This is a genomic window from Cellulomonas sp. APG4 (genome assembly GCF_009996735.1).
GTDB lineage: Bacteria > Actinomycetota > Actinomycetes > Actinomycetales > Cellulomonadaceae > Actinotalea.
Genome location: NZ_JAACYI010000008.1, coordinates 1 through 57,671, shown reverse-complemented (window position 1 = coordinate 57,671; position 57,671 = coordinate 1). Strand labels below are relative to the sequence as shown.

At 73.6% G+C, this 57,671-nt stretch carries 51 protein-coding genes and 1 pseudogene (1 of these 52 running past the window's edge); 46 read left to right on the top strand and 6 right to left on the bottom strand.

What is annotated here, in order from left to right:
• The 3 genes from hisS to GXB85_RS07985 form a co-directional block, all read left to right on the top strand.
• Positions 1-810 carry the 3' portion of a histidine--tRNA ligase gene (gene hisS, locus GXB85_RS07995; RefSeq protein WP_161917120.1) on the top strand. Its footprint begins 588 nt before the window's first position, so only the last 810 of its 1,398 coding nucleotides appear in the window; the start codon falls outside the window, past its left edge; the stop codon is at positions 808-810.
• A gap of 38 nt (positions 811-848) precedes the next feature.
• Positions 849-1,901 carry an Rv2578c family radical SAM protein gene (locus GXB85_RS07990; RefSeq protein ID WP_161917119.1) on the top strand — a complete coding sequence of 351 codons (1,053 nt, stop codon included), beginning with the start codon at positions 849-851 and terminating at the stop codon, positions 1,899-1,901.
• A gap of 64 nt (positions 1,902-1,965) precedes the next feature.
• Positions 1,966-3,708, top strand: a complete 1,743-nt coding sequence (locus GXB85_RS07985; RefSeq protein WP_161917118.1) for an FAD-dependent oxidoreductase — start codon at positions 1,966-1,968, stop codon at positions 3,706-3,708.
• A 10-nt stretch (positions 3,709-3,718) separates the two neighbouring features.
• Here the strand turns inward: GXB85_RS07985 and GXB85_RS07980 are convergent, their stop codons facing one another.
• Positions 3,719-4,177, bottom strand: coding sequence for a PPOX class F420-dependent oxidoreductase (locus GXB85_RS07980; protein ID WP_161917117.1), 459 nt, complete (start codon positions 4,175-4,177; stop codon positions 3,719-3,721).
• Positions 4,178-4,292: 115 nt separating this feature from the next.
• Here GXB85_RS07980 and aspS point away from each other — a divergent pair, with 115 nt between their 5' ends.
• Entirely contained in the window at positions 4,293-6,062 is a 1,770-nt protein-coding gene (aspS, locus tag GXB85_RS07975; protein ID WP_161917116.1) for an aspartate--tRNA ligase, read from the top strand.
• Positions 6,052-6,828 carry a GNAT family N-acetyltransferase gene (locus GXB85_RS07970; protein WP_161917115.1) on the top strand — a complete coding sequence of 259 codons (777 nt, stop codon included), beginning with the start codon at positions 6,052-6,054 and terminating at the stop codon, positions 6,826-6,828. The genes aspS and GXB85_RS07970 overlap by 11 nt, the downstream gene beginning before the upstream one ends.
• Before the next feature lie 25 nt (positions 6,829-6,853).
• Here GXB85_RS07970 and GXB85_RS07965 read toward each other — a convergent pair whose 3' ends face one another.
• Positions 6,854-9,088 (bottom strand): MMPL family transporter, encoded by a 2,235-nt coding sequence (locus GXB85_RS07965; RefSeq protein WP_370524094.1) that lies wholly within the window; start codon positions 9,086-9,088, stop codon positions 6,854-6,856.
• 81 nt (positions 9,089-9,169) lie between these two features.
• Here GXB85_RS07965 and GXB85_RS07960 point away from each other — a divergent pair, with 81 nt between their 5' ends.
• Positions 9,170-10,534: a replication-associated recombination protein A gene (locus tag GXB85_RS07960; RefSeq protein WP_161917113.1), complete on the top strand. Its 1,365-nt coding sequence runs from the start codon at positions 9,170-9,172 to the stop codon at positions 10,532-10,534.
• 7 nt (positions 10,535-10,541) lie between these two features.
• Here GXB85_RS07960 and GXB85_RS07955 read toward each other — a convergent pair whose 3' ends face one another.
• Positions 10,542-11,195 (bottom strand): hypothetical protein, encoded by a 654-nt coding sequence (locus GXB85_RS07955; protein WP_202627716.1) that lies wholly within the window; start codon positions 11,193-11,195, stop codon positions 10,542-10,544.
• Positions 11,196-11,448: 253 nt separating this feature from the next.
• Between GXB85_RS07955 and rpsD the strand changes: the two genes are divergently transcribed.
• From rpsD to aroB, 21 genes are all read left to right on the top strand, one after another.
• Positions 11,449-12,075 carry a 30S ribosomal protein S4 gene (gene rpsD / locus GXB85_RS07950; protein WP_161917112.1) on the top strand — a complete coding sequence of 209 codons (627 nt, stop codon included), beginning with the start codon at positions 11,449-11,451 and terminating at the stop codon, positions 12,073-12,075.
• A gap of 173 nt (positions 12,076-12,248) precedes the next feature.
• A complete protein-coding gene (locus GXB85_RS07945; RefSeq protein ID WP_161917111.1) occupies positions 12,249-12,608 on the top strand; it encodes a DUF948 domain-containing protein in 360 nt (119 codons plus the stop codon).
• Entirely contained in the window at positions 12,608-12,958 is a 351-nt protein-coding gene (locus tag GXB85_RS07940) for a hypothetical protein (protein WP_161917110.1), read from the top strand. Before GXB85_RS07945 ends, GXB85_RS07940 begins: the two co-directional genes overlap by 1 nt.
• Before the next feature lie 55 nt (positions 12,959-13,013).
• Positions 13,014-15,683, top strand: a complete 2,670-nt coding sequence (gene alaS, locus GXB85_RS07935; protein WP_161917109.1) for an alanine--tRNA ligase — start codon at positions 13,014-13,016, stop codon at positions 15,681-15,683.
• Complete coding sequence (gene ruvX, locus GXB85_RS07930) at positions 15,680-16,198, top strand: Holliday junction resolvase RuvX (RefSeq protein WP_161917108.1); 519 nt, start codon at positions 15,680-15,682, stop codon at positions 16,196-16,198. Before alaS ends, ruvX begins: the two co-directional genes overlap by 4 nt.
• Positions 16,199-16,256: 58 nt before the next feature.
• Positions 16,257-17,411 carry an endolytic transglycosylase MltG gene (gene mltG / locus GXB85_RS07925; protein ID WP_161917107.1) on the top strand — a complete coding sequence of 385 codons (1,155 nt, stop codon included), beginning with the start codon at positions 16,257-16,259 and terminating at the stop codon, positions 17,409-17,411.
• Positions 17,408-18,292 (top strand): shikimate dehydrogenase, encoded by an 885-nt coding sequence (locus tag GXB85_RS07920; protein ID WP_161917106.1) that lies wholly within the window; start codon positions 17,408-17,410, stop codon positions 18,290-18,292. Before mltG ends, GXB85_RS07920 begins: the two co-directional genes overlap by 4 nt.
• Before the next feature lie 145 nt (positions 18,293-18,437).
• Positions 18,438-20,114: an ATPase, T2SS/T4P/T4SS family gene (locus tag GXB85_RS07915; protein ID WP_161917105.1), complete on the top strand. Its 1,677-nt coding sequence runs from the start codon at positions 18,438-18,440 to the stop codon at positions 20,112-20,114.
• Between the two features lie 453 nt (positions 20,115-20,567).
• The gene (locus GXB85_RS07910; protein ID WP_370524093.1) at positions 20,568-21,944 is read left to right on the top strand and encodes a type IV pilus twitching motility protein PilT; all 1,377 of its coding nucleotides are present in this window, start codon (positions 20,568-20,570) and stop codon (positions 21,942-21,944) included.
• On the top strand, positions 21,944-23,173 hold the full coding sequence (locus GXB85_RS07905) for a type II secretion system F family protein (RefSeq protein WP_161917104.1): 1,230 nt from the start codon (positions 21,944-21,946) through the stop codon (positions 23,171-23,173). Before GXB85_RS07910 ends, GXB85_RS07905 begins: the two co-directional genes overlap by 1 nt.
• A gap of 164 nt (positions 23,174-23,337) precedes the next feature.
• Entirely contained in the window at positions 23,338-23,757 is a 420-nt protein-coding gene (locus GXB85_RS18650) for a prepilin-type N-terminal cleavage/methylation domain-containing protein (protein ID WP_161917103.1), read from the top strand.
• A gap of 88 nt (positions 23,758-23,845) precedes the next feature.
• The gene (locus tag GXB85_RS07895; protein WP_161917102.1) at positions 23,846-25,174 is read left to right on the top strand and encodes a type II secretion system protein; all 1,329 of its coding nucleotides are present in this window, start codon (positions 23,846-23,848) and stop codon (positions 25,172-25,174) included.
• Positions 25,174-25,860, top strand: a complete 687-nt coding sequence (locus GXB85_RS07890; RefSeq protein WP_237728087.1) for a PilW family protein — start codon at positions 25,174-25,176, stop codon at positions 25,858-25,860. Before GXB85_RS07895 ends, GXB85_RS07890 begins: the two co-directional genes overlap by 1 nt.
• Before the next feature lie 14 nt (positions 25,861-25,874).
• A complete protein-coding gene (locus GXB85_RS07885; RefSeq protein ID WP_161917100.1) occupies positions 25,875-27,701 on the top strand; it encodes a hypothetical protein in 1,827 nt (608 codons plus the stop codon).
• 33 nt (positions 27,702-27,734) lie between these two features.
• Positions 27,735-28,532: an A24 family peptidase gene (locus tag GXB85_RS07880; protein WP_370524092.1), complete on the top strand. Its 798-nt coding sequence runs from the start codon at positions 27,735-27,737 to the stop codon at positions 28,530-28,532.
• Between the two features lie 87 nt (positions 28,533-28,619).
• The gene (gene pilM / locus GXB85_RS07875) at positions 28,620-29,687 is read left to right on the top strand and encodes a type IV pilus assembly protein PilM (RefSeq protein ID WP_161917099.1); all 1,068 of its coding nucleotides are present in this window, start codon (positions 28,620-28,622) and stop codon (positions 29,685-29,687) included.
• The gene (locus GXB85_RS07870; protein ID WP_161917098.1) at positions 29,684-30,421 is read left to right on the top strand and encodes a fimbrial assembly protein; all 738 of its coding nucleotides are present in this window, start codon (positions 29,684-29,686) and stop codon (positions 30,419-30,421) included. The genes pilM and GXB85_RS07870 overlap by 4 nt, the downstream gene beginning before the upstream one ends.
• A 1-nt stretch (position 30,422) precedes the next feature.
• Complete coding sequence (locus GXB85_RS07865; RefSeq protein WP_161917097.1) at positions 30,423-31,181, top strand: hypothetical protein; 759 nt, start codon at positions 30,423-30,425, stop codon at positions 31,179-31,181.
• Positions 31,182-31,272: 91 nt separating this feature from the next.
• The gene (gene aroC, locus GXB85_RS07860; protein WP_161917096.1) at positions 31,273-32,493 is read left to right on the top strand and encodes a chorismate synthase; all 1,221 of its coding nucleotides are present in this window, start codon (positions 31,273-31,275) and stop codon (positions 32,491-32,493) included.
• Positions 32,490-33,074, top strand: a complete 585-nt coding sequence (locus tag GXB85_RS07855) for a shikimate kinase (RefSeq protein ID WP_161917095.1) — start codon at positions 32,490-32,492, stop codon at positions 33,072-33,074. Before aroC ends, GXB85_RS07855 begins: the two co-directional genes overlap by 4 nt.
• Positions 33,071-34,192, top strand: coding sequence for a 3-dehydroquinate synthase (gene aroB, locus GXB85_RS07850; protein ID WP_161917094.1), 1,122 nt, complete (start codon positions 33,071-33,073; stop codon positions 34,190-34,192). Before GXB85_RS07855 ends, aroB begins: the two co-directional genes overlap by 4 nt.
• A gap of 60 nt (positions 34,193-34,252) precedes the next feature.
• Here the strand turns inward: aroB and GXB85_RS07845 are convergent, their stop codons facing one another.
• A complete protein-coding gene (locus tag GXB85_RS07845; RefSeq protein ID WP_161917093.1) occupies positions 34,253-34,666 on the bottom strand; it encodes a hypothetical protein in 414 nt (137 codons plus the stop codon).
• A gap of 146 nt (positions 34,667-34,812) precedes the next feature.
• On the opposite strand from GXB85_RS07845, the gene GXB85_RS07840 reads away from it, so the two are divergent.
• The 5 genes from GXB85_RS07840 to nusB all read left to right on the top strand — a co-directional run bounded on the left by GXB85_RS07840 (position 34,813) and on the right by nusB (position 37,491).
• Positions 34,813-35,280 carry a type II 3-dehydroquinate dehydratase gene (locus GXB85_RS07840; RefSeq protein WP_161917092.1) on the top strand — a complete coding sequence of 156 codons (468 nt, stop codon included), beginning with the start codon at positions 34,813-34,815 and terminating at the stop codon, positions 35,278-35,280.
• Positions 35,281-35,311: 31 nt separating this feature from the next.
• Entirely contained in the window at positions 35,312-35,926 is a 615-nt protein-coding gene (locus GXB85_RS07835) for a hypothetical protein (RefSeq protein ID WP_161917091.1), read from the top strand.
• Positions 35,923-36,336, top strand: a complete 414-nt coding sequence (locus GXB85_RS07830; RefSeq protein WP_161917090.1) for a hypothetical protein — start codon at positions 35,923-35,925, stop codon at positions 36,334-36,336. Before GXB85_RS07835 ends, GXB85_RS07830 begins: the two co-directional genes overlap by 4 nt.
• 171 nt (positions 36,337-36,507) lie before the next feature.
• On the top strand, positions 36,508-37,071 hold the full coding sequence (gene efp / locus GXB85_RS07825; RefSeq protein WP_161917089.1) for an elongation factor P: 564 nt from the start codon (positions 36,508-36,510) through the stop codon (positions 37,069-37,071).
• 3 nt (positions 37,072-37,074) lie between these two features.
• The gene (gene nusB, locus GXB85_RS07820; protein ID WP_161917088.1) at positions 37,075-37,491 is read left to right on the top strand and encodes a transcription antitermination factor NusB; all 417 of its coding nucleotides are present in this window, start codon (positions 37,075-37,077) and stop codon (positions 37,489-37,491) included.
• 43 nt (positions 37,492-37,534) lie between these two features.
• Here the strand turns inward: nusB and GXB85_RS18815 are convergent, their stop codons facing one another.
• Positions 37,535-39,991, bottom strand: coding sequence for an EAL domain-containing protein (locus tag GXB85_RS18815; RefSeq protein ID WP_161917087.1), 2,457 nt, complete (start codon positions 39,989-39,991; stop codon positions 37,535-37,537).
• Positions 39,992-40,072: 81 nt separating this feature from the next.
• A complete protein-coding gene (locus GXB85_RS07810) occupies positions 40,073-43,453 on the bottom strand; it encodes a bifunctional proline dehydrogenase/L-glutamate gamma-semialdehyde dehydrogenase (protein ID WP_161917086.1) in 3,381 nt (1,126 codons plus the stop codon).
• Here GXB85_RS07810 and GXB85_RS18810 point away from each other — a divergent pair.
• The 14 genes and pseudogenes from GXB85_RS18810 to GXB85_RS07745 form a co-directional block, all read left to right on the top strand.
• Positions 43,441-43,512, top strand: a complete 72-nt coding sequence (locus GXB85_RS18810) for a hypothetical protein (protein ID WP_370524102.1) — start codon at positions 43,441-43,443, stop codon at positions 43,510-43,512. The genes GXB85_RS07810 and GXB85_RS18810 overlap by 13 nt on opposite strands.
• A gap of 56 nt (positions 43,513-43,568) precedes the next feature.
• Positions 43,569-44,210, top strand: coding sequence for a bifunctional pyr operon transcriptional regulator/uracil phosphoribosyltransferase PyrR (gene pyrR, locus GXB85_RS07805; protein ID WP_161917085.1), 642 nt, complete (start codon positions 43,569-43,571; stop codon positions 44,208-44,210).
• Positions 44,207-45,193, top strand: coding sequence for an aspartate carbamoyltransferase catalytic subunit (locus tag GXB85_RS07800; protein WP_161917084.1), 987 nt, complete (start codon positions 44,207-44,209; stop codon positions 45,191-45,193). Before pyrR ends, GXB85_RS07800 begins: the two co-directional genes overlap by 4 nt.
• The gene (locus tag GXB85_RS07795; RefSeq protein ID WP_161917083.1) at positions 45,190-46,512 is read left to right on the top strand and encodes a dihydroorotase; all 1,323 of its coding nucleotides are present in this window, start codon (positions 45,190-45,192) and stop codon (positions 46,510-46,512) included. Before GXB85_RS07800 ends, GXB85_RS07795 begins: the two co-directional genes overlap by 4 nt.
• On the top strand, positions 46,509-47,234 hold the full coding sequence (locus GXB85_RS17815; RefSeq protein WP_202627715.1) for a hypothetical protein: 726 nt from the start codon (positions 46,509-46,511) through the stop codon (positions 47,232-47,234). Before GXB85_RS07795 ends, GXB85_RS17815 begins: the two co-directional genes overlap by 4 nt.
• Positions 47,120-48,316: a glutamine-hydrolyzing carbamoyl-phosphate synthase small subunit gene (carA, locus tag GXB85_RS07785; protein WP_161917082.1), complete on the top strand. Its 1,197-nt coding sequence runs from the start codon at positions 47,120-47,122 to the stop codon at positions 48,314-48,316. Before GXB85_RS17815 ends, carA begins: the two co-directional genes overlap by 115 nt.
• Positions 48,300-51,662: a carbamoyl-phosphate synthase large subunit gene (carB, locus tag GXB85_RS07780; protein WP_161917081.1), complete on the top strand. Its 3,363-nt coding sequence runs from the start codon at positions 48,300-48,302 to the stop codon at positions 51,660-51,662. The genes carA and carB overlap by 17 nt, the downstream gene beginning before the upstream one ends.
• Positions 51,659-52,564 (top strand): orotidine-5'-phosphate decarboxylase, encoded by a 906-nt coding sequence (gene pyrF / locus GXB85_RS07775; RefSeq protein WP_161917080.1) that lies wholly within the window; start codon positions 51,659-51,661, stop codon positions 52,562-52,564. The genes carB and pyrF overlap by 4 nt, the downstream gene beginning before the upstream one ends.
• Positions 52,565-52,673: 109 nt before the next feature.
• Positions 52,674-52,985: an integration host factor, actinobacterial type gene (gene mihF, locus GXB85_RS07770; protein ID WP_161917079.1), complete on the top strand. Its 312-nt coding sequence runs from the start codon at positions 52,674-52,676 to the stop codon at positions 52,983-52,985.
• A 7-nt stretch (positions 52,986-52,992) separates the two neighbouring features.
• Complete coding sequence (gmk, locus tag GXB85_RS07765) at positions 52,993-53,586, top strand: guanylate kinase (protein ID WP_202627714.1); 594 nt, start codon at positions 52,993-52,995, stop codon at positions 53,584-53,586.
• Positions 53,587-53,689: 103 nt separating this feature from the next.
• Positions 53,690-53,953 carry a DNA-directed RNA polymerase subunit omega gene (rpoZ, locus tag GXB85_RS07760; RefSeq protein WP_161917078.1) on the top strand — a complete coding sequence of 88 codons (264 nt, stop codon included), beginning with the start codon at positions 53,690-53,692 and terminating at the stop codon, positions 53,951-53,953.
• A 10-nt stretch (positions 53,954-53,963) separates the two neighbouring features.
• On the top strand, positions 53,964-55,172 hold the full coding sequence (gene coaBC / locus GXB85_RS07755) for a bifunctional phosphopantothenoylcysteine decarboxylase/phosphopantothenate--cysteine ligase CoaBC (RefSeq protein WP_161917077.1): 1,209 nt from the start codon (positions 53,964-53,966) through the stop codon (positions 55,170-55,172).
• A gap of 70 nt (positions 55,173-55,242) precedes the next feature.
• Entirely contained in the window at positions 55,243-56,439 is a 1,197-nt protein-coding gene (gene metK / locus GXB85_RS07750; protein ID WP_161917076.1) for a methionine adenosyltransferase, read from the top strand.
• 114 nt (positions 56,440-56,553) lie between these two features.
• Positions 56,554-57,671: pseudogene (locus GXB85_RS07745) on the top strand (primosomal protein N'); the annotation flags it as partial.

The window sequence follows — 57,671 nt, the reverse complement described above, 5'->3', positions numbered from 1 at the left end:
ATCGACAAGCTCGACAAGATCGGGCCCGACGCCGTCGCCGAGCTGCTGGTCCGGGACGCGGGGGCGTCGCAGGCGCAGGCCCGCGCGATGCTCGAGCTCGCCGCCGTGCACGGCCAGGAGGGAGTGGTCGCGCGCGTCCGCGACCTCGCGCGTACGCACGGCGTGGTCGACGAGCAGCTCGAGCAGGGTCTCGTCGAGCTCGACGCTCTCGTCACGGCCGCGGTTCGGCGCGCACCCGGCGTCGTCGTGGCCGACCTGCGCATCGCGCGCGGCCTCGACTACTACACGGGCTCGGTCTACGAGACCACGCTCGTCGGGCACGAGAAGCTCGGGTCGATCTGCTCGGGTGGTCGCTACGACGCCCTCGCGACGGACGGCACGACGACGTACCCGGGCGTGGGTCTCTCGGTGGGCGTCACGCGCCTCGTCTCGCGTCTCGTCCAGCAGGGCCTCGTGCGGGCGACGCGCTCGGTTCCCACGGCGGTGCTCGTGGCCGTGACCACCGAGGACGAGCGCGCAGCGTCGGAGGCGGTTGCCGACGCGCTCCGGGCTCGGGGCATCCCCGTCGAGGTCGCACCCGCGGCGGCACGGTTCGGCAAGCAGATCCGCCACGCGGACCGTCGGGGCATCCCGTTCGTGTGGTTCCCCGCGAGCGCCGCCGACGACGGCGGTGCGCAGGGGCACCAGGTCAAGGACATCCGCTCGGGTGACCAGGTCGATGCCGACCCGACGTCGTGGCAGCCGCCCGCCGAGGACCTGTGGCCGCGGGTCGAGGCCGGCGAGGTGGGTGAGACCGTCAGCAGGCGCTGAGGCTTGCCGTCACGTCGAACACGTGTTCGACTAGGGGCGTGCGGTGGGACGGGCAGCGGGTCGACGGCGGTGACGGCGGTGACGGCGACGGCGCCCAGGGAGTGGCGTCGCCGTTGCCCGGCCTGGCGCTGTCCGGGCTCGTGCGCTCGGTCCGTACGCCCGAGTTCGCGGGGGTGACGTTCCACGAGGTCGCGGCCAAGAGCGCGCTCAACCGCGTGCCGGGCGCCTCTCGGGTCCCGTTCCGCTGGACCGTCAACCCGATGCGGGGCTGCACGCACGCGTGCACCTACTGCTTCGCGAGGTCGACGCACGAGTACCTCGAGCTCGACGCGGGTCGGGACTTCGAGACCCAGATCGTCGTGAAGACCAACGTCGTGGAGGTGCTGCGGCGCGAGCTCGCGCGCCCCGGCTGGCGGCGCGAGCACGTCGCGCTCGGCACCAACACGGATCCGTACCAGCGGGCGGAGGGGCGCTACCGGCTGATGCCGGGCATCCTCGAGACGCTCGTCGCGCAGCGCACCCCGGTGTCGGTGCTCACCAAGGGCACGCTGCTGCGCCGCGACCTGCCGCTGCTGGCCGAGGCCGCGCGCGAGGTCGACGTAGGCGTCGCCATCTCCCTCGCGATCGGCGACGCCGAGCTCCAGCAGTCGGTCGAGACCGGCACGCCCACCCCGCAGGCGCGCCTCGCTCTCATCCGGGCGGTGCGCGACGCGGGGCTCGACTGCGGCGTGCTCGTCGCGCCGGTGCTGCCGTGGCTCACGGACGGCACCGAGCACCTCGACGACCTCCTGGGCAGGCTCGCCGACGCGGGCGCCACCCGGGTCACGCTGATGCCCCTGCACCTGCGCGGCCCGGTCAAGCCGTGGTTCCTGCGCTGGCTCGCCGCCGAGCACCCGCGCCTCGTCGCGCCGTACCGCCGGCTCTACGGCGGCTCGGCGTACGTGCCGCGCGAGTACTCGCGGTGGCTCGCCGACCGATCGCGTGACCTGCTCGCGCGGCACGGCCTGTCGGACGGCGCGTCGTGGCGTGCCCCGGAGGCGGGCGGCCGTGCTCCGGAGCGCGTCCCGGACGCGCAGCCCGTCCTCTTCTGAGGCGGGCGCGAGGCGGCGAGGACGCCCCGGCCTCCCCGGGGCAGTGGTCTGCGACCATGGCGCCATGACCACCCAGGGCGGCCGGCACGACGTCGTCGTCGTGGGGTCGGGCTTCGGGGGCAGCGTCGCGGCCCTGCGGCTCGTCGAGAAGGGCTACCGCGTGACGGTGCTCGAGGCGGGCCGGCGGTTCGCCGACGACGAGCTCGCGCGCACCTCGTGGGACCTGCGCAGGTTCCTGTGGGCGCCGCGCCTCGGCTGCTACGGCATCCAGCGGATCCACCGCGTCTCGGACTCGCTCGTGCTCGCGGGTGCGGGCGTGGGCGGCGGCTCTCTCGTCTACGCGAACACGCTGTACCGCCCGCTGCCGGAGTTCTACACCGATCCACAGTGGGCGGGGATCACCGACTGGGCCGCCGAGCTGGCGCCGTGGTACGAGCAGGCGGCGCGGATGCTCGGCGTGACCGACCAGCCGTTCGTGACCGCGCCCGACGATCTGTTCAGACGCGTCGCCGCACGCATGGGGGTCGAGCACACCCACCGCCCCACCCAGGTGGGTGTGCTGTTCGGCGACCCGGGGGCCCGGGTGCCCGACCCGTTCTTCGGTGGCGCCGGGCCCGACCGCACCGCGTGCACCCAGTGCGGTGGGTGCATGACGGGGTGCCGCGTGGGGGCCAAGAACACCCTCGTGAAGAACTACCTGCACCTCGCCGAGCGTGCGGGCGTCCGCGTGGTCCCGATGACCACCGTGACCCGGCTGCGCCCGCAGGACGGCGGCTGGGCCGTCGAGACCCGTGGCACCGCCGATCGCCGACGGCGGACGTGGCGGGCCGAGCACGTCGTCCTCGCCGCGGGCACCTACGGCACGCAGGCGCTGCTGCACCGTGCCCGACGGCGCGGCGACCTCCCCGCCCTCTCGCCGCGGCTGGGCTCGCTCACGCGGACCAACTCCGAGGCGCTCGTCGGCGCGAGCGCCCCGCGCGTCGACCACGCGAGGCGCCTCGACCGCGGCGTGGCCATCACGTCGTCGTTCTTCCCGGACCCGAGCACGCACGTCGAGCCCGTGCGGTACGCCGCGGGCAGCAACGCGATGTCGCTGCTGCAGACCGCCCTGACCACGGGCGGTCCGCGGTCCACGCGCTGGCTCCGCATCATCGGTGTCCTCGCGCGTGAGCTCGTGACGCACCCCGTGCGCACCGTCCGGGCGCGCGCGCCCTACCGGTGGAGCGAGCGCACCGCGATCGCCCTGGTCATGCAGTCGGTCGACAACTCGCTCGTGACCCGCTGGCGACGCGGCCCGCTCGGCGGGCACCTCGTGAGCCGCCAGGGTCCGGGGGAGCCCAACCCCACGTGGATCCCGGCCGCGCACCGCACGGCGAGCCTGCTCGCCGAGGAGCTCGGCGGCGTCGCCGGGAGCTCGTGGGGAGATGCGGCCAACATGCCGCTCACCGCGCACTTCCTGGGTGGCTGCCCGATCGGGCGCACCGGTGCCGAGGGCGTGCTCGACCCGTACCAGAGGGTGCACGGCTACCCGAGCCTGCACGTGCTCGACGGCGCCGCGGTGACCGCGAACCTCGGGGTCAACCCGTCACTCACGATCACCGCGCAGGCCGAGCGCGCCGTCGCGCTGTGGCCGTGCGCGGGTGAGCCCGACCCGCGTCCCGCGGACCAGACGCGCTACGTCCGCCTCGCGCCCGTGCCACCGCGCGCCCCGGTCGTGCCGGCCCGCGCGCCGGCCGCGCTCTGGACGGCGGCCGACGACGGCGTGCCCGATCCGGCCGACACGCCGTCGGGCCCGGCCGCGCCCTGAGCCGGTCGCCTCAGGCGAGGCGTGCGGGGAACCCGCCCGTCGCGACCGGGCCCCACCGCTCGATCGTCACGCGCAGCAGCGACTTCCCCTGGGTGACCATCGCGGCGCGGTACTCGTCCCAGTCCGGGTGCTCGCCCGCGATCGCGCGGTAGTAGTCCACGAGCGGCTCGACGGACTCCGGCAGGTCGAGCACCTCGGCCGTGCCGTCCACCTGCACCCACGGGTCCCAGTCGTCGGACACCACGCACAGGCTCACGCGCGGGTCGCGGCGCGCGTTGACGGCCTTGGCGCGGTCCGGGTAGGTCGACACGACCACGCGACCCTCGGCGTCGACGCCGCACGTGACGGGGGACATCTGCGGGGCGCCGTCGCGGCGGTGGGTGAGCAGCACCGCGTGGTGGCGCGGGCGCAGGAACTCGAGCAGCTCGTCGCGCGACACACGGTCGGCGGTGGCGATCTTGCGGGCCATGGGGCTCCTTCCGGTGGTGCACCCATCCTCTCGCGCCGCCACCACTAGACTCGGCAGCCGACCCGGCAGACCCGCTCACGGATCTCCCGCTGCACCCTCCGGAAGGAACCTCCTCGTGCTCCGCACCCACACCGCCGGCTCGCTGCGAGCCGAGCACATCGGCCAGACCGTGACCCTCACCGGGTGGGTCGACCGGCGGCGCGACCACGGCGGTGTGGCCTTCATCGACCTGCGTGACGCCTCGGGCGTGGCACAGGTGGTCATCCGGGACGAACAGGTCGCTCACGGGCTGCGCAACGAGTACGTGCTCCAGGTCACGGGCGAGGTGGGGCGTCGCCCCGAGGGCAACGAGAACGCGAACCTCGCGACCGGCGAGGTCGAGGTGACGGCCGAGCAGGTCGTCGTGCTCAACGAGGCCGCCCCGCTGCCGTTCCAGGTCTCCTCCGCGCTCGACGAGCCCGTGGGCGAGGAGGCGCGCCTTCGCCACCGCTACCTCGACCTGCGCCGGCCGGCGCCCGCGCACGCGATGCGGCTGCGCGCCAAGGTCAACGCCGCCGCGCGACGGGTGCTCGACGCGCACGAGTTCGTCGAGGTCGAGACGCCGACGCTCACGCGTTCGACCCCGGAGGGTGCGCGTGACTTCGTCGTGCCGGCCCGGCTCGCGCCCGGCTCCTGGTACGCGCTCCCGCAGTCGCCCCAGCTCTTCAAGCAGCTGCTCATGGTCGCGGGCCTCGAGCGGTACTACCAGATCGCGCGCTGCTACCGCGACGAGGACTTCCGCGCGGACCGTCAGCCCGAGTTCACCCAGCTCGACGTCGAGATGAGCTTCGTCGAGCAGGACGACGTCATCGCGGTCGCCGAGGAGATCCTCGTCGCGCTCTGGGAGCTCATCGGGTACACCGTCCCCACGCCGATCCCGCGGATGACCTACGCCGACGCGATGGCGCGCTACGGCACGGACAAGCCCGACCTGCGCTTCGGCCTCGAGCTCACCGAGCTCACCGAGTACTTCGCGCAGACGCCGTTCCGCGTCTTCCAGGCGCCCTACGTGGGCGCCGTGGTGCAGCCCGGTGGCGGTTCGACCCCGCGTCGCGGCTTCGACGCGTGGCAGGAGTGGGCCAAGCAGCGCGGCGCGAAGGGCCTCGCCTACGTGACGGTGGGGGAGGACGGCGAGCTCGGTGGGCCCGTCGCCAAGAACCTGTCGGACACCGAGCGCGCGGGCCTCGTCGAGGCCGTGGGTGCCGCGCCCGGCGACGCCGTCTTCTTCGCCGCGGGCAAGCCCGCCGAGGCACGCGCGCTGCTCGGGGCCGCGCGCCTGGAGATCGGCCGCCGCGCCGAGCTGATCGACGAGGACGCGTGGTCCTTCGTCTGGGTCGTGGACGCACCGCTGTTCAAGCCCACGGGTGAGGACGACGACGTCGCCGTCGGCTCGGGCTCGTGGACCGCGGTGCACCACGCGTTCACCTCGCCCACGCCCGAGTGGGTCGACCGCTTCGAGCAGGACCCGGGCGCGGCGCTCGCCTACGCGTACGACATCGTGTGCAACGGCAACGAGATCGGTGGTGGCTCGATCCGTATCCACCGCCAGGACGTCCAGCGCCGCGTGTTCGAGGTCATGGGCATCGGTCCCGAGGAGGCGCAGGAGAAGTTCGGGTTCCTGCTCGAGGCGTTCGCGTACGGCGCCCCGCCCCACGGCGGGATCGCGTTCGGCTGGGACCGGATCGTCGCCCTGCTCACGCGCTCGGAGTCGATCCGCGACGTGATCGCGTTCCCCAAGTCGGGCGGCGGGTACGACCCGCTCACCGGGGCCCCCGCGCCGATCAGCGCCGAGCAGCGCAAGGAGGCGGGGGTCGACGCCGTCCCCGAGCCCACGGGTGAGCGCTGAGCTCGAGCTCCCGCAGGAGCTGCCGCGTGCGTGGCGCGAGCACCCGATGCTCGCGGGTGACCGCTCGCGCTGGTCGTCGCTCGACGCCGTCGGCGACGACGAGGGCGTGCTGCTGACCGTCCAGCGCGCGGGGCGGCGCACGCTGCTCGGCCTGGGTGACGCGCGGCGGGTCGACGAGCTGCTCGAGGAGCTGCTCGCGCGGCCGTTCGCGCCGGTCGGCTGGATGTCGCTGCCGCGGGACACGCGCGTGGACGAGCGCGCGCTGTCCGTGCTGGGCCTCGCCCCGTTCTCGACCTGGGACTGGCTCGTCGCCCACCGCGCGCCCGACGTCGACGACCCCCACGGTGTCGACCGCTTGCCGCGGGATGCCGGCCCGGAGGTCGCCGAGTGCCTCGTGGTGGCCAACCCCGGCAGCTCGGCCGATCCGCACGACGCGACGCCGCCCGGCTGGTGGGGTGCGCGCCGGGACGGCCGGCTGGTCGCGGTCGGCGGGGCGCGTCTGCGGGGCGGGCTGCCCGGCAGGCACGGCCGGAGCTGGCACGTGCACGGCCTCGGCGTGCGTCCCGAGCTGCGCGGGCAGGGCCTCGGACGTGCCGTCGCGGCCGCGATCGCCCGTGACGCCTTCACCGAGGGCGTCGACTGGGTGTCGCTGGGTGTCTATGCGGACAACCACCCGGCCCGCCGCCTGTACACGGGCCTCGGCTTCGAGGTGCGCGCGCAGTTCCGGTCGTTCGGACCGGCGGGGGCCGGCCGCCCGCCGAGCTGACCCGCGGTCGCGCCGGATCTCTCGCTCAGTGCGCGAGCGACATGCGCGCCTGAAGGCGCTTCAGCGGGCCCGGTGCCCACCAGTTGTAGCGACCGAGCAGCGTCATGGTCGCCGGGACCAGCAGCATCCGGACGAGGGTCGCGTCGATGAGCACGGCCACCGCGAGCGAGAAGCCGACCTCCTTGATCACGAGCAGCTTGCCGAAGACGAACCCGGTGAAGACCACGACGATGATCAGCGCGGCCGCGGTGATGATCCGGCCCGAGCGCTGCAGGCCCAGCCGCACGGCCTCGTCGTTCGTCGCGCCGCGGTCCCACAGCTCCTTGATCCGCGAGAGCAGGAACACCTCGTAGTCCATCGCGAGGCCGAACCCGAACGCCACGACCAGGGCGAGCACGTAGGTCTCGATGCCCCCGGTCGAGGTGAACCGAAGCAGCCCCGAGAGGTTGCCGTCCTGGAACACCCACACGAGCACGCCCAGCGAGGCCGCGAGCGACACCGCGTTGGTGAGCAGGGCCTTGACGGGGATCACGAGCGAGCCGGTCATGAGGAACAGCAGCACGAAGGTCGCCAGCACCACGACCCCGAGCGCCCACGGCGCGCGTTCGACCAGGCCTGCCGTGAAGTCGATCTGGTTGGCGGCCTGGCCCGTGACCCACGTGGGGAAGGGCGCCTCGACGTCACGCACCTCCTGCACCACGTCGCGCGCGACGGCGCCGCCCGGGTCGTCCGAGTCGGGCCGGATGCCGACCACCACGTAGGCGCCGACCGCGGACGGGGGGTCGACGCTCGCGACCCCGGGCAACGTCGCGAGAGAGTCCGCCCACGCCGTCACCTCGGCGAGCGGCGCCTCGGCGAGCGCGAGCACGGGGGCCTGCGCCGAGCCGGGGTAGCTCTCGGCGATCGTCTCGACGTACGTGCGCTGCTCCGAGCCCTCGGGCAGCAGCTCGATCGTCGAGTTGCGCAGCTCGAGGTGGGCGAGCGGGATCGCGAGGACGCCGAGCACGAGCAGGCTCCCGCCGAGCACCCGCCACGGGCGCCGCTGGACCCAGGCGGCGAGACGCGAGAACACGCCCTCCTCGCTCGCGACGTCACCCGTGCGTGCGAGCACGGCCCGCAGGCCGGGGACGCGACCCACGAGCCCGGGCCGCAGCAGGCGCCGTCCGGCGAGCCGGAGCAGCGCCGGGACCAGGGTGAGGGCCGTCGCGACCGCGACGAGGATGACCGCGACCCCCGCCGCCCCGAACGCGCGCAGGATCGCGGGCTCGAACACGAGCAGGCCGCTGATCGAGATCGCGACCGTGAGCGCGGAGAACGCGACGGTGCGCCCCGCGGTGGCCATGGTGCGTCGCAGCGCGGCCTCGACGGCACCGTCACCGCGCCGGGTGCGCACGGCCGCCCCGCCGTCGGCGTCGACCAGCGCGTGCAGCTCCTCGCGGAAGCGCGACACGATCAGCAGGCCGTAGTCGATCGACAGGCCCAGGCCCAGGATCGTCACGACGTTGACCACCGACGAGTCCATCTCGAGCCAGTGCGACAGGCCGTAGACGCTGCCGAGACCCCCGGCGATCGAGGCGATCGCCCCGGCCATGGGCATGGAGGCGGCCATGAACCCGCCGAAGACCAGGATCATGACCAGCAGCGCGACGGGCAGCGCGATCGCCTCACCGGTCGTCAGGTCCTCCTCGACCTGGGCCGTGATCTCCTCGACGATCAGGCTCGTCCCGCCCACCTGGCCCGTCGCGCCCGACGCACCCGCGGCGGCGAGGTCCTCGGGCACCGCGCGCAGCCGTTCCTCGACCGCGGCGAGTGCCTCGTCCTCGTCCTCCGGGCCCAGCTCGGGGTCGAGGTCGACCACGACGAGGAAGCCGTCACCGTCCTGGGCCACCAGGGGAGCGGCCGCGGGGCTGGTGGGACCCTCCGGGAGCACGTAGGGGTCGATCACGCCCGCGACGCCGATGATGCCGCCGAGGTCCGCACGGGCCTCGGCGACGGCCTCGGCGAGCTCGGGTGCGGGCGCCGCCCCCTCGACCACGAGCGTGAGGCTCGCACCCGACGACGTCACCTCGGTCAGGATCTCCTCGGCCTGCTGGCTCTCCGAACCCGGGACGGACGGGTTGCCGGTGGTGAGCCGCTCGAAGAGCGTCTCGCCCGCGACCCCGTACAGCGCGAGTGCCGCGCACGCCGCGGTGAGGGCCACCCAGACGAGCACGAACCGGCGGGGGGCGCGGGCGATCATGCGACCGAGGGAGTCGAACACGCTGTGCAGCATCCCAGGTCACCGGCCCGCCTCGCACGTCCGTGGTCGGGCGGTGTCCGTGTGCCCGCCTAGGCTCGGCCCATGGACCTGTTCGACTCGGCGGTCTCGGACGTCCGCGGGCTGCCCGAGAACGCCGGCGCTCCGCTCGCGGTGCGCATGCGGCCGCGCTCGCTCGACGAGGTCGCGGGCCAGGCCCACCTCCTCGGCCCGGGCTCGCCGCTGCGCCGCCTGGTCGAGCCCGCCGACGCGGCGTCGCGTCGTGCGGCGCCGTCGTCCGTCGTGCTGTGGGGACCTCCCGGCACGGGCAAGACGACCCTCGCGTACCTCATCGCGACGACGTCGGGTCGCAGGTTCGTCGAGCTCTCGGGCGTGACCTCGGGCGTCAAGGACGTGCGTGCGGTGGTCGACGAGGCGCGCCGGCGGCTCGCCACGGGTGGTGCGGAGACCGTGCTGTTCGTCGACGAGGTGCACCGGTTCTCGACCACGCAGCAGGACGCCCTGCTGCCCAGCGTCGAGAACCGCTGGGTCACGCTCGTCGCGGCGACCACCGAGAACCCGAGCTTCTCGGTCAACTCCCCGCTGCTCTCGCGCTCCCTCCTGCTCACCCTGCGCCCGCTCACCACGGACGACGTGCGGGCGCTCGTCCGCAGGGCGGTCGCGGACGAGCGGGGCCTCGACGGCGCGGTGCAGCTCGACGAGGAGGCCGAGGAGCACCTGCTGCGCCTGGCCGGCGGCGACGCGCGCAAGGCGCTCACCGTGCTCGAGGCCGCGGCCGGATCGGCTCTCGAGGGTGAGCGGGACGCCGACGAGCCCGCGGTGGTCGACCTCGCGACGATCGAGCGTGCGATCGACGTCGCCGCGGTGCGGTACGACCGCGCGGGCGACCAGCACTACGACGTCATCAGCGCCTTCATCAAGTCGATGCGCGGCTCGGACGTCGACGCGGCGCTGCACTACCTCGCCCGCATGGTCGTCGCGGGGGAGGACCCGCGGTTCATCGCGCGACGCATCGTGATCGCGGCGGCGGAGGAGGTCGGCATGGCCGATCCGAGCGCTCTGCAGACCGCGGTGGCTGCGGCGCAGGCCGTCGCGCTCATCGGCATGCCCGAGGCGCGGATCATCCTCGCCGAGGCCGTGGTCCACGTCGCGACCGCACCCAAGTCCAACCGCTCGTACCGCGCTGTCGACGCGGCGATCGCGGACGTGCGCGCGGGCAAGGTCGGCCCCGTGCCGGCGCACCTGCGCGACGCCCACTACGCGGGTGCCGAGGCGCTCGGGCACGGGGCCGGCTACCGCTACGCGCACGACGAGGCACACGCGGTCGCGCGGCAGCAGTACGCACCCGACGAGCTCGTCGGGGCGCGCTACTACGAGCCGTCCGACCGCGGTCAGGAGCGGGAGATCGCGGCGCGGCTCACGCGGATCCGGGAGATCCTCGGCGGCTGACGCCGTCTCAGCACCCCCGTTCCACGCGGACGCAGGTGCCGTGGTTCTCGCGCACGACGTCGTACCCGGGCCCGCCGTCGAAGAACCCGTAGTTGAGCTCGACGGTGTCGCGTCCGGGCCCGCCACGGAAGGTGCCCTCGTTGAGCAGCACCGAGTCGTTCCCGAACCCACCCAGGAACGTCCCCGAGTTCGGGTGGGCCGAGTCGTCGCCCGGGCCGCCGTCGAAGAAGGCCTCGTTCGGGCTGACGCCGTCGTTCCCCGGGCCGCCGCGGAAGACGAGCCAGTTCTCGCCCATGCCGTCGTCGCCCGGGCCGCCGTAGACCCAGCCCCAGCTGTCGGAGATCACGTCGTCGCCCGCGAAGCCGCACCACACCTGGACCTTCTCGCCGGGCCCGACGGGCCCCGACCCGATCGTGACCTCGTCGGCGCGAGGTGTCCCCCCGCTGAACCACGCGGTGCGAAACGTGAGGGTACGGCCGAGGTCGCCGTAGGCGCGGGCCACCTTGACGCAGGCGGCTGCGGCACGGTCACCGCCGTGGGCCGGGGCTGCCGCGGCGGGCAGCGCCGCGGCACCGACCGCGCCCGCCACGAGCAACGCGCCCGCGGCGACGAGGGCGACCCGACGACCGTCCGGCCTGGCTGCGTGCTGGGTCGTGGACATGGCGCGCACCTCCCGTGCGGACGGGGTCGTCGCGGGTGCTCGCCCACGAGCCCCGACCTGTCCACGCTACGACCTCGGCCTCGGGGCGTCAGGGGTTCGGATCGGTTCGAGGCCGCCCATGGGGTAGTGTTGACCGGTCGCCCAGCGCGGGCGGCCACCCCTGGGGACCTCAGCCGCATCACGAAGGTCGGTCCCACACCCGCCGGGACTCCCCGCAGCGGGTCGTGCCACGACAACGACAGGAAGCATCACTGTGACCAAGGTGACCCGCGCACGCCGTCAGGTGCGCCTCTCTCGCGCCCTCGGGCTCGCGCTCACGCCCAAGGCCGTCCGCCACTTCGAGAAGCGGCCCTACCCGCCCGGTGAGCACGGCCGCTCGCGCCGCCGCACCGAGTCGGACTACGCCGTCCGCCTGCGCGAGAAGCAGCGCCTGCGCGCCCAGTACGGTCTGCGCGAGAAGCAGATGGCCCGTGCGTTCGAGGAGGCCCGCAAGACCCCGGGCCTGACCGGTGAGGCCCTCGTCGAGAACCTCGAGACCCGGCTCGACGCCCTGGTGCTCCGTGCCGGCTTCGCCCGCACCATCCTCCAGGCGCGTCAGACCGTCGTGCACCGCCACGTGCTCGTCGACGGCAAGATCGTGGACCGTCCGTCGTTCAAGGTGAAGCCCGGCCAGACCCTCCAGATCAAGCCGCGCAGCCAGACGACCGTCCCGTTCCAGGTCGCCGCCGCCGGCGCGCACCGCGACGTGCTCCCCGCCGTCCCGGGCTACCTCGACGTGCAGCTCGAGAAGCTCAGCGCCGTGCTGACGCGTCGGCCGAAGCGTGCCGAGGTCCCCGTGACCTGCGAGGTCCAGCTGGTCGTCGAGTACTACTCGCGCTGACCGGCCTCCAGGCCCTCACGACGCCCCGCACGTCGACCTCATGGTCGGCGGCGGGGCGTCCGTGCACCCGGGCGCGTGCGACCCGGCTCGCGGTCCGTGCCCGGTAGTGTCGTCGCCTGGCGCAGCCCGCGGTCCGTCGGCCCCCGACGCGACCCACGACGGAAGGATCACGGATGTCCCTCGGAGACGTCGCAGGCCTCATCGCCGCGATCGCGTTCGTCGCGCTCGTGGGCTTCCTCGCCCTGCCGCTGGTCAAGCTGGGCCGCGTGTTCGACGCGACCCGCACCTCGGTGCGTGAGCTGACCGACCACACGGTCCCGGTGCTCGACGAGACGGCGACGACGGTCGCGACGACCAACGCCCAGCTCGTCAAGGTGGACACTGTCACGACGTCGGCCGCCGAGATCAGCCAGAACGTCTCGGCCCTCACCGCGCTCGTCGCCGCGACCGTCGGCGGACCGCTCATCAAGGTCGCCGCCTTCAGCTACGGCGTGCGCCAGGCGTGGGCCGGGCTGCGCGAGAAGATCCGCTGATGCGCCGGCTCTTCTGGGTGGGTGTCGGGGCCGTCGGGGCCGTGCTCGCCGCGCGGCGGCTCGAGCAGACGGTGCGCCGCTACACCCCGGCGGGCGTCGCCGAGCAGGTCGAGCAGGCCGGACGGCGCACCGAGGACGCCGCGCGAGGAGTGCTCACGCGGTTCGCCGCGGCACGTGCCGAGCGTGAGCGCGAGCTCGTCGAGACCCTGCTCGTGACGCCCGAGGGAGGCGACCCCGGGGCCGTGCTCCCGGGGCGTCGTCGTGCCGCGGCCGCCGGCGACGACGCGGCAGGCTCGCCCGCGCGGCCCGCCGGACGCGTCGACGACGACGAGCCCCTGTACGACTTCTGACCACCGCGGCACGCCGCGACCACGAGCACCAGCTCCCAGCACCCGAAGGACCCCCATGCGGACCGCAGAGATCCGACGCCGTTGGCTCGACTACTTCGAGCGCCAGGACCACGCGATCGTGCCGAGCGCCTCGCTCATCTCGCCCGACCCGTCGATCCTGTTCACGATCGCGGGCATGGTGCCGTTCATCCCGTACATCCTCGGGACCCAGCAGGCACCGTGGCCGCGTGCCGCGAGCGTGCAGAAGTGCATCCGCACCAACGACATCGAGAACGTCGGCCGCACCACGCGCCACGGCACGTTCTTCCAGATGAACGGCAACTTCTCGTTCGGGGACTACTTCAAGGAGGGCGCGATCCGCTTCGCCTGGGAGCTCTCCACGAGCTCGCAGGAGCAGGGCGGGTACGGCCTCGACGGCGACCGCATCTGGGTCACGATCTGGGACCAGGACGACGAGTCGCTCGACGTGCTCACGCGCGTCATCGGCATGGACCCGCGGCACGTGGTGCGCCTGCCGCGCGAGCAGATCTTCTGGGACACGGGCCAGCCAGGACCTGCGGGTCCCTGCGCCGAGCTGCACTACGACCGCGGGCCGGAGTTCGGTCCTGAGGCCGAGGGCGGCACCGTGGACCCGGGCGGCGACCGCTACCTCGAGTACTGGAACCTCGTCTTCGACCAGTACGTGCGCGGCGAGGGCTCGGGCAAGGACTACCCGCTGCTCGGCGAGCTCGACCAGAAGGCGATCGACACGGGCGCCGGCCTCGAGCGCATCGCCTACCTGCTGCAGGGCAAGGCGAACATGTACGAGATCGACGAGGTCTTCCCCGTGATCTCGGCGGCCGAGGAGATCAGCGGACGCCGCTACGGCGCCGAGGGCGAGGACGACGTCCGCTTCCGCGTGGTGGCCGACCACGTGCGCTCGTCCCTCATGCTGATCGGCGACGGCGTGCAGCCGTCCAACGAGGGCCGCGGCTACGTGCTGCGCCGCCTGCTGCGCCGCTCGGTCCGCGCGATGCGTCTGCTCGGGGTCGACGAGCCTGCGCTGCCGCACCTGCTCCCGGTCTCGCGGGACGCGATGACCGAGTCCTACCCCGAGATCGGCGCGCAGTTCGACCGGATCTCCCGCATCGCTTACGCGGAGGAGGAGGCGTTCCGACGCACGCTCGTCGCGGGCACCACGATCCTCGACACCGCGGTGCAGAAGGTCCGCGCGTCGGGGGGCGGCATGCTCGCGGGGGACCAGGCCTTCACGCTGCACGACACGTACGGCTTCCCGATCGACCTCACGCTCGAGATGGCCGCAGAGCAGGGGGTGCGCGTCGACGAGCAGGGTTTCCGTGACCTGATGGCGGCCCAGCGCGAGCGTGCGCGTGCTGATGCGAAGGCCAAGAAGGGTGGCCACGCGTCGTCCACCGTGTTCCGCGACCTCCGCGCGCCGGGCGTCACCGAGTTCACGGGCTACACCGAGCTCAGCACGCCCTCGACGGTGCGCGGCCTGGTGCGCGACGGCGAGCTGGTGCCCGCCGCCGTGCAGGGCGAGACGGTCGACGTCGTGCTCGAGCGCACTCCCTTCTACGCCGAGTCCGGCGGCCAGGAGTCCGACGCCGGTGTCATCACGGCCGACGGAGCGCTGCTCGAGGTCGTCGACGTGCAGCGGCCCGTCAAGGGCCTCGTGGTGCACACGGTGCGCGTCGCCGAGGGTGAGCTGCGCAGCGGCGCGGAGGTGCTCGCCCAGGTGGATCCCGAGTGGCGGCTCGGCGCGCGCCAGGCCCACTCGGGCACGCACGTGGTGCACGCCGCCCTGCGTGAGGTGCTCGGCCCGGACGCCCTCCAGTCGGGGTCCTACAACAAGCCCGGCTACCTGCGGCTCGACTTCTCCTGGAACCAGGCGCTGTCGCCGTCGGCGCGTACTGAGGTCGAGGACGTCGCGAACCGCGCGATCCGCAACGACCTGGGCGTGAGCTGGCAGTACATGTCGCTGCCCGAGGCCAAGGCGTGGGGCGCGATCGCGCTGTTCGGCGAGACCTACGACGAGCAGGTGCGCGTGGTCGAGATCGGCGGCCCGTGGTCGCGTGAGCTGTGCGGCGGCACGCACGTGGACCACTCGAGCCAGATCGGCCTCGTCGCGCTCACGGGTGAGTCCTCGGTCGGTTCGGGCGCACGTCGCGTCGAGGCGCTCGTGGGGCTCGAGGCCTTCCACCACCTGGCCCGCGAGCGCGCCCTCGTCGCGACGTTGACCGAGACGCTCAAGGCCCGGCCCGACGAGCTGCCCGAGCGTGTGGGCGGCCTGCTCACGCGGCTCCGCGAGGCCGAGAAGGAGCTCGCGGCGCTGCGGCGGGAGCGCCTGCTCGGCTCGGTGGCCGACCTCGTCGCGACCGCGGTACCCGTCGACGGCACGCGCCTCGTCGCGCACGACGCCGGGGACGTCGCAGGGGCTGACGACCTGCGCACCCTCGCGCTCGAGGTGCGCGGTCGGCTGGGCGAGGAGCCCGCCGTCGTCGCGGTCGGTGGCCGCGCGCAGGGGCGGCCCCTCGTCCTCGTGGCGACCAACGCCGCGGCGCGCGACGCGGGGCACAGAGCCGGCGCGCTCGCGAAGGCGGCCGCGGGTGAGCTCGGTGGTGGCGGCGGCGGCAAGGACGACGTGGCGCAGGGCGGCGGGACGGACGCGACGCGCCTGCCCGCGGCTCTCGACGCCGTGCGGGCCGGCCTCGGGGGCCGCGGGTGACGGCAGTGCCGCGCGGATCGCGCGTCGCGGTCGACGTCGGCTCGGTCCGGGTGGGCGTCGCCGCGAGCGACCCCGACGGCCTCGTCGCGACGCCTGTGCGGACGGTGCTCCGCGAGGGTGGCGGCGACATGGCCGAGATCGTGGAGATCGTGCACGAACGGGGTGCAGCCGTGGTGTACGTCGGGCTGCCCCGCCACCTGTCGGGCGCCGAGGGTTCGGCATCGGCCGCCGCGCGTGCGTACGCTGGGGCACTGGCGGTCGCGGTCAGCCCCGTCCCCGTACGGCTGGTGGACGAGCGCATGAGCACGGTCACTGCCCACCAGGCGCTGCACGCGTCCGGGCGGGCGGGTCGTCGTCACCGGGCGGTGGTCGACCAGGCGGCCGCCGTCGTCATCCTCCAGTCGGCCCTCGACGCCGAGCGGTCGACGGGGGACAGGTGCGGTGAGGCGGTACGGGCCGACGTCGGTGGTGGCCAGGACGGACAGGACGCAGGGGCTGAGGAGTCGCGGAGGTGAGCGAGCTGATGGCAGACGTGCGAACGCATGCGCCCCGGCCCCGAGCTGAGGGCCCGCGATGAGCGACCTCTTCCTCGACGAGGTGATCCGGCCGGAGTCCGCCGGAGGAGACGGACGTCGCGCGCGGCGTCCCGGGCGCGAGGAGCGTCAGCGCAAGCGTCGCCAGCGCCGTCGCCGCACGGTCATCGCGTTGGTCGTGGCGCTCGGTCTGCTGGGCGGCGCCGCCTGGGCCGTCGTGACCTACGTGCTCCCGACCATCCAAGGCTTCTCGCTGGGCGAGTCCGAGTCCGCGGACGACTTCCCGGGGCCCGGCCACGGCTCGGTGCAGGTGGTCATCCCGCCCGAGTCGACCGGCGGCGCGATGGCGGCGATCCTGCACGAGCAGGGCGTCGTGGCGAGCGAGCGTGCGTTCACGCGCGCGTTCACCGCCAACCCCGACGCCTCCGGCATCCAGCCGGGGACCTACAACCTCCTGCTCGAGATGTCGGGCGCGGGCGCGGTCGACGCGCTGCTCAACCCGGAGAACCGCGTGCAGACGCGCGTGACGATCCCCGAGGGCCTGCGCGTGGACCAGATCCTCGAACGGCTCTCGTCGGTCACCGCCGTGCCCGTCGAGGAGTTCGAGACCGCGATGGCCGACACCGCTGCGGTGGGCCTGCCGGCGGAAGCCGGCGGCAACTACGAGGGCTGGCTGTTCGGGGCGACGTACACGTTCGAGCCCGGCACCACTCCCACCGAGATGCTGGCGCAGATGGTCCAGGCCACGATCACGACCCTGGACGAGGCGGGCGTGGCGCCGGAGGACCGGCAGCGGGTGCTCACGATCGCCTCGCTCGTCGAACGCGAGGCACGCACGCCCGAGGACCGCGCGATGGTCGCGCAGGCCATCCAGAACCGCCTCGACCGCGACATGAAGCTCGACATCGACGCATCGGTCGCCTACGGCGCGGGCAAGTCGGGGACCGAGCTCACGCGGGAGGACCTGGACACCGACGGTCCGTACAACCTGTACACCCGCACCGGGCTGCCACCGACCCCGATCGCGTCGCCCAGCGCGGTGGCGATCAACGCCGTCATGAACCCGACGCCGGGGGACTGGATCTTCTGGGTCACGGTCAACCTCGACACGGGCGAGACGAAGTTCGCGGAGACCCTCGGCGAGCACAACGAGAACGTCGAAGAGCTGCGCGCCTGGCAGCGCGAGAACGAGTGAGCCCGGCCGGCGCGCCCGGTCGGCGGGCCGCCGTCCTGGGCCACCCGATCGGGCACTCGCTCTCGCCCGTGCTGCACCGTGCGGCGTACGCGGCCCTCGGCCTCGACGACTGGCGGTACGACGCCGTCGACGTGACCGAGGAGTCGCTCCCGGCCCACCTCGCGGGGCTGGGCCCGGAGTGGGCCGGGCTGAGCCTGACGATGCCGCTCAAGACGAGCGTGCTCGGCCTGCTCGACCACGTCGAGCCGCTCGCCGAGGTGGTCGGCGCGGTCAACACGGTGCTGCTGCAGCACGGCCCCCGGCTCGCCGTCGGCGCGAACACGGACGTGCACGGAGTGGTCGCCGCGCTGCGTGAGGGTCTGGCGCGGACGGCCGAGCCGGCAGGGCCCGTGCGCACCGCCGTCGTGCTGGGCGCGGGTGCCACGGCCGCTTCGACGCTCGCGGCGCTCGCGCAGCTCGGCTGCTCGACACCGTCGGTGCACGTGCGCTCGATGGCGCGCGCCGGCGCCACCATGCGGGCCGCGCACCGCATGGGCGTCGACCCGCGCTTCATCACGCTCGAGCCGCTCGCGCGCACGCTCGAGGCCATGGCACGGGCCGACGTCGTCGTGTCGACACTTCCGCCCCACGCGGCGGACCCGATCGCCGCCGCGCTGTCGGAGCGGAAGGACGGCACGGGGGAGCCGGGTGTGCTGCTCGACTGCGCGTACGACCCCCGCCCGACGGCGCTCGGCGCGGCCTGGGCGGCCGCGGGTGGCGCCGTCGTGGGTGGCGAACGCATGCTGCTGCACCAGGCGACCGAGCAGGTGCGGCTCATGACGGGACTTCCCGCGCCGGTCGAGGCGATGGAGCGCGCGCTCGAGCACGCCCTGCGCACCTGAGGCGCACTGCGGCCGAGATCCGTCACGAACGGGTGACGTCGGCTGTTCAGGTACGGCGGCGGGCTGCCGATACACCTGTCGGGCACCCGCGTGCCCCGCGCCCCGTTCCCCTGGCGGGCGTGGTCCCACCTGGAAGGACACCGGTGTGAAGCAGCTCGGCGACATCCTGCTCGACGAAGGACTCGTCACCGAGGGACAGCTCATGGCTGCCCTCGACGAGCAAGCGGTGCGGGGCGAGTCCCTCGGCCGCGTGCTGGTCGAGATCGGGATGCTCACCGAGGCCCAGCTGGTCCAGGCGCTCGCCTCGCAGGTGGGCATGCAGTTCGTCGACCTCGGCGAGTACCCCGTGGACCGCAACGCGGTCGCCCTGCTGCCGGGCTCGGTGTGCCGCCGCTACACCGTGCTGCCGATCCAGCTCACCGAGGGCTCGCTCGTGCTCGCGATGTCCGACCCGGGCAACGTGCTCGCGGTCGACGACGCACGCACGCTGTCGGGCCTGCCGGTGCGGACCGTCGTCGCGACCCACGACGACCTCTCGGCCGCGATCGAGCGCTTCTGCCGGGCCGACGACGAGATCGACGACCTCGCGTCGACGTTCCAGGAGGAGGCGACCGTCCAGCAGGAGGTCGACCTCAGCCGCATGGGCGACGCGATCGAGGACGACGCCCCGATCGTGCGGTTCGTCAACCTGCTGGTGACGCAGGCGATCTCGGACCGCGCGTCCGACATCCACATCGAGCCCACCGAGACCGACGTGCGCGTGCGGTACCGGATCGACGGCGTGCTGCACGAGATGCAGCGTGCGCCCAAGCAGGTGCAGGGTGGCGTGATCTCGCGCCTGAAGATCATGAGCGACATCGACATCGCCGAGCGGCGCAAGCCGCAGGACGGCCGCATGTCCGTGACCCACAACGGCCGCAAGATCGACCTCCGCGTGGCGACGCTGCCCACGGTGTGGGGCGAGAAGGTCGTCATGCGTATCCTCGACAACTCGACCGCGAGCCTCGACCTGCGGGACCTGTCCTTCCTCGAGGACAACCTCACGACGTACCACGAGTCGTACACCAAGCCCTACGGCATGATCCTCGTCACGGGCCCCACGGGCTCGGGCAAGTCGACCACCCTCTACGCGACGCTCAACGCCGTCTCCAAGCCCGAGATCAACGTCATCACGGTCGAGGACCCGGTCGAGTACCGGCTGCCCGGCATCAACCAGGTGCAGGTCAACCCCAAGGCCGGGCTGACGTTCGCGGGGGCGCTGCGCTCGATCCTGCGATCCGATCCCGACGTCGTGCTGCTCGGTGAGATCCGTGACCACGAGACCGCGCAGATCGCGATCGAGGCGGCCCTCACGGGTCACCTCGTGCTCTCGACGCTGCACACCAACGACGCGCCGAGCGCCGTCACGCGTCTGGTCGAGATGGGCATCGAGCCGTTCCTCGTGGGCTCGGCCCTGGACTGCGTCGTGGCCCAGCGCCTCGCGCGGCGGCTGTGCAGCAAGTGCAAGGAGCCGTACCAGCCGAGCGAGGTCGAGCTCATCGCGGCGCGCTTCCCGTGGAGCCCGGGGGAGGAGATCCCCGAGCTGCACCGGCCCGTGGGCTGCACCGCGTGCTCGCGCACCGGCTACAAGGGCCGCATGGCGCTGCACGAGGTGATGCGCGTGACCGAGGACATCGAGCGTCACGCGGTCGCGCACTCGTCGTCCGCGGAGATCGCCCACACCGCGCGCGAGCAGGGGATGATCACGCTCCGCGACGACGGCTGGACCAAGGTGCTCATGGGGCAGACCTCGGTCGAGGAGATCCTGCGCGTCGTCGCATGACGCGCGGCGCCCAGGGGCGCACGCGCCGTGCGCGCAGCACGCGCTCAAGAACTTGACCCGAACGGTCGATGTGAACGACGGGAGCGGCCCGGTACGGGACGCACGACGGAGAGGCACGTGGTGAACGAGTACTTCCCCTCGGGTGGTGACCCGCTGGGCCGGCCCCCGGTCCCGCCGGAGCCCGCGCCCACGCGGCGCTCGCTCCAGCAGTCCGCCGGGGCCGCGTCCGCTCCGGGCGGAACCCCGCTCGCACCTCAGCCGGCCGCCTCTCAGGTGCCTCCGGCCTACATGGGTGGCCCGCGGCCGGCCCCTGCCGGGCCTCCGGCGCACGCCCCGGTCGCCCCGTCGGCGGCCGGGCCCCAGGGGGCTCCTGTGCACGGAACGCAGCTGCCGCCTCCTGGCCCCGCGCACGTGCCGGCCAGGCCCGCGGTCCCCACCGCGTCGACGGGTCCGGTGCCCCCGGCCCCCGCGTTGCCGCGCCCGGCGGGTGCCCCGGTCGCGGGTCTGCCCGCTCCCGGGCCCTCGGCCGCCCAGGGCGGCACGTCGTCCCCGACCGGTGCCGCGTCCCCGACCAGCGCTCCTGCCACGGGCGGTCCTCGCGGCGGCGGTCCCGCGCAGGCAGCTGCCGTACGACAGCGCGGGCCCGAGCGCAGCGCACGCATCGGCCTCGCGCAGACGGCGCACGAGGGTGACATCGACCTCGACGCCGCGCTCCGGACGATGATCGAGGTGGGGGCGTCCGACCTGCACCTCACCACGGGCTCGCCGCCCATGGTGCGGCTCGACGGCGGCCTGACGGCGCTCGAGGGTTTCCCCACGCTCTACCCGGACTCGCTCCAGCGCACGTTGTACGCCGTGCTCACCCAGAAGCAGCGCGAGCAGTTCGAGGAGCACCTCGAGCTCGACCTCGCGTACGCCGTGCGCGGGGTGTCCCGCTTCCGCGTCAACATGTACCGCCAGCGCGACTCGATCGGCGCGGCGTTCCGCGTGATCCCGTACGAGATCAAGCCGCTCGAGGACCTGGGCGTGCCGGCCGTGGTGGGCAACTTCGCGGGGCTCCCGCGCGGGCTCGTGCTCGTGACGGGGCCCACGGGCTCAGGCAAGTCGACCACGCTCGCCGCGGTGATCGACCTCGCGAACCGCACGCGCAACGACCACATCATGACGGTCGAGGACCCGATCGAGTTCCTCCACCGGCACAAGAAGTCGATCATCAACCAGCGTGAGGTGGGTGCGGACACGCACTCGTTCGCCGCAGCCCTCAAGCACGTGCTGCGCCAGGACCCGGACATCATCCTCGTCGGTGAGCTGCGCGACCTCGAGACCATCTCTGTCGCGCTGACGGCGGCCGAGACCGGCCACCTGGTGTTCGGCACGCTGCACACGCAGGACGCGGCGCAGACGATCGACCGCATCATCGACGTGTTCCTGGCGCACCAGCAGGAGCAGGTCCGCACGCAGCTCGCGGGAGCCCTTCAGGGCGTCGTGTGCCAGACGCTGTGCAAGCGCGCCAACGGACGGGGCCGCTCGGTCGCGACCGAGATCCTCCTCGCCACGCCTGCCGTGCGGAACCTCATCCGTGAGGGCAAGACCCACCAGATCTACTCGGCGATGCAGGCCGGCGCGCAGCAGGGCATGCACACGCTCGACCAGCACCTGGCCGAGCTCGTCAAGCAGGGAAAGATCACCTACGAGGTGGGGCTCGAGAAGTGCCACCACGTCGAGGACTACAACCGGCTCACGGGCCGCATGGCGCGCATGAACCAGGGTGGCTCGGCCCTGAGCAGCATGGGCGCCGACGGCGGCGTCGTCCCGCACGGAGGCATGTGATGGCGACCGAGACGCGCACCTACGAGTACTCGGTCCGCGACCGCAGCGGCAAGCTCGTCAAGGGCCGCATCGAGGCCAACAACACCGCGGCCGTGGCCAACCGGCTCAAGGTCATGGGCATGGCCCCGCTGTCGATCGACGAGGTCAAGACGACGGGTCTGCAGCGCGAGATCACCCTCCCGGGCTTCGGGCCGAAGGTGGGCCTCAAGGACCTCGCTGTGATGGGTCGTCAGATGGCGACCATGATCTCGGCCGGCCTGTCGCTGCTGCGCGCGCTGTCGATCCTCGCCGAGCAGACCGAGAACAAGGAGCTCGCGAAGGTCCTGGGCCACGTGCGCAACGACGTCGAGGGCGGTGCGGCGCTCTCGGACTCGATGGCGCGCAACCCCGAGGTGTTCCCGCCGCTGATGGTCAACATGATCCGGGCGGGTGAGGTGGGCGGCTTCCTCGAGAGCGCGCTCCTCTCGGTCGCGAACAACTACGAGGCCGAGGTCAAGCTGCGGGCCCAGATCAAGTCCGCCATGACCTATCCCGTGGTCGTGTTCGCGATGGCCGTGCTCGCGGTTGTCGGCATGCTGCTGTTCATCGTGCCGATCTTCGAGAACATGTTCCGCGACCTCGGCGGTGCGCTCCCTGCACCGACGCAGTTCCTCGTCTTCCTCTCGGGCATCATGAAGTGGGCAGCGCCTCTCATGCTCATCGGGGGAATCCTCTTCGCGGTGTGGTGGCGCAAGCACAAGAATGACGAGGCCGTACGCTCGCGAACCGACCCGACCAAGCTGAAGATCCCCGTCTTCGGGCCGTTGTTCCAGAAGGTCGCGATCTCGCGATTCACCCGCAACTTCGGCACCATGCTCGGCGCGGGCGTGCCGATCCTCCAAGCCCTCAGCATCGTCGGCGAGACGAGCGGCAACTGGGTGATCGAGCGCGCCGTCCGTGACGTCCAGGAGAGCGTGCGGACGGGCCAGTCGCTGGCCGGTCCGTTGGCTGGTCACGCGGTGTTCCCCCCCATGGTCGTGCAGATGATCGGCACGGGTGAGGACTCGGGGTCGCTCGAGATCATGCTCGGCAAGATCTCGCAGTTCTACGACCAGGAGGTCGAGGCGACCACTGAGCAGCTCACCTCGCTCATCGAGCCCATCATGATCGGCGTCATCGGCACGCTCATCGGCGGCATGGTCATCGCGCTGTATATGCCGATGTTCAGCATCTTCGAGCTCATCCAGTGACATTCCGGACATTCTCCGCCGCGCGCTGAGGCGAACGGGTGAATGTGCGTCGTGACCGCGGTCACGGGCTCAAGGAGCCCCGGAACCGGCCCGATGAACCGGGCGTAGCACCCTCCACGCCGGCCCTGCCGGCACTTCCGCAGCAATCGAAAGGGAGCACTCACATGCTCGCTCGCATCCGCAAGTCGCTCGACGAGAACGAGAAGGGCTTCACGCTCGTCGAGCTCCTCGTCGTGGTCATCATCATCGGCATCCTCGCCGCGATCGCGATCCCGGCCTTCCTGCGCCAGCGTGAGAACGCCTGGGGCGCGCAGGTCGAGTCGGACATCAAGAACGCCATCACCGCGGCCGAGTCGCACGCGGTCGAGAACAACGGCGAGTACGACACGCTCGAGACGGCAGCGCTCGCGAACGGTGTCCCGGCGGCCGCATGGGAGGCGGCGGGCCTCACCGGCACGCCCGGTGTCAACATCACGGCTGCGTTCCCGACCGCGACGACGTTCACGCTGACGGGCGACCACGAGAGCCGTGGCGGCACGTGGGTGTACGACAGCACCACCGGCGAGACCGTGTTCACCCCGTGACGCTCGTCCGCTAGCCCGGTGTGGGGCGTCGCCACAGGCGGCGCCCCACACCGCGTCCCACCCCGAACCACCGCAGAGGAGGAGCAGGATGCGCGAGGTCACAAGCCGGGTCCGCGAGGCCCGCGCGCGGCTCGCCGCCGACGACGCCGGCTTCGGCCTCGTCGAGGTGGTCGCGTCGATGCTGATCTTCGCCCTGCTCTCGGTGGGCCTGCTGCACACCCTGCTCAACGTCCTGTCGATGAGCCGCGACGCGCGCGCGCGTCAGGTCGCGACCAACCTCGCGGCCGAGACCGTGGACCGCGCACGCGACAAGGACAACCTGTTCGACGTGCTCGACGACACGCACACGGTGGACCTCAACGGCGACGAGTTCACGGTCAGCATGACCTCGCAGTGGGTCTCGGACCCCTCGGTCTCGCTCCAGTGCGGCGCGGGTGGTGGCGTGCTGCGCTACAAGCGCATCAACGTCGAGGTCACCTGGACCAACATGCGTCCGAGCACCCAGCCCGTGCGGTCGGACACCGTGATCAACCCGGACAGCCGGATCAACGACCCGACCAAGGGCACCATCCTCGTCTCCGTGCTCGACGGCGAGGGCCTCGGCAGCGGCGGCGTCGCTGTCTCGGCAAACGCGCTCTCAGGTGGCGGCTCGGTGCCGAGCACCGCGACCGACGCGCAGGGGTGTGCCTACATGCTCATGGTCGAGCCCGGCGACTACCGGATCCGTGTCCAGCGCACAGGCTATGTCGACGTGAACCAGCAGGCCGACGCGACGACCGACGTGACCGTCTCCGCCGGCGGGACCGCCTCGGCGAGCTTCCAGTACGACCTCGCGGCTGCCTACACGGTCGCGCTCGCACCCGGCCAGCCGTCGCTCGAGATCTCGAACGACATGGAGCTTTCCCTCGTGAGCACGTACGGAACCTCCGTGCAGGCGGGCACGACCTCACGCAACCGCACCTTCGACCTGCACCCGTTCGCCTCCGGGTACACGGGCTTCGCGGGCACGTGCGCCGCGGCCGACCCCGCGACGTGGCCGCAGGGCACCTCGGGGTCGGACACCCTCGTCGGGATCCGGCCACCCGCCGTGGCCGCGGAGCCGGGCGCGAGCGCGACCCTCGACCTGCCGACGGGCGTGGTGCGCGTGAGCGTCCCGAGCAACCGCTACCTCACGGCCGTCGCCGTCGACGACCCCGACAACGAACACCTCGGCTGCGCGACGGCCGCGCGCCTCGACTTCGGCCGGGCGAGCGGTACCCGCACCGTCGCCCTGCCGTACGGCTCGTGGGAGCTCTACTACGGCAACAGCTCCGGCTCGACCAGCACGAAGATCGCCGCACCCGCGGTGCTGACGACGGGCGAGGTCCAGGGGAGCGTCGTGACGCTCGACCCCCGCGTCGTCGAGGTGACACCGTGATGACACGCATCCGCAGCCGGCTGCCCCGCGGCGAGGGTGGCCTCACGCTGCCCGAGCTCCTCGTGACGATGACGCTCACGGCGATCATCGGCAGCCTCATGGTGGCGTTCATGTCCGGCTACTCGCGCACCCTGACGCGCGAGTCGGCTCGCAGCGACAGCACGAACGTGGCCGCGGTCGGCATGAACGAGCTCACCCGTGTGATCCGCGCGGGCGTCCGCATCGAGAACGAGCACGCCGCGGGCGGGTTCGACCGGATCTTCCGGTACGCCGGACGCGAGCGTCTCCAGCTGCACGCGGGCGTGGACTCAGATGCCACCGACGTGCGTCCCCTCCTCATCGACTTCTCGCTCGACGCCGGGCGCGTGCTCACCGAGACCCGCACCACGGCGCGCGCGGGCGGGCCAGGTGAGGCCGAGTGGATGTTCTCCGGCGCGGGCGCCACGATCACGTCGCGGCCCATCGCGCGGACGATCGTCCCGGCCACGAGCCCCCAGACGGTGCTCTTCCGGTACTTCGACTCGACGGGTGCCGAGATGGTGCCGTCGCCCGGGTCGAGCCTCCCGGAAGCCGATCTCGACCGGATCACGGCCGTCGAGATCTACCTCTCGGTGCAGGCCGACCCGACCGAGCGTGCCGAGCCCGTGACCCTGACCAACCGCGTCGGTCTGCTGAACGCCCCCTGAGGAGCCAGGACGAGATGAGACGACTGCTGCAGTGGCGGCTCGGCGCACGCGCCGAGGGCGACGAGGGCATCGCGATGGTCATGATCATCGGTGTGTCGATGGTGCTCACCCTGCTCGCCGTGGCGGGCGTCGGGTACGCGCTGAGCACGACGCAGAAGGCGCGCAACGACCAGGACTGGAGCGGTGCCCTCGCGGCCGCGTACGCGGGGGTCGAGGAGTACCAGAGCCGCCTCGCCAACGACCCGTCGTACCTGACGTTCGGCAACCCGGCGTCCCCGTTCAGCTCGGCCGCGGGCGCGACCGTCGCGCTCCCCGAGACGACGGGCGGCGCGGTGAACCCGGCGTTCTCGCTCACCGACTGGGCCGAGGTGCCCGGGAGCGCGGGGACGTCCCACTTCCGCTACGAGGTCGACAACTCCGACTACTACACCGACGGCACGCTTCGTCTGCGCGCGACCGGGCGCGTCGGTGAGGAGGTGCGGACCGTGGTCGCGGACCTGCGCCAGAAGGGCTTCATCGACTTCCTGTACTTCACGGACTTCGAGACGCAGGACCCGGAGGTCTCGCGCCAGACCGACGACACGGTCGAGGAGTGCTCGGTGTACGAGTACCACGGCCGCAGCTCGGACTGCACGACGATCCAGTTCGGTGGGTTCGACGAGATCGACGGCCCGCTGCACACCAACGACACGATGTACATCTGCGGGGCGAGGTTCCTCGGGTTCACGACGTCGTCCTACAAGCCGACGTCGGGCCTGCGGTACAAGAAGCCGGGCGGCTGCGCGAACCCGTTCTTCAAGGAGAACGGCGCTCAGCCGGACCACGCCGAGCTGCTCCCGATGCCCAAGACCAACACCGAGCTGCGCAAGGAGACCCGCAGCGACCTGCCGGTCGAGGTGCCGAACCCGGGCTGCCTCTACACCGGGCCCACGTCGATCCAGCTCGAGTCGACGGGCAAGATGCGGGTCCGCTCGCCGTGGACCCGTGCGACCAGCCCGAACGGCGCCAACAACGCCGGCTGCGGCACGCCGGGCCCGGGTGGGCTCGGCAGCAGCTCGGGTCAGCTGATCGACGTGCCGCTGAACACGGTCGTGTTCGTCCAGAACGTGCCCAACGTCGTGGGCGACCCCAACTACTGGTCGCCGACGGCGCCCGGGCAGCCCTCGTGCGCGGCCGGTGGCAACCCCGTCGGGTACCCGGCCTCGGGCGAGGCCGTGCGCTACACCGACGCCTACGGCTGCCGCAACGGCGACCTGTTCATCAAGGGCGTGCTCGACGGCCACGTGACGATGGCGGCCGAGAACTACATCTACGTCACGGGCGACATCCGGTACGCCAACCCGAACGAGGACATCCTCGGCCTCGTCGGGCAGAACGCCGTGTGGGTCATGAACCCCGTGAAGACGGACAACGTCGCGAACAACGTGTCCAACTCGTACGTCAACAGCTACCTCAACGCGGGTTACGACTGCGTGCAGACGTCGTACTACTACAACCGGTGCACGAGCTACGAGCTGCTCGGCGGGTGGGCGGCCCACCGGCGCATCGACGCGGCGATCCTCTCGGTCGCGCACACGTTCATGGTGCAGAACTACGACAGGGGCGGGTCGCGCGGCACGCTGACGATCAACGGGGCGATCGCGCAGAAGTTCCGCGGCACCGTCGCGACGTCGGGCAGCGGTGGCGGCATCTCGACGGGGTACGCCAAGGACTACAACTACGACAAGCGTCTGCGCGACACCGCGCCGCCGAAGTTCCTCTCGCCGGCCGTCATCACGTACGGCGTGACCCAGTGGACCGAGGTGGACCGCGCGTTCAACCCGGACGGAACAGCCGCCTGATCCCGTACCTGGGGGACCTGGGAGCATGACGCGGTGACGACCGACCCTGCCCTCGTGCCGTTGACCTCTGCGCTGTGCGGTGTGCTCGGCCTGCTCATCGGCTCCTTCCTCAACGTCGTGGTGTGGCGCGTCCCCCGCGGGCAGTCGGTCGTGCGCCCGCCGAGCGCGTGTCCGGGCTGCGGGCACCCGATCCGGCGACGCGACAACGTGCCGGTGCTGTCGTGGCTCGCGCTGCGCGGGCGTTGCCGCGACTGCGGCGCGCGGATCAGCGCGCGGTACCCGCTCGTCGAGCTCGGCACGGCGCTGCTCTTCGCAGGGGTGGGGCTCGCCGTCGGCCCCGGTTGGGCGCTTCCCGCGTTCCTCTACCTCGCCGCGATCTCCGTGGCCCTGGGCCTGATCGACCTCGACGTCCACCGGCTGCCCGATGTGATCGTGCTGCCGTCCTACGTGGTGGCCGCCGCGCTGCTCGCCGTGGCGTCGGTCGCGGACGGCGACCTGGGCGCCCTGGTCCGTGCAGGTGTCGGGGGAGCGGCGCTCTGGGTCTTCTACCTGGTCCTCGTGCTGGCGTACCCGGCGGGCATGGGCCTGGGGGACGTCAAGCTCGCCGGCGTGCTGGGGCTGTACCTCGGCTGGGTCGGCTGGGGAGCGCTTCTCGTGGGCGGCTTCGCCGCCTTCCTGCTGGGCGGCCTCTACTCGATCGGCCTGCTCGCGACGCGACGTGCCACGCGCAAGTCCGGCGTCCCCTTCGGGCCGTGGATGTTGCTGGGCGCCTGGGTGGGGCTGCTCGCGGGCGAGCCCGTGTGGTCCGGGTACCTCGATCTCGTGCTCTGACGGATCCGCGCCGCGGACTCCTCAAGGGCACGTCGTGACCGACCGATAGGAGAGCAGGCGGTCGTCACGACAGCGAAGGGAACAGACGTGTCCAAGACCCGTGTCATCGGGCTCGACATCGGCACCACGGCAGTGCGTGCAGCCGAGGTGGAGGTCGGCCGGGGTGGGAGCTCCGGCGGTCGGCAGCCCACCGTCGTGCGGTTCGGTCAGGCCCCGCTCCCGCTCGGCGCCGTGCGCGACGGCGAGGTCGCCGAGCCGGAGACGGTCGCGACGGCGATCCGGCAGCTGTGGCAGCAGCACAAGTTCAGCCACAAGGACGTCGTCCTCGGGCTCGGCAACCAGCGCGTCATGGTGCGTGATCTCGCGCTCCCCGCGATGCCGATGGCCCAGCTCCGCGCCTCGTTGCCCTTCCAGGTGCAGGACATGCTCCCGGTCGCCGTCGACGACGTCCTGCTCGACTACTACCCCTCGGGCCAGTTCCAGGGACAGACCGGACCCATGGTGAGCGGGCTGCTCGTCGCCGCGACCAAGGACACGGTGCACGCGAACACCGCGGCCGTCGAGACCGCCGGGCTGCGCCCGCTCATGGTCGACCTCACCGCGTTCGCGCTCACGCGCTTCCAGGCGCGTGGCGAGCTCGCCGAGGGCACGGTCGCGCTCGTCGACATCGGCGCCAAGGTGACGATCGTCGTGATCGCGACCCACGGCGTGCCGCGCCTGGTGCGCATCCTTCCCGGCGGCGGCCAGGACGCGACGGACGCCGTCGCCAACGACGTCGGCGTGGCCTCGGCGGATGCCGAGAACCTCAAGCGCCAGGTGGGTGTGGGCTTCGCGGTGCCCGCCGAGCTCCGCCCGGCGGCCGAGGCCGTGGCTCGCTCGACGCAGAACCTGGTCGAGGCCATCCGGAACACGCTGGTGTACTACGCCGCCAACAACCCGGGCCACGCGGCCCAGGTGGTCGTCCTCACGGGAGGTGGCTCCCAGCTCGCGGGCCTCGGCCAGTACCTGTCGAGCGCGAGCCGGATGAACGTGACCTACGGCCACCCCCTCAGCACCCTCAGGCCCGGCGGCTCGCTGCCGCAGGGCGACCACCTCGCCCAGGTGGGTCACGCGCTCGCCGTGCCCGTCGGGCTCGCGCTGGGAGACGTCGCATGAGCGCACCTACCACGGTCCAGCCGGCCCCGGCGCACGAGCGCGGAACGTCCGGTGGCGTGACGGTGCCCGGCGCACCGTCGGTGCCCCAGGTCAACCTCCTGCCGCCCGAGATCCGGGGGTCGAGGTCGCTCGCGCGCGTCAAGCGCCTCCTGCTGCTCGTCCTGGTCCTCGTGGTGGTCCTCGCGGGCATGGGCTACGTCTGGTCGACGTGGCAGGTCTCGTCGGCTCAGGACGCCCTGGCCGAGCAGGAGGCCGAGACGCAGCGTCTCCTCGCGGCGCAGAAGGAGTACGCCGAGGTGCCCCAGGTGCTCGGCGCGCTCGACGCGACCAAGGAGGCGCGCACCCTCGGCACGACGACCGAGATCATGTGGGCGCCCTACCTGACCGCCCTGGTGGTGACGGCGCCCGAGGGGATCGCGTTCGAGTCGATCCAGATGACGGGCGCCTCGCCCACCACACCCGCGGGCCTGCCCGCGAACCCGCTGCAGGCGGTCGCCCCCAGCACGCTCACCTTCACGGGGCGGTCGCTCGTGGTGCCGAACACCTCGGAGTGGATCGAGCAGCTCGAGTCGATCGAGAACCTCACCGACGCGTACGTGACGTCGCTCGCGATCACCGAGGAGGACGACGACGGCACCAAGACGGCGTACTACGAGGTGAGCGGGAGCGTCCAGGTGACCGACGCGGCATTCGCGCTCCGGTACGCCGAGCAGGCCGAGCAGGAGGAGGGCTGACATGAAGACCCCCAAGGCCGCACCCTGGGTGCTCGGCACGGCGTTCGTCGCCGTGCTGGTGCTCGCGCTCACCTACCTGTTCCTCATCAGCCCGCAGCTCGCGACGGCCGCCACGGCGCGGGCCGACGCGGAGGCGGCCGAGGCGCAGAACGTCGTGCACGCCAAGAAGCTCGCGACCCTCGAGGAGCAGTTCGCCCAGCTCGACACCTACAAGGCCGAGCTCGCGGAGCTCCGGACGCAGATCCCCGAGGTCGACGCCCAGCCCGAGCTGCTCCGGCAGGTGCAGACCGCCGCTGACGCCGCCGAGGTGTTCGTGGTGGGATCGGACCTCGGTGTCCCCGAGGCGTTCGTCGGGAGCCCCACCTGGGACCCGACAGCCGTCCCGGACCCGGCGGCGCCCGCCGATCCTGCCGCCACCGGTGCCGAGGGCGAGGACGGCACGCAGCCGGCCGCCCCCGCGGCGCCCGAGCCGACGGGCGTGCCCGGGCTCCTCGCGGTGCCGTTCGACGTGACCGTGCTGGGGGGCTATCTCGAGGCGGTCGAGTTCGTGCGGCTGCTCCAGGAGAGCACCCCGCGTCTGTACGTGGTCAACGGCTTCACGGTCACGGGCCAGGACGCGGCCGAGGCCTCGGGCGGTCGCCCGGCGACCGAGAAGGGCGACGTCGAGGTGCTCGTGCAGGGCTACGTCTACGTGCTCCAGGAGAGCGCGGCGGCGTCGGACGAGAGCACGACGGCCACCACGGACGCCACCCAGAACTGACGTCCCGCTCGCCCGGTCGGCGCACCCTCGGCCCCCGTCCGCTGCCCGGACGGGGGCCGAGGTGCGTCCGGGCACGTGGGAGGATCGGGCCATGCTGCGCTGGTTGACCTCGGGTGAGTCGCACGGTCCCGCGCTCGTGGGGGTCCTCGAGGGCCTGCCCGCGGGCGTGGAGGTCACGACGGAGGACGTGCGTGCCGCGCTCGCGCGTCGTCGGCTCGGCTACGGCCGCGGTGCTCGCATGAAGTTCGAGCAGGACGAGGTGCGGCTCCTCGCGGGCGTGCGGCACGGCCGCAGCCAGGGCGGGCCCGTAGCGATCGAGATCGCGAACAGCGAGTGGCCCAAGTGGGTCGACGTCATGTCGGCGGACCCGGTGGACCCCGAGCGCCTGCGCGTCGACGCGGGCACGGGCGACGAGCGCGAGATCGCGCGCAACCGACCGCTCACGCGCCCTCGCCCGGGCCATGCGGACCTGGTGGGCATGCGCAAGTACGGCTTCGACGACGCGCGTCCCGTGCTCGAGCGAGCGTCGGCGCGCGAGACCGCGACCCGGGTCGCGCTCGGCACCCTGGCGTCGCGGTTCCTCGAGCAGGCGCTGGGCGTGCGCCTCGTCGCTCACGTGGTGGCGATCGGCCCCGTGGGCGTGCCCGACGACGCCCCGCTGCCCCTGCCCGACGACGTCGCGGCCCTGGACGCGGACCCGGTGCGCTGCTTCGACGCCGCGACCTCGGCCGCGATGGTCGCCGAGGTCGACGACGCGCAGAAGGCCGGTGACACCCTCGGCGGCGTCGTCGAGGTGCTCGCCTACGGCCTGCCCTCGGGCCTCGGGAGCTACACGCACGCCGACAGGCGGCTCGACGCGCGCCTCGGTGCGGCGATGCTCGGCATCCAGGCCATCAAGGGCGTCGAGATCGGTGACGGCTTCCGCACGGCCGCTCGTCGCGGCTCGGTCGCGCACGACGAGATGGAGCGCGACCCCGCGACGGGCCGCATCCGGCGCACGTCGAACCGCGCGGGTGGCCTCGAGGGCGGCATGACCAACGGCGAGGTGCTGCGCGTGCGCGCCGCGATGAAGCCCATCTCCACGGTCCCGCGCGCGCTGTCGACGATCGACGTCGCGTCGGGGGAGCCCGCGCGCGCCATCCACCAGCGCTCGGACGTGTGCGCGGTCCCGCCCGCCGCCGTCGTGGCCGAGGCCATGGTCGCGCTCGTGCTGGCCGAGGCCGCGCTCGAGAAGTTCGGCGGCGACTCGGTCGCCGAGGTCGCGCGCAACCACGCGGCCTACCTCGAGTCGATCCCCGAGCAGGCCCGGTGAGCACCGCGGACGACGTCGCGACCCCGCCGACCCAGCCTCGCGTCGTGCTCGTCGGCCCGCCCGGCTCGGGCAAGTCGACCGTCGCACGCGTGCTCGCGACACGCCTGGGCGTGCGCGGCAGGGACACCGACGAGGACGTCGAGCACCTCGCGGGCAAGGCCATCCGGGACGTGTTCGTCGAGGACGGCGAGCCGCACTTCCGCGCGCTCGAGCGTCAGGCCGTCGCGACGGCCCTCGCCGAGCACGACGGCGTGCTCGCTCTGGGGGGCGGAGCCGTCATGGACGCCGAGACCCAGGAGCGGCTCGAGGCGTACGCGGCCGACGGTGGCTGCGTCGTGTTCCTCGACGTGTCCCTCGCGCACGCCGCACCTCGCGTCGGCTTCAACACGTCGCGCCCGCTGCTGCTCGGCAACCCCCGCGCGCAGTGGCAGCAGCTCATGGAGCAGCGCCGGCCCACGTACGCCCGGCTCGCGACGCTCACCGTCAGCACGGACGGCGTCCGCCCCGCCGCGGTCGCCGCACGCGTGCTCGAGCACCTGGGCGTCGTCGCACCCGCCGACCACCCCGAGGAGCAGGCATGACCGCGCCCACCCGCATCCCGGTGCACGGGGACCAGCCGTACGACGTCGTCGTCGGGCACCGCCTGCTGGGTGAGCTGCCCGGCCTGCTGGGACCGAACGTACGCAAGGTGCTCGTGGTGCACCCCGGTGCCCTCGCGACGTCCGCCGAGGCCGTGCGGGAGGACCTCGTGCGCGAGGGCTACGAGGCCGTGCTGGCCGAGGTGCCCGAGGCCGAGGAGGCCAAGAGCGCCCAGGTCGCGGCTTTCTGCTGGCAGGTGCTCGGCCAGGCCGACGTGACGCGCAGCGACGCCGTCGTCGGCCTCGGGGGCGGCGCCACGACGGACCTCGCGGGGTTCGTGGCGGCGACGTGGCTGCGCGGGATCCGCGTGGTCCAGGTGCCCACGACGCTGCTCGCGATGGTCGACGCGGCCGTCGGCGGCAAGACCGGGATCAACACCGCCGAGGGCAAGAACCTCGTGGGCGCGTTCCACCCGCCCGCAGGAGTGCTGTGCGACCTCGAGACGCTCCGCACGCTGCCCGCGCACGACCGCGTCGCGGGCCTCGCCGAGGTGGTCAAGGCCGGGTTCATCGCCGACGAGCGCATCCTCGAGCTCGTCGAGGCGCACGCCGACGCGCTGCGCGCCGCCGAGCTCGACGACGCGACCCTCGAGGTGCTGCGCGAGCTCGTCGAGCGGTCCGTCGCCGTCAAGGCGCGCGTCGTGGGGGAGGACCTGCGCGAGGCCGGCCTGCGCGAGGTGCTGAACTACGGCCACACGCTCGCGCACGCCATCGAGCAGGTCGAGCGCTACCAGTGGCGGCACGGGGCCGCGGTCTCGGTCGGCATGGTCTTCGCGGCCGAGCTCGCGCGTCTCGCGGCGCGCCTGGACGACGACGTCGTCGCGCGGCACCGCGCGGTGCTCACCTCGCTCGGGCTCCCCGTGACCTACCGCGGCGACCGCTGGGAGCGGCTCCTCACGGCGATGCGCCGCGACAAGAAGGCGCGCGGCGACCTGCTGCGCTTCGTCGTCCTCGACGGGATCGGCCGTCCCGGCCGGCTCGAGGGACCTGACCCCGCGTTGCTCGCGGCGGCCTACGCCGAGATCAGCCGTGAGGTCGGGGGAGAGGCCGTCCTGCTCTGACCCCGGTGCCGCGGGCGACGGCTCGCGCCGGCGTCGGCCGGAGCTCGAGCGACCCGCGCCTCAGCTGCAGGGCTCGTCCGTGACGCCCGCGGGCGTGAACCACATCACGGGGTCGCCCGCGAGCGGACCGGCCGCCATGCAGAACGTGCTTCCCGAGGCGCTCAGCAGCCGCAGGTCGAGGTCCTCCTCGGGTGCCCAGCCCGCCGTGGTGAGCGCCGCACGTGCATCCGTGTAGCGCCCGTGCTCGGCACGGTAGGTCTCCTGCGCGACGGCGGCCGTGCGCAGCGCCGCGAGCATCGTGGCCTCGTCGGCGCGCGCGTCCTGGCGTCCGAAGACGAGCGCGGCGACCCCCGCGAGGCTGGCACCCACGAGCACGAGCAGCCCGACCAGCACCACCGTGACCACGGCGGCGGTGCGCACCGCGGGGCGGTGCACGACCACCTCGTGGTGGTCGACGGGGGGCGACCAGGCCATGACGACGTCCTCTCGGGCTCCTGCCCGGTACATCGGCACGTCCCCCCGCGGTGTTGAGCACACCGCGCACAGGACACCCGCGCGGGTGACGGCGCGCCGGACGGACCGACCGCCGTGCCCCGACCGCCATCCCCTAGCCTGACCGCATGACGCGTGTGCTGGTGCTCAACGGCCCCAACCTCGGCCGGCTCGGGGTGCGTGAGCCGGAGGTCTACGGCTCGGCGACGCACGAGGACCTGTGCGCGCGGGTCGAGGGCTGGGCGTCCGGCCTCGGCCTCGAGGCCGAGGTGCGCCAGACGGACGACGAGGGCGAGCTCGTGCGATGGCTGCACGAGGCGGTCGACACCGGCGCCGACGTCGTGCTGAACCCGGCCGCGTTCACCCACTACGCGTACGCGGTGCGCGACGCCGCTGCGCAGGTCACGGGCCCCGGTGGGCTGCTGGTCGAGGTGCACCTGTCGAACCCCGCCGCGCGGGAGACCTTCCGGCACCTGAGCGTGGTCGGCGGGGTCGCCACCGGCACGGTCGCGGGCTTCGGGATCGACTCCTACCGCCTCGCGCTCGAGGCGATCGCTGCGCGCCGCGGGCGTCGGACATCAAGCCCTAGGCCTTGATATAGCCAGATCAAGCCTCTACCCTTGAGGTATGTTCGTCATGACGGTCGACCAGGACGCGAGCACGCGCCGTGGCGACCTCGTTCCCGGCCTGCTCGAGCGGCTCGCCGACGTGCTCGCGTCCGAGCCCGGCGTGCTCCGGGGCTTCGAGCGCACCGTCGGCGACGAGGTGCAGGGCGTGCTCGAGGACCCGTCGACCGTCGTCTCGGCCGCGCTCGAGATGCTGCGGCTCGGCGGATGGAGCGTCGGGATCGGCGTGGGCCCGGCCGACCTGCCGCTGCCCGCGACCAGCCGCGCGGCCACCGGACCGGTGTTCGTCCGGGCCCGTGCCGCCGTCGAGCGTGCACGCGGCCGCGGCAGCGCCGTCCCGCTCGCCGTCGACGCGGGTGACGGACCGGGTGCGGTGCCCGCGGCCGAGGCCGAGGCCGTGCTGCGCCTCCTGGGTGGTGTGGTGGGACGGCGCACCCCCGCGGGCTGGGAGGTGGTCGACCTGCTCGCCGGGAGCGAGCTGCGGCAGAAGGACGTGGCCGCGCGCCTCGGCGTGAGCGAGCAGGCCGTGAGCCAGCGGCTGCGCACCGCCCTGTGGTCCGAGGAGCTCGCCGTGCGCCCCGTCGCGGCGCGGCTCCTCGCGGAAGGAGACCGATGAACGACGTGCTGGCCGTGCTCGTGGGGCTCGCCGCTCTCGCGGTGTCGGCCCTCGCCGGCGTCCCGCTCACCGCTCTCGTGCTGCGGGCCGCCTCCCGCTCGCCGGACGCGGGGGAGCCGGGCGACGACGGCGAGCGGGACGGCCCCACGGGCGAGCACGCGCGCGACGTGCTGCGCGGGGGGACGTGGATCGGCGTCCTCGAGCGCCTCGCGGTGACCGCGTGCCTCCTGGTGGGCTACCCCGCAGGTCTCGCGTTCGTGATCGCCGTCAAGGGTCTGGGTCGCTTCCCCGAGCTCCGCGGCCATCCGGGCGTCTCGGAGCGCTTCGTCATCGGCACGTTCGCGTCCCTGCTGTGGGCCGTGCTCGTGGGCGGCGCGGCGCGCGGGCTCGTGGCGACGCTCGCGGCCTGAGCGCCGCTACACTGGATGCCGCCCTGGCGGCCGTCGGCCGGCCGGGGCGTGTGCACGACGGCGGACGTCGTGCGCGGCCGTACGGACCGGGCCCGGCCCGACGACGCGGCCGTGCAGCCCCCGTCGTGAGCCCACCGACCTGCTCCCGCGAGCTCGACAGGAAGATCCGACGTGGCCACCACCAATGACCTGAAGAACGGGACCGTCCTCAACCTGGACGGTCAGCTGTGGACCGTCGTCGAGTTCCAGCACGTCAAGCCCGGCAAGGGCGGCGCCTTCGTGCGCACCAAGCTCAAGAACGTCCTCTCCGGCAAGGTCGTCGACAAGACGTTCAACGCGGGCACCAAGGTCGAGACCGCGAACGTCGACAAGCGCGACATGCAGTACCTCTACAAGGACGGCGCCGACTTCGTCTTCATGGACAGCTCGACGTACGACCAGCTGCACGTTCCCGAGGCGACCGTGGGCGACGCGGCGAGCTTCCTCCTCGAGAACCAGCAGGCCACGGTCGCGACGCACGAGGGCGAGCCGCTCTACGTCGAGCTGCCGCCGTCGGTGGTCCTCGAGATCACCTACACCGAGCCGGGCCTGCAGGGCGACCGCTCGACGGGCGGCACCAAGCCCGCGACCCTCGAGACGGGTGCCGAGATCCAGGTGCCGCTGTTCCTCGAGGCCGGCACGCGGGTCAAGGTCGACACCCGTGACGGCTCGTACCTCGGCCGAGTGAACGACTGACACGTGGGCGCACGCAGCAAGGCCCGCAAGCGGGCGCTCGACGTCCTCTTCGAGGCCGACCAGCGCGGGCTCGAGCCGCTCGAGGTGCTCCGGGCACGTCTCGCCGAGCCCGGCACCGAGTCGGCGGTGCCGCAGTACGCCGTGGACCTCGTCGAGGGTGTGGTCGCCCAGCGCGAGCGCATCGACGAGGTGCTGGCGACGTACGCCCACGGCTGGGTGCTCGAGCGCATGCCCGCGGTGGACCGCGCGGCGCTGCGCATCGGCGCCTGGGAGGTGCTCTTCAGCGAGGACGTGCCCGACGCCGTCGCGGTCGACGAGGCCGTCGAGCTGGTGCGTGCCCTGTCGACGGACGACTCACCCGCCTTCGTGAACGGCCTGCTCGGACGCGTGGTCGAGCTCAAGCCGACGATCCTGGCCTGAGCCGCCCGGCCTCAGTCTCCGGCTGTACCCCGCGCGTGCGGGCTCACGCCTCGGCACCGCCCGAGGCCGGCTCGGCCGGGAGCTCGGCGGCCACGAGCGCCTCGTCGTCCTCGGTCAGCCCGGCCGCGTCGCGCTCGGTGCCCACGAGTCCCACCTCACCCGTGGGTCGGTCGGTCTGCTCGTGCTCGTCGGGCCCGAGCGGACGCGGCACGTCGCCCCTGGCCGTCGTCGCCCGCGCGGCGTGCACCGCCGCGAGGTGCCGCGCGATGAGGTGGCTCGCCGCGGCGTGCGCACGGTCGCCGCGCACGGGCAGCTCGGCCGCCGGTCGGCCGAGCATGTGCCCCTGGACCGTCTGGACGCCCATCTCCACGAGCGCCGTGAGCTCGTCGGCGTGCTCGACGCCCTCGGCCACGATCTCGAGGCCGTGCGCCTCGGCGAGGGCGATGATCGCGCGCAGCACCGCGGCGCCCTCGGGCGTCCGCACGTCGTGGACGAACGTGCGGTCGATCTTGAGGACGTGCAGCGGGAGCTCGCCGAGCCGTGAGAGCGAGTTGTAGCCCGTCCCGAAGTCGTCGATCGCGATCCGCACACCGCGTGACGCGAGCGCCTGCAGGGACGCCCGCACGTGGGTCGCGTCGTAGAGGAGCGCGCTCTCGGTCACCTCGATGGTCAGGCGGTCCCAGGCGTCGTCGCCCCAGGCCTCCTCGACGTGGCGCAGGAAGTCGGGCTCGTCGAGCTGCCGCGCGGCGACGTTGACCGCGACGGGGAGCTCGAAGCGGTCGAGTCCCTCGCGTGCGGCCCGGAACATCTGCTTGCCGACGTCGACGATGAGTCCCGTCTGCTCGGCGAACGCGAGCCACTCGGCCGGCTGACGCAGCCGCCCGTCACGCCGCCACCGCGCGAGCACCTCGAGCCCCACCACCTCGAGCGTGAGCGCGTCGGTGAGGGGCTGGAAGTGCGCGACGATGTCGCCGTCGCTGATGCCCGCCTCGAGGGCGGACCGCAGGTCGGCCTCGGCGTTGACGCGGGCACGCATGACGCGGTCGAAGACCTTGACCCCTGCGTGGGAGCGCTTGCCCTCGAGCATCGCGAGGTCCGCCGCCCGGATGACGGAGGCCGGGTCCACGATCTCGTGCGGGAGCCACACCGCGACGCCCACCGTGATCGTCGGTCGGCCGACCTCCTGGGGCATCGGCTCGAACTCGTCACGGATGCGCCGGGCGAGCGCGATGGCCTCCGACTCGGCCACGAGCCGCTCGAGCACCACGACGAACTCGTCACCGCCGTGCCGGGCGACCATGCCGCGGTCGCCGACCACGGCACGCAGGTGGTCGGCCGTGCGGACCAGCAGGCGGTCGCCCCACTCGTGCCCGTGCCTGTCGTTGGCGTGCTTGAGGCCGTCGAGGTCGCAGAAGAGCACGCCCACCGAGGTGCGCTCGACCGCGGCCTTGTCCATCGCCTGCGTGAGCCGTCGGTCGAGCGCGTGCCGGTTGCTCAGGCCGGTGAGCGTGTCGGTGAAGGCGGCGTCGCGCAGACGCACGGTGAGGCGCTGCCGCTCCGCCGCACCCGACACCACGCGCGCCATGTCGCGCAGGAAGGCCTCGGCCACCGGGTCCGCCTCGGGCTCCCACACGCCGTCGGGCCGGAAGAACTCCGTGACGAAGCGGTCCTTGGCGAGCGGCCGCAGGCTCCCCTCGATCGAGGGGTCGTCGAGCACGCGTCGGCACTCGTCGCGGCCCCGCTCGAGGATCTCCTCGGGCGTGCGGACGAACCACGCGGCGTTCCCCACGGCGGCGAGCGCGTCACGCATGGCGGTGTGGCGCAGCACCTCGCGGCGGACGGCCGCGATGCGCGCAGAGCCGAGCACCTGCAGGCCGAGCACGAGCGGGACCACCCAGGTGCCGCGCATCACCTCGGTCACGACCGTGGGCGGCGGGAAGGCGGACGCGAGCAGCAGCGACGAGCTGACGGCGCCCGCCACGGTGACGACGGCGCCCACGCCGCTCAGGCTGCGTCCGCGGACGGCGAGCGCGACGTAGACGGCGAGCACGGCGAGCGGCACGAGGTCCACGAGGGTCGACAGGGGGCCGTAGGCCGGTAGACCACCCTCGGTGCGGTGCGCGGTGACCAGGTCGGTCCCGAGCCACAGGCCGAGCCCGACGGCGTACCAGGTGCCCAGGCCGACCACGAACCAGCGGGGTCGGGGGCCACCCGCGTAGGCGTGCACGGCGGGCAGGCTCACGAGGACCGCGGCGGCCTGCAGGCAGAAGCGCAGCAGCAGGAGGTTCTCGTGCCACGGACCGAGCGGGGCCACGCCCACGAGGCCGTTGACGAGGACGACGCCCGCGAGCACGAGGGTCCACACGAGCGTCCACCCGGCGGCGGGGGAGCGCACCACCTGGCCGCGCCACCACCCCCAGTGCATCGCGGAGAGCCCGAGCACCACGCCCGCGGCGAGGCACTGGGCGAGGGTCAGGGAGGTCGGGATGACTCCGGGCACGTGAGCAGTATCGACGCTCACACGGGCGGAGTTGAGTCCGACTCGCGTGAATTCTCCGTTTTGGCCCGATCGAGCCCGTGGTTACCGCCCGATCGGGTGCACCGCGCGGGACGCAGGTCCTCCGTCCGGGTGGTGGTCGCCGGGGGCGACGTGCCCGTAGCGGTGCCTCGTGCGGCTCACGGCCTGCTCGCGGACGAGGGTGAGGAGCTCGCGCTCGGCCGAGGCGAGCACCGGGCCGTCGAGCACCGTCACGTGGTCCACCTGCCCGGCGGCGGCCTCGCGCAGGCCCGGTGCGTCGCCGACCACCCGCACGCGGCCGCAGACGCGTCCGTCGCGCACGTCCGCGGCGAACTCCTCGTGCGACCGGTCGGCCGCGGTGCTCTCGGTCACGGGCACGCCGACGACCCGCGCGGCGTGCAGCACGCGCGCCACCTCGCGGTCCGCGGCGCCGTCGCCCACGCGCAGCGTGAGGTGGTCGACCGGCACGTGGCGCAGCGAGTTCTCCTCGACCACCAGACCCGTGCGGTCCTCGGGCCGCCGCAGCCGCGCCCAGACGCGGGCGTCGTCCTCGGCCGCCCAGGCGAGCCACCCCTCGTCGTCGGTCGGGACGTCGGGGGAGTCCGCCCACCGGCCGAGCTGGGCGACGTAATGGGGGCCGCCGGCCTTGGCACCCGGTCCCACCGAGGAGGCCTTCCACCCGCCGAAGGGCTGGCGCTCGACGATCGCGCCCGTGATGTGCCGGTTGACGTAGGCGTTGCCCACCTGCACGTGCGCGAGCCAGTGCGCGATCTCGTCCTCGTCGAGCGAGTGCAGGCCACCCGTGAGGCCGAACTCGGGCGCGTTCTGGAGGGCGATCGCCTCGTCGAGCGTCTCGACGCGCATCACGCCGAGCACCGGTCCGAAGCACTCGGTGAGGTGGAAGAACGAGCCGGGCCGGACCCCGTGACGCACCCCCGGGGTCCACAGGCGGCCCTCGTCGTCGAGGCGGCGGGGCCGGACGAGCCACTCCTCGCCGTCCTCGAGGGTGGTCAGGGCGCGCAGCAGCTTGCCCGTGGCGGGCTCGACGAGCGGCCCCATGGTGGTGGACGGGTCCGTCGCGGGGCCCGCGCGCAGCGAGGCGACCGCGTCGGCGAGCTGGCGGCGCAGCCGGTCCGAGCGCCCCGCGCTCCCGACGAGGATGAGCAACGACGCCGCCGAGCACTTCTGGCCGGCATGGCCGAACGCCGAGCGCACCGCGTCAGCCACCGCGAGGTCGACGTCGGCGGCGGGCGTCACCACGAGGGCGTTCTTGCCCGACGTCTCGGCGATGACGTCGAGGTCCGGGCGCCAGGACGCGAAGAGACGCGCGGTCTCGATCGAGCCGGTCAGCACCACGCGCGCGACGTCGGGGTGGCTCACCAGGTGGCGGCCGACGTCACCCTCCGGGCTGTCGATCACCTGGAGCACGTCGGCGGGTCGGTTGTGCTCGGCGAGCGCGCGGCGCACGCACTCGTAGGCGACCGCCGCGGTGCGCGGGGTCTGCGGCGCCGGCTTGGCGAGCACCACCGAGCCCGCGGCGAGCGCGGCCAGCACCGACCCGGTGGGGATCGCGACGGGGAAGTTCCACGGGGGCGTGACGACGGTGAGCCCGTGCGGACGGAACACGGCCCCGGGCACGCGCCCGTCGGCGAGCTCCTCTGCGCGGTCCGCGTAGTACCGCGCGAAGTCGACGGCCTCCGACACCTCGGGGTCCGCCTCGGCGAGGGTCTTGCCGGCCTCCTGGGCCATGACCGCGAGCAGGTCGCCGCGCGCGTCCTCGAGCAGCTCGGCCGCGCGGCGCAGCACCGCCGCCCGGGCCGACGGCGCCGTCCCGGCCCAGGTGGGGGCGAACGTCAGGGCGTGCGCGACGACGCCGTCGACGTCGGCGGTGCTGCGCACGACCACGGGGGCGGGGACGTCGACGTGCCGGTCGAGCAGACCGACCCCCCACGTGCGCGCGTCCGCGACCGCGGGATCCGTGTCCGGCGTCGCCTGGAAGGAGGTGGTCCCGGGGCCGGGTCGTGCGGGCGGGTGGGTGCGCCGCGGCTCGGTCGCCACCTCGGCGGACCGCTCGACCGAGCGGAGGAACGCGGAGCGCTGCCGGTCCACGCCGCGGCGGGCGGACGACGGCCCCGCTCCCTCCGAGAAGAGGTCGTGGAGGAAGTTCTCGCCCGTCGCGTTCTCCTCGAGCCGGCGCACGAGGTACGCGATCGCGACGTCGAAGTCGGCCCGCGCCACGACCGGTGTGTAGAGCACGACTCCGCGCACGTGCCCGGCCTCGGCACGCGTGTCGCGCACCGCGCGCGCCTGCGCGGGAGCCATGCCCTGGAGCATCTCGACGTCGAGCGCCTCGCCCACCCCGCGCTCCTCGGCGAGCAGGTGCGCGAGCGCGACGTGGAAGAGGTTGTGGCTCGCGACGCCCACCCGCACCGCGTGCGTGGCCTCGGGCCGCAGCGCCCGGTCCACGAGGCGCACGTACGCGGCGTCGACGTCGGCCTTGGTCGGGTAGGGGGCCTGGGACCATCCGTGGAGCTGGGCGTCGACGCGCTCCATGGCGAGGTTCGCGCCCTTGACGAGCCGCACCTTGACCCGGGCGCCGCCGCGGGAGACGCGCGAGGTCGCGGCCGCGGTCACGCGCTCGAGGGCCGCGTGCGCGTCGGGCAGGTAGGCCTGCAGCACGACGCCCATCTCGGCGGACGTGAGCTCGTCGGTGGCCATGAGCCGCTCGAAGACCTCGAGCGTGAGGTCGAGGTCCTTGTACTCCTCCATGTCGAGGTTGAGGAAGGTCCCGTGGTCGCGTGCGCTGCGGTACAGGGGCAGGAGCCTGCGCACCACGCGCTCGGCGCTGCCGTCGAGGTCCCACGGGACCAGCTGGCTCGCGACGCTCGAGACCTTGACCGAGACGTGGTCGACGTCGGGACGCTCGACCAGGGCCTGGACGCGGGCGAGCCGGTCCTGCGCCTCGCGCTCGCCCAGCACGGCCTCGCCCAGCAGGTTGAGGTTGAGCCGGAACCCCTGGGTGCGCTGGGCCGCGAGGTGGCGACCGAGACCCGCGCCGGCGTCGACCACGAGGTGACCGACGAGCTGCCGCAGGCGCGCCCTCGCCGCCGGCACCACGACGCCGGGCAGCACGGGTGCGACCGCCGCGCCGAGCGTGAGCATCGCGCGGTCGAGCGGCCCGAGGAACGTCGCGCGGCGCGCCCCGGAGCCGAGGTCCGCCAGCTCACGTGCGGCCACGTGCACGTCGGCCGGGCGCGCGACACGGTCGACGAACCGCACGGCCAGCTCGAGCCCCGCGGGGTCGGAGACGAGGGCCGCGAGCCGCGCCGTCGTGCGGTCCTCGGCGGGTGTCGAGGCGCCCGCCGACGGTGAGGTCGTCGCGAGCCAGCTCTGCGCGAGGGTGAGCGCCTGGTCGGTGGGCAGCGGGTTCGATGGGGTCGCCATCGCCCCATCCTGGCCCGTGGCGGGGCGCGCCGCCGCGCGACGCGCGTGCAGTAGGGTGAGCGGCGTCCGACGTCCTTTAAGGCCCGTCCCGTGAGGCGGGGAAGGAGGTCGCCAGATGTCCTCTGGCACCGTGCTGCCCAGCGACGACCCACGCGGCTCCGCGAGCCCGCCCGCAACGGGCTCCGAGGTGCTCGGAGCCCCCGAGATCTCCCGGGCGCTGACCCGGATCGCGCACGAGGTGCTCGAGCGCAACAAGGGCGCGGCCGACGTCGTGCTCCTCGGCATCCCGACGCGCGGGCTCCCGCTCGCGCACCGGCTCGCCGAGCGCCTCGTCGCCGTCGAGGACGGCCTCGACCCGGACAGGCTGGTCGGGTCGCTCGACGTGACGATGTACCGCGACGACCTCCACCGGCACCCGACGCGCACCATCGGCGAGACCGAGCTGCCGCCCGGACGCCCCGCGGGCATCGACGACGCCGTCGTCGTGCTCGTGGACGACGTGCTCTACTCCGGGCGCACGATCCGCGCCGCGCTCGACGCCCTCAACGACCTGGGCCGGCCACGTGCGGTGCAGCTCGCCGTGCTCGTGGACCGGGGGCATCGCGAGCTGCCGATCCGCGCCGACTACGTGGGCAAGAACCTGCCCACCTCGGTCGCCGAGCGGGTGCGCGTGCACCTGGTCGAGGTCGACGGCGTGGACCAGGTGCGGATCGAGCACGGCGACGGCGGCGACTCGCGCGCGGAGGTGGCGCGATGAAGCACCTGCTGAGCGCCGCGGACCTGGACCGGACGAGCGCGATCGAGGTCCTCGACACCGCGGCGCGCATGGCCGCGACGCAGGGTCGCGAGATCAAGAAGCTGCCGACGCTGCGCGGACGCACCGTGGTCAACCTGTTCTTCGAGGACTCGACCCGCACGCGCATCTCGTTCGAGACCGCCGCCAAGCGGCTCTCGGCCGACGTGATCAACTTCTCGGCCAAGGGCTCGAGCGTGTCCAAGGGAGAGTCGCTCAAGGACACCGCGCTGACCCTCCAGGCCATGGGCGCGGACGCCGTCGTGATCCGCCACCAGGCCTCGGGCGCGCCGCACCGGCTCGCGCACGCGGGCTGGGTGGGCTCCTCGGTCGTCAACGCGGGCGACGGCACGCACCAGCACCCCACGCAGGCGCTGCTCGACGCGTTCACGGTGCGGCGACACCTCGTGGGCACGGCCGACGAGCCCGACGGCGTGGGCAAGGACCTCACGGGCCTACGCGTCGCGATCGTCGGCGACGTGCTGCACTCGCGCGTCGCACGCTCGAACGTGCAGCTGCTCCACACGCTCGGCGCCCGGGTCACGCTCGTCGCACCGCCCACGCTCGTGCCCGTAGGCGTCGAGGCCTGGCCGTGCGACGTGTCCTACCACCTCGACGACGTGATCACCGACCAGCAGCCGGACGCGATCATGATGCTCCGCGTCCAGCGCGAGAGGATGGGTGCGGACGGCACGGGTGGGACGAGCTTCTTCCCGAGCCCGCTCGAGTACACCCGCACCTTCGGCCTCGACGCCCGGCGCATGGCGCTGCTGCCCGAGCACGCCGTCGTGATGCATCCGGGGCCGATGAACCGCGGCCTGGAGATCTCGGCGGACGCGGCGGACTCGCCGCGCGCGGTGATCGTCGAGCAGGTCGCCAACGGCGTGGCCGTCCGGATGGCCGTGCTGTACCTGCTGCTCGCCAAGGAGAGGGAGGCGGTCGCGTGACCGGCACCGAGCACCTGCTGCGTGGGGTCGCCCCGCTCGGAGGGGACCCGACCGACCTGCTGCTCGCCGACGGGCGCGTGGCCGCGATCGGTCCCGACGCGGCCGCGCGGGCGCGGACCGACGCGCGCGTCCTCGACGCCGCGGGTCTCGTCGCGCTCCCGGGCCTGGTCGACCTGCACACCCACCTGCGCGAGCCCGGGCGCGAGGACGCCGAGACCGTGCGCTCGGGGACGCGCGCCGCTGCCCTCGGCGGGTTCACCGCGGTCCACGCGATGGCGAACACGACGCCCGTCGCCGACACCGCCGGCGTGGTCGAGCAGGTGTGGCGGCTCGGGCGCGACGCGGGCTGGGTCGACGTGCACCCCGTCGGGGCCGTGAGCGTGGGCCTCGAGGGGCGACGTCTCGCCGAGCTCGGCGCCATGGCGCACTCGGCCGCGCGCGTGCGCGTGTTCTCGGACGACGGCCACTGCGTCGACGACCCGGTGCTCATGCGACGGGCCCTCGAGTACGTCAAGGCGTTCGACGGCGTCGTCGCGCAGCACGCCCAGGAGCCCCGGCTCACCGCAGGCGCCCAGATGCACGAGGGCGTCGTCTCGGCCGAGGTCGGCCTGGCGGGCTGGCCCGCGGTCGCCGAGGAGGCGATCATCGCGCGGGACGTGCTGCTCGCCGGTCACGTGGGTGCGCGCCTGCACGTGTGCCACGTGTCCACCGCGGGCTCGGTCGAGATCGTGCGCTGGGCCAAGGCGCGCGGCATCGACGTGACGGCCGAGGTGACCCCGCACCACCTGCTCCTGACGGACGAGCTCGCGCGCAGCTACGACCCGCTGTACAAGGTCAACCCGCCGCTGCGGACGGCCGAGGACGTCGAGGCGCTGCGTGCGGGTCTCGCGGACGGGACGATCGACATCGTCGCGACGGACCACGCCCCGCACACGCGCGAGGACAAGGACTGCGAGTGGGCCGCGGCCGCGTTCGGGATGACCGGGCTCGAGACCGCGCTCGGCATCGTCGCGAGCGTGATGGTGGACACCGGCCGCATGGACTGGGCCGGCGTCGCCCGCGTCCTCTCGTCGACCCCGGCGCGCATCGGTCGGGTCGACGCGGCGCACGGGCGGCCGATCGCCGTGGGCGAGCCCGCCAACCTCACGCTCGTGGACCCGGCGGCACGCTGGACCGTGGTGCCCGAGGCGATGGCGAGCGCGAGCCGCAACACGCCCTACGGCGGGCGCGAGCTCGTCGGCGCCGTGCGTGCGACCTTCCTGCGCGGCCGCCCGACCGTGCTCGACGGCGTCGCGGTCGAGCCCGGGGAGCACGCGTGACCGCCCTCGTGGTCGCTGCGCCGCCGAGCGCGACCGAGTCACCCGACACGGGCGACCTCGTCGGGATCCTGGCGCTGCTCGTGCTCGTCGTCCTGCTGCTCGCCGCGATGCGGCGCGGCTGGCGGCGGCGCGCCGCGGCCTCCGCCGTCGACGTGCCGGCACCCGCCGTGGCCCCGCCGACCACCGACGCGGCGCACGTGCTCGGTCCCGTCGCGGCGACCTACGTGAGCACGGTCGTGGCCGAGCGTCCGCTCGACCGCGTCGTCGCCCACGGCCTGGGCGAGCGTTCGTCCGCCGAGGTCGACGTCCGGGCCGACGGCGTGCTCGTGCGACGCGTGGGCGCACCGAACCTGTTCGTCCCCGCCGAGGACCTCGTGGCGATCGGTACCGCAGGAGGCATGGCCGGCAAGTTCGTGGGCGGTGACGGTCTCGTCGTGCTCCGGTGGCGGGCACCGGGCGGCTCGGTGACGCTCGACACGGGCCTGCGCACCCGACGACGCGGCGAGCGCGCGACGCTGCTCGACGCCGTCCGCGCGCTCGGCCCCGCCACCGCACCCGCGACCACCACCGGCGGGCCCCGCCCGGCCCCCGCCCTCGAGGAGAACCCATGCCCGCCCCCGCCGACGCCGTCCTCGTGCTCGAGGACGGGCGCACGTTCGCCGGCAGCGCGTACGGCGCCCACGGGACCACCGTGGGAGAGATCGTCTTCAACACCGGGATGACCGGGTACCAGGAGACGCTGACCGACCCGTCCTACCACCGCCAGATCGTCGTGATGACGGCGCCGCACATCGGCAACACCGGCATCAACGAGGAGGACGTCGAGTCCACGCGCATCTGGGTTGCCGGCTTCGTGGTGCGCGACCCGGCGATCCGGCCGTCGAGCTGGCGCTCGACCCGGACGCTCGACGACGGCCTGGCCGCCGAGGGGGTCGTCGGGATCAGCGGGCTCGACACGCGCGCCCTCACACGCCACCTGCGTGAGCGAGGGGTGATGCGCGCGGGGATCTTCTCGGGTCCCGCGCTCGTGGACGCGAGCGGCCGCCGCCGCACCGACCAGGACCTGCTCGACGAGGTCACGTCGGCCCCCGTCATGACCGGGGCCGACCTCGCGGGCGAGGTCACGGTCGCCGAGCCCTACACCGTCGAGCCCGTGCGCGGGCCGGCGTCGGGCACCGAGGCCGTCGCGACCGTGGTCGCGATCGACCTGGGCATCAAGTCGATGACGCCGCAGCGACTCGCCGAGCGCGGTGTGCGTACGCACGTGCTGCCCGCGACGGCGTCGACGCAGGACGTGCTCGCGCTCGAGCCCGACGGCGTCTTCTTCTCCAACGGCCCGGGCGATCCCGCCGCCGCGCGCCACGAGATCGAGCTGCTGCGCGACGTGCTCGACCGGCGGATCCCGTTCTTCGGCATCTGCTACGGCAACCAGCTGCTCGGCCGCGCGCTGGGCTTCGGCACCTACAAGCTGACCTACGGCCACCGCGGCGTGAACCAGCCCGTGATGGACCGCCGCACGCGCAAGGTCGAGATCACCGCCCACAACCACGGCTTCGCGGTCGACGCGCCGCTCGACGGCGAGTCCGTGGCCCCGCACGGGGACGGTAGGTACGGCCGCGTCGTCGTCTCGCACGTCGCGCTCAACGACGACGTCGTGGAGGGCCTCGAGTGCCTCGACCTGCCCGCCTTCTCGGTGCAGTACCACCCCGAGGCCGCCGCGGGCCCGCACGACGCCGACTACCTCTTCGACCGCTTCGTCGAGCTCATGACCAAGGAGCCCAGCACCGATGCCCCGTCGCACTGACCTCTCGAGCGTCCTGGTGATCGGCTCGGGACCGATCGTCATCGGCCAGGCCGCGGAGTTCGACTACTCGGGCACCCAGGCGTGCCGCGTCCTGCGCGACGAGGGCCTGCGCGTGATCCTCGTGAACTCGAACCCCGCCACGATCATGACGGACCCCGAGTTCGCCGACGCGACCTACGTCGAGCCGATCACCCCCGAGGTGGTCGAGGCGATCATCGCCAAGGAGAAGCCCGACGCGATCCTGCCGACCCTCGGCGGCCAGACCGCGCTCAACACCGCGATCGCGCTGGACGAGGCCGGGGTGCTCGAGCGCCACGGCGTCGAGATGATCGGCGTGAACACGGCCTCGATCCACCTCGCCGAGGACCGCCAGGCGTTCAAGGACGTCGTCGAGCGGGCAGGTGCCGAGAGCGCGCGGAGCGTGATCGCCCACACCATGGACGAGGTGCTCGGGGCCGCGGACGAGCTGGGCTACCCCGTGGTGGTGCGGCCGTCGTTCACCATGGGCGGGCTGGGCTCGGGCATCGCGTTCGACGAGGCCGAGCTGCGCCGCATCGCGGGCGCGGGGCTGCACTACTCGCCCACGACCGAGGTGCTGCTCGAGGAGTCGATCCTCGGCTGGAAGGAGTACGAGCTCGAGCTCATGCGCGACCACGCCGACAACGTCGTGGTCGTCTGCTCGATCGAGAACGTCGACCCGGTCGGCGTCCACACGGGTGACTCGGTGACCGTCGCCCCCGCGATGACCCTCACGGACCGCGAGTACCAGCGGCTGCGCGACATCGGCATCGCCGTGATCCGCGAGGTGGGCGTCGACACCGGCGGCTGCAACATCCAGTTCGCCGTCGACCCGCGGACGGGCCGCGTGGTCGTCATCGAGATGAACCCGCGCGTGTCCCGCTCGAGCGCGCTCGCCTCGAAGGCCACGGGATTCCCGATCGCGAAGATCGCGGCGCGCCTCGCGGTCGGCTACACGCTCGACGAGATCCCCAACGACATCACGGGCTCGACCCCGGCGTCGTTCGAGCCGTCGCTCGACTACGTCGTGGTCAAGGTCCCCCGCTTCGCGTTCGAGAAGTTCCCGGCGGCCGACCCGACGCTCACGACGACCATGAAGTCGGTCGGCGAGGCGATGGCGCTCGGCCGCAGCTTCACCGAGGCGCTGGGCAAGGCGATGCGCTCGATCGACCGCGCCGGCTCGACGTTCCACTGGGACGGCGACGTGCCCGCGGGGGAGCGGCTCACCGCGCTGCTCGACTCGATCGGCACACCCACCGAGGGTCGGCTGATCGACGTGCAGCAGGTGCTGCGCGCCGCCGCGGTCGACGAGCGTGCGACCGTCGAGGAGGTCTACCGCCGCACGGGCATCGACCCGTGGTTCCTCGACCAGGTGCTGCTCGTCAACCAGGTCGCCGACGAGGTCGCGGCCGCGGGCGAGCTGGGCGCCGAGCTGCTGCTGCGCGCCAAGCGGCACGGGCTCTCGGACCGGCAGGTCGCCGCGCTGCGCGGCCTGGGTGAGGAGACCGTCCGCCAGGTGCGGCACGCCCTCGGGCTGCGCCCCGTCTACAAGACGGTCGACACCTGTGCGGCCGAGTTCGCCGCCCGCACGCCGTACCACTACTCGACCTACGAGCAGGAGACCGAGGTCGAGCCGCGCACGCGCCCCGCGGTGATCATCCTCGGCTCGGGACCGAACCGGATCGGCCAGGGCATCGAGTTCGACTACTCGTGCGTGCACGCGGCCCTCGCGCTCCAGGGCGAGTTCGAGACGGTGATGGTGAACTGCAACCCCGAGACCGTCTCGACCGACTACGACACCTCGGACCGCCTGTACTTCGAGCCGCTCACCTTCGAGGACGTGCTCGAGGTCTACGCGGCCGAGGCCGCCGTGGGCCCGGTCGCGGGCATCGTCGTGCAGCTCGGTGGGCAGACGCCCCTGGCTCTCGCGCAGCGCCTCGCCGACGCCGGTCTGCCGATCCTCGGCACGCCGCCCGCAGCGATCGACGCGGCCGAGGACCGGGGCGAGTTCGGCCGCGTCCTGGTCGAGGCAGGTCTGCCCGCGCCCGCGTTCGGGACGGCGCGCTCGCTCGCCGAGGCCACCGAGGTCGCGCGCCGCATCGGCTACCCGGTGCTCGTGCGTCCCTCGTACGTGCTCGGTGGCCGGGGCATGGAGATCGTCTACTCCGACGAGCAGCTCGCCGAGTACGTCCAGCGCGCGCTCACCGGTGCGGCCGGCGGCCTGGCACCCGGTCAGGAGATCCCGCCGCTGCTCGTCGACAGGTTCCTCGACGACGCGATCGAGCTCGACGTCGACGCGCTGTACGACGGCACCGAGCTGTACCTCGGCGGTGTGATGGAGCACATCGAGGAGGCCGGGATCCACTCGGGCGACTCGGCCTGCGCGCTGCCGCCCGTGACCGTCTCGACCGCGGAGCTCGACCGCATCCGCACGTCGACCGAGGCGATCGCGCGCGGGGTGGGCGTGCGCGGCCTGCTCAACGTGCAGTTCGCCCTCGTCTCCGACGTGCTCTACGTGCTCGAGGCGAACCCGCGGGCGTCGCGCACCGTCCCCTTCGTGTCGAAGGCGACCGGCGTGCCGCTCGCGAAGGCGGCCGCGCTCGTCATGGCGGGCCGTTCGATCGCCGAGCTGCGCGCCTCGGGCGTGCTCCCCGCGAGCGGCGACGGCGGGACGCTGGGCCTCGACGCTCCCATCGCGGTCAAGGAGGCCGTGCTGCCGTTCCGGCGGTTCCGCACGGCCGACGGCGACGTGGTCGACACGGTCCTCGGGCCCGAGATGCGCTCGACCGGCGAGGTCATGGGCTTCGACGTCGACTTCCCGACGGCGTTCGCGAAGTCCCAGGCCGCGGCGTTCGGCGGGCTGCCGACCGAGGGGCGCGCCTTCATCTCCGTGGCCGACCGCGACAAGCGCGCCATCACGTTCCCGGTCAAGCGGCTCAGCGAGCTCGGCTTCGAGATCCTCGCGACCGCGGGCACCGCGGCGGTGCTGCGACGCAACGGCATCGAGTCCCGCGTGGTGCGCAAGCAGTCCGAGGGTCGCGGCGCGGACGGCGAGCCGACGATCGTCGACCTGATCTCGTCCGGTGAGGTCGACATGGTCGTCAACACCCCCTCGGGCCAGGGCGCGCGCGCAGACGGGTACGAGATCCGGACCGCCACGGTCGCGGCCGACAAGGCGATCGTGACGACCGTGCAGCAGCTCGCTGCTGCGGTGCAGGGGATCGAGTCGCTGCGTTCCGGCCCGTTCGGGGTGCGCAGCCTCCAGGACCACGCGCTCGAGCTGCGTGAGGCAGCCGTGGTGCCGGTGGTCGACGGGCGGCACGCATGACGCCGGACGGCGCCGGGGGCGGTCCACGCGGACCGGCCTTCGGCGCCCGGCTCGCGGTCGCGATGGACGAGCTGGGCCCGCTCTGCGTCGGGATCGACCCCCACCCCGGGCTGCTGCACGCCTGGGGCCTGCCGGACGACGTCACGGGGCTCCGCGAGCTCGCCCTGCGCACCGCGGACGCCCTGACGGGGCACGTGGCCGCGCTCAAGCCGCAGGCGGCCTTCTTCGAGCGCCACGGCGCCCCGGGCATCGAGGTGCTCGCCGAGCTGCTCGCGCACGTCCGCTCCGCCGGCACAGCGACCCAGGTGGTGCTCGACGCCAAGCGGGGGGACATCGGCAGCTCGATGCAGGGCTACGCCGACGCGTACCTGCGGCCCGGCGCCCCGCTCGCGTGCGACGCCCTCACCGTCACGCCCTACCTGGGCTTCGGGTCGCTCGCCCCGGCGGTCGAGGCCGCGGCCGAGGCGGGCGCGGGCCTGTTCGTGCTCGCCCTCACGTCCAACCCGGAGGGCAGCGCGGTCCAGCACGCCGTCGGCCCCGACGGCGCCGTCGCCGTCACCGTGGCGCGCGAGGCCGCTCGCCTCAACGCCGCCGAGCTCGCGGGGAGCGGTGGCCGAGGGCTCGGGTCCGTGGGTCTCGTCGTCGGCGCGACCGTGGGCGAGGCCCCCGCGCACCTGGGGCTCGACCTCGCGGCCGTTCGTGGCCCCCTCCTCGCGCCCGGCTACGGCGCGCAGGGGGCACGTGGTGACGACGTCGCGCGCGTGTTCGCCGCGGCGCGCGACCAGGTGCTCGTGTCGTCCTCGCGCGGGGTGCTGGGAGCGGGGCCCGACGGCGGCGCGCTGCTCGCGGCAGCCCGTGAGGCATCTGCCGACGTGACCCGTGCGCTCCGCGCGGCGCGCTGACCAGGGGCGCTGGCCGGACGGATCGGCGAGACCGCGTTGCCTCTTCGGCACCCGGGTCGCTAGGTTCGTCCCGACCGCCCCGCCCCTCGTGCGAAGAAGGTGACCCCGCGTGGCTCTACCGCCGCTGACCCCTGAACAGCGCGCCGCGGCCCTCGAGAAGGCTGCTGCAGCCCGTCAGGCACGAGCCGAGGTGAAGAACCGCCTGAAGTACTCCCAGGGCTCCCTCGCCGAGGTGATCGAGCAGGGCCGTACGGACGACGTCATCGGCAAGCTCAAGGTGTCCGCGCTGCTCGAGTCCCTGCCGGGGGTCGGGAAGGTCAAGGCCCGCGCGATCATGGCCGAGATCGGGATCTCCGAGACGCGTCGGCTGCGGGGCCTCGGCCCGCACCAGGCCGAGGCCCTGATCGAGCGGTTCGGCTGAGCGGATCTTGCCAGCACGCATCCCGGACGGCCCCACGGCGCCCGGCGCCCGCCTGACGGTCCTCGCCGGCCCGACCGCCGTCGGCAAGGGGACGGTCTCGGCCGACGTCCGGGCCCGCTACCCGCAGGTGTGGCTCTCGGTCTCGGCCACCACGCGCGCCCCGCGTCCCGGCGAGGTCGACGGCGTCCACTACCACTTCGTGGACGCGCCGACCTTCGACCGGATGGTCGCCGAGGGGGAGTTCCTCGAGTGGGCGGTCGTGCACGGCCGCAACCGCTACGGCACCCCTCGCACGCCCGTCCTCGAGCGGCTGGCGGCCGGGCGCCCCGCGCTGCTCGAGATCGACCTCGCGGGTGCCCGGCAGGTGCGTGCGGCGATGCCCGAGGCCCGTTTCGTCTTCCTGGCGCCGCCGTCGTGGGCCGAGCTCGAGCGACGGCTCGTGGGCCGCGGCACGGAGGGGCCCGAGGAGCGTGAGCGCCGACTCGCGACCGCGCGCGTCGAGCTCGCGGCCGAGAGCGAGTTCGACCACGTGATCGTCAACGACGAGGTCGCGCGCGCCACCGACGAGCTGATCCGCGTGATGGGCGTGCCGGGCGGGTAGCATGGACCACCGGCCCGGGGTCGCACCGTCCGCCCCGCGTCGGTGCACGCGCACCGACCGCCGCCACCGACCACCCGCCACCTGCGAAGCACGGAGTGCGAACATGTCCGGAACCGTCGCCGCCCCCGAGGGCATCACCGACCCGCCCATCGACGAGCTGCTCACCGCGGCTGACTCGAAGTACGCCCTGGTCATCTACTCGGCCAAGCGCGCCCGCCAGATCAACGCGTACTACTCGCAGCTCAACGAGGGCCTGCTCGAGTACGTCGGCCCGCTCGTCGAGGCGCGGCACCAGGAGAAGGCGCTCAGCATCGCGATGCGCGAGATCAACGCGGGTCTGCTGACGGTCACCAAGACCGACGCCTGAGCCTCCCGCCGTGCGGATCCTGCTGGGTGTCGGCGCGGGCATCGCGGCGTACAAGTCCGCACTGCTGCTCCGCCTGCTGACCGAGGCGGGTCACGACGTGCGCGTGGTGCCGACGCGGGCCTCGCTCGAGTTCGTGGGGCGCGCCACGTGGGAGGCCCTGTCCGGGCAGCCTGCGACGTCGGAGGTGTTCGAGGACGTCCCGTCCGTCGAGCACGTGCGACTGGGCAAGTCCGCCGACCTCGTCGTCGTCGCGCCCGCGACGGCGGATCTCCTGGCCCGTGCCGCCGGGGGCCGCAGCGACGACCTCCTGACCGCGGCTCTCCTGACGGCCCGTTGCCCGGTGCTGATGGCGCCGGCCATGCACACCGAGATGTGGGAGCACCCCGCGACGCGCGCCAACGTGGCGACCCTCCGCGAACGTGGTGTCCACGTGCTCGAACCGGCGTCCGGGAGGCTCACGGGGGCCGACACCGGCCCCGGGCGTCTGCCCGAGCCCGAGGAGATCGCCCGCGCCGCACTGGCCCTCGTCGTCCCCCCGGGCGACGACCTGCGGGGACGCGCGGTGGTGGTCTCGGCGGGCGGCACGCGCGAACCGCTCGACCCGGTGCGCTTCCTCGGCAACCGCTCGTCGGGGCGGCAGGGCGTGGCCCTCGCGGCGGCGGCCGCGCGGCGCGGTGCCCACGTGACCCTCGTCGCGGCGAACCTGACGGTCGCACCCCCGGCCGGCGTGCGGACGGTCGACGTCGAGACGACGGCCGAGCTGCGCAGCGCCGTGCGGGACGCCGCCGCGGCCGCCGACGTCGTGGTGATGGCCGCGGCGGTCGCGGACTTCCGCCCGGTGGGCGTCGCCGCGCACAAGATCAAGAAGGACGGCACCGGCACGGCCCCGACCATCGAGCTCGCGACCAACCCCGACGTGCTCGCCGAGCTCGCGGCCGAGCGGCCGCGCCCCGGCCAGGTGGTCGTGGGCTTCGCGGCCGAGACGGGCGACGGCGACGGCGACGTGCTGGCGCACGGCCGGGCCAAGGCACGACGCAAGGGTGCGGACCTGCTGGTCGTGAACGAGGTCGGGCCCGGACGGGGGTTCGGCACCGCGACGAACGCGGTGACGCTGCTCGATGCGCGGGGTGACGAGGTCGGCACCGCCCGGGGCACCAAGGACGAGGTCGCCGAGGCCGTGTGGGACGCCGTCGTCCCGCTGCTGCCCCGAGCGGACTGAGCCGCCGCGGCGGCTGTCCGGCGCGCGGACGTGCGCGGTCGCGTCGGGTGCGGTCGTTAGGCTGGCGACCATGAGCCCCGCACCGCGCCTGTTCACCTCCGAGTCGGTCACCGAGGGGCACCCCGACAAGGTCTGCGACCAGATCTCCGACGGCATCCTGGACGCGATGCTCGCGCAGGACCCGGCGGCGCGCGTCGCGGTCGAGACGATGGTCACGACGGGACTCGTGCACGTCGCGGGCGAGGTCACGACCGAGGCGTACGTCGAGATCCCGCAGGTGGTGCGCGAGGTGCTGCAGCGCATCGGCTACACCTCCTCGACCATCGGGTTCGACGCCCACTCGTGCGGGGTCTCGGTGTCGATCGGCCAGCAGTCGCCCGACATCGCGGCGGGCGTCGACACGGCGTGGGAGGTGCGCAGCGGTGCCGAGCACGACCCTCTCGACGCGCAGGGCGCGGGCGACCAGGGCCTCATGTTCGGCTACGCGAGCGACGACACGCCCTCCCTGATGCCGTTGCCCATCTGGGTCGCCCACCGGCTCGCGGAGCGGCTCGCGACGGTCCGCAAGGAGGGCACGCTCGACTACCTGCGTCCCGACGGCAAGACGCAGGTGACGATCGGCTACGAGGGCGACCGTCCCGTCCACCTCGACACCGTGGTCCTCTCGACCCAGCACGACCCGGGCGTCCCGCTCGACGCCCGCCTGGCCCCCGAGGTGGCCGAGCACGTCGTCGTGCCGGTGCTCGAGGAGCTCGACCTCGACACCACGTCGCACCGTCTGCTCGTCAACCCGACGGGCACGTTCGTCGTCGGCGGCCCGCAGGGCGACGCGGGGCTCACCGGGCGGAAGATCATCGTCGACACCTACGGCGGCATGGCCCGGCACGGCGGTGGGGCGTTCTCCGGCAAGGATCCGTCGAAGGTCGACCGCTCGGCCGCCTACGCGATGCGCTGGGTCGCGAAGAACGTCGTCGCGGCCGGCCTCGCGCGCCGGTGCGAGGTGCAGGTGGCCTACGCGATCGGTGCGTCGCACCCCGTCGGCCTGTACGTCGAGACGTTCGGCACCGAGACCGTCCCGGTCGACCGGCTCACCGCGGCGATCCGCGAGGTCTTCGACCTGCGTCCCGCGGCGATCGTGCGGGACCTCGACCTGCTGCGCCCGATCTACTCGCGGACCGCGGCGTACGGGCACTTCGGCCGCGAGCTCGCGGACTTCACGTGGGAGCGCACCGACCGGGTGCTCGACCTGCACAGCGCGCTGTCCTGACAGGTCGTCGGCGTCCGGGTGCACCCGACGGGGGACGCGTCCACAGCCACGCCGGGCGGACGGCACGCCGTCGGTCGCGCGTGATGGGATGTGCCGCGTGAGGGGAGCTGCGCCGTGACCGCGGGTGACGCCGAGCAGCCGACGCTGAGCGGGCTGCCCGCGCCGCGGCGGCGGCGCGTGCGCGGGCCCGTGCCCCTCGCGGACCGGCTCCCTGTGGCGCGCGTCGTCGTCGAGCGTGGGCTCGCGCACCTCGACCGGGTCTTCGAGTACGCCGTCCCGGCGACGGCCGACACCTCGGCGCGCCCGGGGGTGCGGGTGCGGGTGCGCTTCGGCGGGCAGGACGTCGACGGCGTGCTCGTCGAACGCGTCGAGGTCCCCGAGCACGGCGGTGAGCTCACGCCGCTGCGACGGGTGGTCTCGCCCGAGGTCGTGCTGACGGCCCAGGTGCGCGCACTCGTCGGAGTCGTCGCCCGGCGCTACGCCGGAACCGTGCCCGACGTGCTGCGCCTCGCGCTGCCGCCCCGGCACGCGCGCACCGAGCAGGAGGACTGGCCCGCCCCCGCCCCGCGCCCGCGAGCGAAGGCGCACGACGCCCGCCCGTGGTCCGGCTACCAGGGCGGGGAGGCGTTCGTCCGCCGCGTCGCGGCCGGTGAGGCGCCCCGCGCCGTGTGGCACGCGCTCCCGGGGCCACCGGGGGAGGACTGGCCCGACGCGGTCGCGCAAGCGGTGCGGGCGGCCCGGGAGGGCGGCCGCGGTGCGTTGGTCGTGGCGCCGACCGGGGCCGACGTGCACGCGCTCGGTGCCGCTCTCGAGCGCGCGGGCGTCGAACCGTGGAGCGTGGGACGGGCCGACGGCTGGGTGTCGCTCATGGCGGACGACGGTCCGGCGGACCGCTACCGCGCGTTCCTCGCCGCGAGCCGCGGCCGCGCCGACGTCGTGGTCGGCACGCGCGCGGCCGCGTTCGCGCCCGTGGCGAGGCTCGGGCTCGTGGTGTGCTGGGACGACGCCCACCACCTGCACGCCGAGCCGCGGGCGCCGTACCCGCACGCACGCGACGTGCTCGCCGAGCGTGCGCACCTCGAGGGTGCGGCGCTGCTGGTGGGCGGCCTCGTCCGGTCGACCGCCACCACGCGGTGGGTCGCGGACGGGACGGCGCACGCCGTCGGCGCACCGCGGGCCCAGGTGCGTGCGCGCACGCCCCGGGTCGCCGCGCTCACGTCGACCGAGCTCGT

What these genes read in the sequence shown, in the direction of transcription:
- GXB85_RS07985 (WP_161917118.1), top strand. Translation starts at nt 1,966, where the DNA reads ATGACCACCCAGGGCGGCCGGCACGACGTCGTCGTCGTGGGGTCGGGC.
- rpoZ (WP_161917078.1), top strand. Translation starts at nt 53,690, where the DNA reads ATGTCCGGAACCGTCGCCGCCCCCGAGGGCATCACCGACCCGCCCATC.
- GXB85_RS07865 (WP_161917097.1), top strand. Translation starts at nt 30,423, where the DNA reads ATGAAGACCCCCAAGGCCGCACCCTGGGTGCTCGGCACGGCGTTCGTC.
- GXB85_RS07940 (WP_161917110.1), top strand. Translation starts at nt 12,608, where the DNA reads ATGCGCCGGCTCTTCTGGGTGGGTGTCGGGGCCGTCGGGGCCGTGCTC.
- metK (WP_161917076.1), top strand. Translation starts at nt 55,243, where the DNA reads ATGAGCCCCGCACCGCGCCTGTTCACCTCCGAGTCGGTCACCGAGGGG.
- GXB85_RS07845 (WP_161917093.1), bottom strand. Translation starts at nt 34,666, where the DNA reads ATGGCCTGGTCGCCCCCCGTCGACCACCACGAGGTGGTCGTGCACCGC.
- carA (WP_161917082.1), top strand. Translation starts at nt 47,120, where the DNA reads ATGCCCGCCCCCGCCGACGCCGTCCTCGTGCTCGAGGACGGGCGCACG.
- GXB85_RS07960 (WP_161917113.1), top strand. Translation starts at nt 9,170, where the DNA reads ATGGACCTGTTCGACTCGGCGGTCTCGGACGTCCGCGGGCTGCCCGAG.
- GXB85_RS07890 (WP_237728087.1), top strand. Translation starts at nt 25,174, where the DNA reads ATGACACGCATCCGCAGCCGGCTGCCCCGCGGCGAGGGTGGCCTCACG.
- GXB85_RS07810 (WP_161917086.1), bottom strand. Translation starts at nt 43,453, where the DNA reads ATGGCGACCCCATCGAACCCGCTGCCCACCGACCAGGCGCTCACCCTC.
- GXB85_RS18650 (WP_161917103.1), top strand. Translation starts at nt 23,338, where the DNA reads ATGCTCGCTCGCATCCGCAAGTCGCTCGACGAGAACGAGAAGGGCTTC.
- pyrR (WP_161917085.1), top strand. Translation starts at nt 43,569, where the DNA reads ATGTCCTCTGGCACCGTGCTGCCCAGCGACGACCCACGCGGCTCCGCG.
- GXB85_RS07905 (WP_161917104.1), top strand. Translation starts at nt 21,944, where the DNA reads ATGGCGACCGAGACGCGCACCTACGAGTACTCGGTCCGCGACCGCAGC.
- GXB85_RS07870 (WP_161917098.1), top strand. Translation starts at nt 29,684, where the DNA reads ATGAGCGCACCTACCACGGTCCAGCCGGCCCCGGCGCACGAGCGCGGA.
- aroB (WP_161917094.1), top strand. Translation starts at nt 33,071, where the DNA reads ATGACCGCGCCCACCCGCATCCCGGTGCACGGGGACCAGCCGTACGAC.
- GXB85_RS07800 (WP_161917084.1), top strand. Translation starts at nt 44,207, where the DNA reads ATGAAGCACCTGCTGAGCGCCGCGGACCTGGACCGGACGAGCGCGATC.
- GXB85_RS07895 (WP_161917102.1), top strand. Translation starts at nt 23,846, where the DNA reads ATGCGCGAGGTCACAAGCCGGGTCCGCGAGGCCCGCGCGCGGCTCGCC.
- pyrF (WP_161917080.1), top strand. Translation starts at nt 51,659, where the DNA reads ATGACGCCGGACGGCGCCGGGGGCGGTCCACGCGGACCGGCCTTCGGC.
- GXB85_RS07955 (WP_202627716.1), bottom strand. Translation starts at nt 11,195, where the DNA reads ATGTCCACGACCCAGCACGCAGCCAGGCCGGACGGTCGTCGGGTCGCC.
- GXB85_RS07945 (WP_161917111.1), top strand. Translation starts at nt 12,249, where the DNA reads ATGTCCCTCGGAGACGTCGCAGGCCTCATCGCCGCGATCGCGTTCGTC.
- GXB85_RS07830 (WP_161917090.1), top strand. Translation starts at nt 35,923, where the DNA reads ATGAACGACGTGCTGGCCGTGCTCGTGGGGCTCGCCGCTCTCGCGGTG.
- aroC (WP_161917096.1), top strand. Translation starts at nt 31,273, where the DNA reads ATGCTGCGCTGGTTGACCTCGGGTGAGTCGCACGGTCCCGCGCTCGTG.
- GXB85_RS07840 (WP_161917092.1), top strand. Translation starts at nt 34,813, where the DNA reads ATGACGCGTGTGCTGGTGCTCAACGGCCCCAACCTCGGCCGGCTCGGG.
- GXB85_RS07980 (WP_161917117.1), bottom strand. Translation starts at nt 4,177, where the DNA reads ATGGCCCGCAAGATCGCCACCGCCGACCGTGTGTCGCGCGACGAGCTG.
- GXB85_RS07885 (WP_161917100.1), top strand. Translation starts at nt 25,875, where the DNA reads ATGAGACGACTGCTGCAGTGGCGGCTCGGCGCACGCGCCGAGGGCGAC.
- carB (WP_161917081.1), top strand. Translation starts at nt 48,300, where the DNA reads ATGCCCCGTCGCACTGACCTCTCGAGCGTCCTGGTGATCGGCTCGGGA.
- alaS (WP_161917109.1), top strand. Translation starts at nt 13,014, where the DNA reads ATGCGGACCGCAGAGATCCGACGCCGTTGGCTCGACTACTTCGAGCGC.
- GXB85_RS07835 (WP_161917091.1), top strand. Translation starts at nt 35,312, where the DNA reads ATGTTCGTCATGACGGTCGACCAGGACGCGAGCACGCGCCGTGGCGAC.
- mltG (WP_161917107.1), top strand. Translation starts at nt 16,257, where the DNA reads ATGAGCGACCTCTTCCTCGACGAGGTGATCCGGCCGGAGTCCGCCGGA.